This is a genomic window from Methylobacterium sp. AC433 (genome assembly GCF_979253015.1).
Genome location: NZ_CEEDBN010000014.1, coordinates 55,097 through 112,767 on the forward strand (window position 1 = coordinate 55,097; position 57,671 = coordinate 112,767).

General features: G+C 59.5%; 33 protein-coding genes, 2 tRNA genes and 11 pseudogenes (2 of these 46 running past the window's edge). 29 read left to right on the top strand and 17 right to left on the bottom strand.

Features of this window, described 5'->3' with window-relative positions; all coding sequences use genetic code 11:
* The 4 genes from AC0IWM_RS18090 to AC0IWM_RS18105 form a co-directional block, all read right to left on the bottom strand.
* Positions 1-706, bottom strand: partial view of an O-antigen ligase family protein gene (locus AC0IWM_RS18090; protein ID WP_471757220.1) — the 5' portion only. Its footprint begins 695 nt before the window's first position; the window shows 706 of its 1,401 coding nt (coding positions 1-706); it begins with the start codon at positions 704-706; the stop codon falls past the left edge of the window.
* Positions 707-1,314: 608 nt separating this feature from the next.
* Positions 1,315-1,390, bottom strand: a tRNA-Phe gene (locus AC0IWM_RS18095).
* A 119-nt stretch (positions 1,391-1,509) separates the two neighbouring features.
* Positions 1,510-1,734 carry a DNA gyrase inhibitor YacG gene (gene yacG, locus AC0IWM_RS18100; RefSeq protein WP_471757222.1) on the bottom strand — a complete coding sequence of 75 codons (225 nt, stop codon included), beginning with the start codon at positions 1,732-1,734 and terminating at the stop codon, positions 1,510-1,512.
* A complete protein-coding gene (locus AC0IWM_RS18105) occupies positions 1,731-2,381 on the bottom strand; it encodes a Maf-like protein (protein ID WP_471757224.1) in 651 nt (216 codons plus the stop codon). The genes yacG and AC0IWM_RS18105 overlap by 4 nt, the downstream gene beginning before the upstream one ends.
* 442 nt (positions 2,382-2,823) lie before the next feature.
* Here AC0IWM_RS18105 and AC0IWM_RS18110 point away from each other — a divergent pair, with 442 nt between their 5' ends.
* From AC0IWM_RS18110 to AC0IWM_RS18120, 3 genes are all read left to right on the top strand, one after another.
* Positions 2,824-4,095 (top strand): tyrosine-type recombinase/integrase, encoded by a 1,272-nt coding sequence (locus AC0IWM_RS18110; protein WP_471757226.1) that lies wholly within the window; start codon positions 2,824-2,826, stop codon positions 4,093-4,095.
* A 67-nt stretch (positions 4,096-4,162) separates the two neighbouring features.
* A complete protein-coding gene (locus tag AC0IWM_RS18115) occupies positions 4,163-7,141 on the top strand; it encodes an AAA family ATPase (protein ID WP_471757228.1) in 2,979 nt (992 codons plus the stop codon).
* Complete coding sequence (locus AC0IWM_RS18120) at positions 7,138-8,412, top strand: McrC family protein (RefSeq protein WP_471757230.1); 1,275 nt, start codon at positions 7,138-7,140, stop codon at positions 8,410-8,412. Before AC0IWM_RS18115 ends, AC0IWM_RS18120 begins: the two co-directional genes overlap by 4 nt.
* A gap of 110 nt (positions 8,413-8,522) precedes the next feature.
* Here the strand turns inward: AC0IWM_RS18120 and AC0IWM_RS18125 are convergent, their stop codons facing one another.
* Positions 8,523-9,575 (bottom strand): PD-(D/E)XK nuclease family protein, encoded by a 1,053-nt coding sequence (locus AC0IWM_RS18125; RefSeq protein WP_471757232.1) that lies wholly within the window; start codon positions 9,573-9,575, stop codon positions 8,523-8,525.
* 282 nt (positions 9,576-9,857) lie between these two features.
* On the opposite strand from AC0IWM_RS18125, the gene AC0IWM_RS18130 reads away from it, so the two are divergent.
* Both AC0IWM_RS18130 and AC0IWM_RS18135 read left to right on the top strand, forming a co-directional pair.
* On the top strand, positions 9,858-10,655 hold the full coding sequence (locus AC0IWM_RS18130; RefSeq protein WP_471757234.1) for a hypothetical protein: 798 nt from the start codon (positions 9,858-9,860) through the stop codon (positions 10,653-10,655).
* 182 nt (positions 10,656-10,837) lie between these two features.
* Positions 10,838-12,142 (top strand): annotated as a pseudogene (locus AC0IWM_RS18135) (IS701 family transposase).
* A 59-nt stretch (positions 12,143-12,201) separates the two neighbouring features.
* Here AC0IWM_RS18135 and AC0IWM_RS18140 read toward each other — a convergent pair.
* Positions 12,202-12,735, bottom strand: a pseudogene (locus AC0IWM_RS18140) (IS630 family transposase); the annotation flags it as partial.
* Positions 12,736-12,779: 44 nt separating this feature from the next.
* Here AC0IWM_RS18140 and AC0IWM_RS18145 point away from each other — a divergent pair.
* Positions 12,780-13,829: an IS110 family RNA-guided transposase gene (locus AC0IWM_RS18145; RefSeq protein WP_471757322.1), complete on the top strand. Its 1,050-nt coding sequence runs from the start codon at positions 12,780-12,782 to the stop codon at positions 13,827-13,829.
* Between the two features lie 243 nt (positions 13,830-14,072).
* Here the strand turns inward: AC0IWM_RS18145 and AC0IWM_RS18150 are convergent.
* Positions 14,073-14,616: pseudogene (locus AC0IWM_RS18150) on the bottom strand (IS630 family transposase); the annotation flags it as partial.
* 355 nt (positions 14,617-14,971) lie between these two features.
* On the opposite strand from AC0IWM_RS18150, the gene AC0IWM_RS18155 reads away from it, so the two are divergent.
* From AC0IWM_RS18155 to AC0IWM_RS18175, 5 genes are all read left to right on the top strand, one after another.
* Complete coding sequence (locus AC0IWM_RS18155) at positions 14,972-16,099, top strand: glycogen-binding domain-containing protein (protein ID WP_471757236.1); 1,128 nt, start codon at positions 14,972-14,974, stop codon at positions 16,097-16,099.
* A 35-nt stretch (positions 16,100-16,134) separates the two neighbouring features.
* A complete protein-coding gene (locus AC0IWM_RS18160) occupies positions 16,135-17,970 on the top strand; it encodes a GMC oxidoreductase (protein ID WP_471757238.1) in 1,836 nt (611 codons plus the stop codon).
* Positions 17,971-18,082: 112 nt separating this feature from the next.
* Complete coding sequence (locus AC0IWM_RS18165) at positions 18,083-19,261, top strand: cupin domain-containing protein (RefSeq protein ID WP_471757240.1); 1,179 nt, start codon at positions 18,083-18,085, stop codon at positions 19,259-19,261.
* Positions 19,262-19,272: 11 nt separating this feature from the next.
* Positions 19,273-20,601: a hypothetical protein gene (locus AC0IWM_RS18170; protein WP_471757241.1), complete on the top strand. Its 1,329-nt coding sequence runs from the start codon at positions 19,273-19,275 to the stop codon at positions 20,599-20,601.
* Between the two features lie 8 nt (positions 20,602-20,609).
* On the top strand, positions 20,610-22,556 hold the full coding sequence (locus tag AC0IWM_RS18175; RefSeq protein WP_471757243.1) for an alpha amylase C-terminal domain-containing protein: 1,947 nt from the start codon (positions 20,610-20,612) through the stop codon (positions 22,554-22,556).
* A gap of 712 nt (positions 22,557-23,268) precedes the next feature.
* Here AC0IWM_RS18175 and AC0IWM_RS18180 read toward each other — a convergent pair.
* The 3 genes and pseudogenes from AC0IWM_RS18180 to AC0IWM_RS18190 form a co-directional block, all read right to left on the bottom strand.
* Positions 23,269-23,655 (bottom strand): annotated as a pseudogene (locus AC0IWM_RS18180) (FAD-dependent oxidoreductase); the annotation flags it as partial.
* Positions 23,631-24,305, bottom strand: coding sequence for an NAD(P)-binding protein (locus AC0IWM_RS18185; protein ID WP_471757324.1), 675 nt, complete (start codon positions 24,303-24,305; stop codon positions 23,631-23,633). The pseudogene AC0IWM_RS18180 and the gene AC0IWM_RS18185, both read right to left, overlap by 25 nt.
* Positions 24,306-24,654: 349 nt before the next feature.
* A pseudogene (locus tag AC0IWM_RS18190) lies at positions 24,655-25,646 on the bottom strand (IS481 family transposase).
* Between the two features lie 489 nt (positions 25,647-26,135).
* Here AC0IWM_RS18190 and AC0IWM_RS18195 point away from each other — a divergent pair.
* Both AC0IWM_RS18195 and AC0IWM_RS18200 read left to right on the top strand, forming a co-directional pair.
* The gene (locus AC0IWM_RS18195) at positions 26,136-27,941 is read left to right on the top strand and encodes a tetratricopeptide repeat protein (protein ID WP_471757245.1); all 1,806 of its coding nucleotides are present in this window, start codon (positions 26,136-26,138) and stop codon (positions 27,939-27,941) included.
* Positions 27,942-28,704: 763 nt separating this feature from the next.
* Entirely contained in the window at positions 28,705-29,715 is a 1,011-nt protein-coding gene (locus AC0IWM_RS18200; RefSeq protein WP_471757247.1) for a hypothetical protein, read from the top strand.
* Between the two features lie 167 nt (positions 29,716-29,882).
* Here AC0IWM_RS18200 and AC0IWM_RS18205 read toward each other — a convergent pair whose 3' ends face one another.
* Positions 29,883-30,572 carry a hypothetical protein gene (locus AC0IWM_RS18205; RefSeq protein WP_471757249.1) on the bottom strand — a complete coding sequence of 230 codons (690 nt, stop codon included), beginning with the start codon at positions 30,570-30,572 and terminating at the stop codon, positions 29,883-29,885.
* A gap of 63 nt (positions 30,573-30,635) precedes the next feature.
* On the opposite strand from AC0IWM_RS18205, the gene AC0IWM_RS18210 reads away from it, so the two are divergent.
* The 3 genes and pseudogenes from AC0IWM_RS18210 to AC0IWM_RS18220 form a co-directional block, all read left to right on the top strand.
* The gene (locus tag AC0IWM_RS18210; protein ID WP_471757251.1) at positions 30,636-30,935 is read left to right on the top strand and encodes a helix-turn-helix domain-containing protein; all 300 of its coding nucleotides are present in this window, start codon (positions 30,636-30,638) and stop codon (positions 30,933-30,935) included.
* 61 nt (positions 30,936-30,996) lie between these two features.
* A complete protein-coding gene (locus tag AC0IWM_RS18215; RefSeq protein ID WP_471757253.1) occupies positions 30,997-33,264 on the top strand; it encodes a DUF5906 domain-containing protein in 2,268 nt (755 codons plus the stop codon).
* A gap of 572 nt (positions 33,265-33,836) precedes the next feature.
* A pseudogene (locus tag AC0IWM_RS18220) lies at positions 33,837-34,025 on the top strand (IS5/IS1182 family transposase); the annotation flags it as partial.
* Positions 34,026-34,040: 15 nt separating this feature from the next.
* On the opposite strand, the pseudogene AC0IWM_RS18225 reads toward AC0IWM_RS18220, so the two are convergent.
* Positions 34,041-34,996: pseudogene (locus AC0IWM_RS18225) on the bottom strand (IS630 family transposase).
* A 91-nt stretch (positions 34,997-35,087) separates the two neighbouring features.
* Here AC0IWM_RS18225 and AC0IWM_RS18230 point away from each other — a divergent pair.
* Positions 35,088-35,294: pseudogene (locus AC0IWM_RS18230) on the top strand (hypothetical protein); the annotation flags it as partial.
* On the opposite strand, the gene AC0IWM_RS18235 reads toward AC0IWM_RS18230, so the two are convergent.
* Positions 35,284-36,053, bottom strand: a protein-coding gene (locus AC0IWM_RS18235) for an IS5 family transposase (RefSeq protein WP_471757255.1) whose coding sequence is annotated in 2 segments (ribosomal slippage) — positions 35,284-35,738 and positions 35,738-36,053 — 771 coding nt in all. Because the reading frame shifts where the segments join, the coding sequence is not laid out codon by codon here. The pseudogene AC0IWM_RS18230 and the gene AC0IWM_RS18235 overlap by 11 nt on opposite strands.
* A gap of 391 nt (positions 36,054-36,444) precedes the next feature.
* On the opposite strand from AC0IWM_RS18235, the gene AC0IWM_RS18240 reads away from it, so the two are divergent.
* The 6 genes from AC0IWM_RS18240 to AC0IWM_RS18265 all read left to right on the top strand — a co-directional run bounded on the left by AC0IWM_RS18240 (position 36,445) and on the right by AC0IWM_RS18265 (position 46,465).
* Complete coding sequence (locus tag AC0IWM_RS18240) at positions 36,445-38,622, top strand: sigma-70 family RNA polymerase sigma factor (protein WP_471757257.1); 2,178 nt, start codon at positions 36,445-36,447, stop codon at positions 38,620-38,622.
* Entirely contained in the window at positions 38,615-40,114 is a 1,500-nt protein-coding gene (locus AC0IWM_RS18245; protein ID WP_471757259.1) for an ATP-binding protein, read from the top strand. The genes AC0IWM_RS18240 and AC0IWM_RS18245 overlap by 8 nt, the downstream gene beginning before the upstream one ends.
* Entirely contained in the window at positions 40,115-42,961 is a 2,847-nt protein-coding gene (locus AC0IWM_RS18250; protein WP_471757261.1) for a Z1 domain-containing protein, read from the top strand.
* Positions 42,945-43,955, top strand: coding sequence for a PD-(D/E)XK motif protein (locus tag AC0IWM_RS18255; RefSeq protein ID WP_471757263.1), 1,011 nt, complete (start codon positions 42,945-42,947; stop codon positions 43,953-43,955). Before AC0IWM_RS18250 ends, AC0IWM_RS18255 begins: the two co-directional genes overlap by 17 nt.
* Complete coding sequence (locus tag AC0IWM_RS18260; RefSeq protein WP_471757265.1) at positions 43,952-45,724, top strand: AIPR family protein; 1,773 nt, start codon at positions 43,952-43,954, stop codon at positions 45,722-45,724. Before AC0IWM_RS18255 ends, AC0IWM_RS18260 begins: the two co-directional genes overlap by 4 nt.
* 492 nt (positions 45,725-46,216) lie before the next feature.
* Positions 46,217-46,465 (top strand): helix-turn-helix domain-containing protein, encoded by a 249-nt coding sequence (locus AC0IWM_RS18265; protein ID WP_471757267.1) that lies wholly within the window; start codon positions 46,217-46,219, stop codon positions 46,463-46,465.
* Between the two features lie 62 nt (positions 46,466-46,527).
* Here AC0IWM_RS18265 and AC0IWM_RS18270 read toward each other — a convergent pair.
* A pseudogene (locus AC0IWM_RS18270) lies at positions 46,528-46,608 on the bottom strand (recombinase family protein); the annotation flags it as partial.
* A 100-nt stretch (positions 46,609-46,708) separates the two neighbouring features.
* On the opposite strand from AC0IWM_RS18270, the gene AC0IWM_RS18275 reads away from it, so the two are divergent.
* Together AC0IWM_RS18275 and AC0IWM_RS18280 are read left to right on the top strand one after the other, a co-directional pair.
* The gene (locus AC0IWM_RS18275; RefSeq protein ID WP_471757269.1) at positions 46,709-47,137 is read left to right on the top strand and encodes a very short patch repair endonuclease; all 429 of its coding nucleotides are present in this window, start codon (positions 46,709-46,711) and stop codon (positions 47,135-47,137) included.
* 48 nt (positions 47,138-47,185) lie between these two features.
* Positions 47,186-49,633 carry a DNA cytosine methyltransferase gene (locus AC0IWM_RS18280; RefSeq protein WP_471757271.1) on the top strand — a complete coding sequence of 816 codons (2,448 nt, stop codon included), beginning with the start codon at positions 47,186-47,188 and terminating at the stop codon, positions 49,631-49,633.
* A gap of 5 nt (positions 49,634-49,638) precedes the next feature.
* Here AC0IWM_RS18280 and AC0IWM_RS18285 read toward each other — a convergent pair whose 3' ends face one another.
* The gene (locus AC0IWM_RS18285) at positions 49,639-50,928 is read right to left on the bottom strand and encodes an McrC family protein (protein ID WP_471757273.1); all 1,290 of its coding nucleotides are present in this window, start codon (positions 50,926-50,928) and stop codon (positions 49,639-49,641) included.
* Positions 50,929-50,951: 23 nt separating this feature from the next.
* Positions 50,952-52,337: an McrB family protein gene (locus AC0IWM_RS18290; RefSeq protein ID WP_471757275.1), complete on the bottom strand. Its 1,386-nt coding sequence runs from the start codon at positions 52,335-52,337 to the stop codon at positions 50,952-50,954.
* A 276-nt stretch (positions 52,338-52,613) separates the two neighbouring features.
* On the opposite strand from AC0IWM_RS18290, the pseudogene AC0IWM_RS18295 reads away from it, so the two are divergent.
* From AC0IWM_RS18295 to AC0IWM_RS18310, 4 genes and pseudogenes are all read left to right on the top strand, one after another.
* Positions 52,614-52,822: pseudogene (locus tag AC0IWM_RS18295) on the top strand (transposase family protein); the annotation flags it as partial.
* A 1,071-nt stretch (positions 52,823-53,893) separates the two neighbouring features.
* Positions 53,894-55,204, top strand: a complete 1,311-nt coding sequence (locus AC0IWM_RS18300) for a hypothetical protein (protein WP_471757277.1) — start codon at positions 53,894-53,896, stop codon at positions 55,202-55,204.
* Positions 55,205-56,132: 928 nt separating this feature from the next.
* A tRNA-Gly gene (locus tag AC0IWM_RS18305) sits at positions 56,133-56,207 on the top strand.
* A gap of 211 nt (positions 56,208-56,418) precedes the next feature.
* Positions 56,419-56,807: pseudogene (locus tag AC0IWM_RS18310) on the top strand (transposase family protein); the annotation flags it as partial.
* Positions 56,808-57,425: 618 nt separating this feature from the next.
* Here the strand turns inward: AC0IWM_RS18310 and oxlT are convergent.
* A protein-coding gene (gene oxlT, locus AC0IWM_RS18315; RefSeq protein WP_471757279.1) for an oxalate/formate MFS antiporter crosses the window boundary here: on the bottom strand, positions 57,426-57,671 show its 3' end. 1,071 nt of this gene lie beyond the right edge of the window; only the last 246 of its 1,317 coding nucleotides appear in the window; its start codon lies off the right edge, out of view; its stop codon occupies positions 57,426-57,428.

Here is a 57,671-nt window from a genome sequence, read left to right on the forward strand (position 1 = left end):
TCACCGCCGCGAAGCAGGTGAGGCATCCGGCCAGGGTGGCCGCGCGCCAGAGGCGCCGGCGGTGCCGCATCGAGCCGAACCAGGCGCGGAGCGCCAGGATGAGCCAGACGACCGCGACACTGCCGAAATAGGTCGCGGCCGTATTCCTGTTGACGAAGGGACCCGTCAGGTTCCCCACATACGCGACCTTCTTCACCCACAGCACGCGATCCGGCTCGATCTCGAGCAGGAGAATGCCGAAGCCTGCGTAGAAAAGGCCGGACCAAGCGACGACGTGGAGCAGCCGTTTGGCGGCCTCGCGATCGGTTCCGATCGGCAGCGCCCGCAGCGCGGTGAGGGCGAACAGGAACGAGGGGCCAAGGGTTTCCCACGGCGGGGAAGCGATGCTCGAGGCTCGCGGACGCAGAATTCGGTCGATCTGCGGCGCGACGGTACGCCAGATCGGATCCGGCACCGTCCACCACGGGTCGGGCAGGAACTGCAGCAGAGTGACCACGCCGACGACCAGGATCGCCAGGACGATCCGGCCCGCCGATCGGTGGAGGTGATCCGGCATCCGGCCCCATGGCGCAGTCAGGCAGCTGACCGCGATCAGAACGAGGAACAGATGGGTCCAGAACGGCTCGATCGAGCCGAACGGGAGAGGCGCAGTTCCGACGACGACGAACAGAAGGCCCTGAGATCCTCGGTCGAGCGCCTTCAACACCTGTCAGATCCTGGTTGCGGCACCCGGTGCAGCGAGGCGAAGTCCCATCACGTGACCTCGGCGTCCGGCACCGGATCCGTGCGGGTGCCCTGCACTGGCGCGATCGGATCGAATTCTGTCAACCCGACGGGAAGTCGGTCCCGATCGCCGGGACCGAGATGGATGGCCAGGTTCCGGCGATCCTTCGCGGACCCAGGGGTGAGCGCTCGCTGGCGTACCCGAACTGGGCGCCCGTGCCCTCGGCCAAGCCCGCGAAATCGAAGAAGCCCGCCGCGGCCGAAGCCGGGCGGGCGTGGTTGCGAGACCTAACGGTTGATCGGGCGTCGACCTCAACCCGTGAACCCCACACCATCTGTGATCGATTCGCAGCAACAATCCGGCAACAGACGAAAAAATCCCGCCCAGGTTGCTCCGGGCGGGTGAAGGTGACGGCTCCCAGTCTTCGGGAGGCTCTCTGTAGACGATCGGCCAACGGAAAATCATCCGCCTGCGGCACTCGCCGCAGTGGAACCCGTCAAGTTCGAGCCGATGTTCGAACCCGCGTGAGACAACGGTGAGGGCAGACCCTAACCGACGCGCTCGATTGGAAAATCAGTCCGGAAAATCGATGGTGCCCAGGGACGGAATCGAACCGCCGACACTGCGATTTTCAGTCGCATGCTCTACCAACTGAGCTACCTGGGCCTCGGCCGGTTCGCGTAAGCGGCACCGGCTGGAGCGGGGGTATAGGGGGTGGATTGCAGGCTGTCCAGCCTCGATCCGAAGAGATTTTTTCGATCGATTCCGCCGACGGATCGACGCCCTCAGCTGTCTCGGTCCGATCGGGAACCGACGCCGTCAGCATCCTCGTCCTCGTCCTCCGCGGTCGGGATGACGTAGCGGTCGGTGAGCCAGCGCCCGAGGTCGATGTCGGCGCAGCGGGCGGAGCAGAACGGCACGAAGGCGGCCTCCGGCGGCTTCCCGCAGATCGGGCACGGGTCGGGCTTGGACGGCCCCGCGCGACGGCGGCCTGCATCGACATCCCTCATGCGGGTTCCCCCCAGGTGGCGCGAACCGGAAAGCCCTCTCCCTCCAGCAGGCTGACGGTCTCGTAGAGCGGCAACCCGATCACGGCACTGTGCGAGCCCACGAGTTTCACCACGAAGGCACCTGCCAGTCCCTGGATGGCATAGCCACCGGCCTTGCCGCGCCATTCGTCGGAAGCGAGGTAGGCATCGATCTCCCGGGAGGACAGGCGCTTGAACCGGACGCGGGTCTCGACCACCCGCTCGCGGCGCACGTCCTGTGGCGAGAGCAGGCAGACGGCCGTGTAGACCCGGTGCTGGCGCCCTGAGAGGAGACGCAGGCAATCGGCCGCCTCGTCGGGCAACTCGGCCTTGGGGAGCACCCGGCGGCCCACGGCCACGACCGTGTCCGCCGCGATGAGATAGGCGTCGTGCAAGTCGTCCCGCCGCCGCGCCGCGGCCCCGGCGGCCGCAAGCTTCTCGCGTGCGAGGCGTCGGGCGAGTTCGCGCGGTGTTTCAGACTTGCGCGGGGTCTCGTCGATATCCGCCGCAAGGAGCGCGTCGGGCTCGATGCCCACCTGCTGCAGGAGCGCGAGGCGCCGGGGTGAGGCGGAGGCCAGGATGAGACGGGCGCTCCGGCCCGAAACCAAGGTGTCGTCGATCGTCGTCACGTGCGGGCCGTCATGCGCGAGGTTGGCATCCTGTGAGGGGGCGGGTGGAGACAGCCGGCTGAGGCCGCGCATCGGAAAAGCGCGCCATCCACGCCGACGAGGCGGCCGGAACCTAGCGGAAACCCCGGACCTTGTGAACGCGCCTCCGCGGCAAGGTCCGGTTTCGGCCCGGCCCCGTGGACAACGGGTGCGGGTCTGATATGGTCGCGCTCGTGGCCAACAGTGTCACCGCAGCGGCTTACCGGTCCGCGCGGCGCGGGCGTAGTTCAGTGGTAGAACGTCAGCTTCCCAAGCAGGAACTGTGAGTTTCCTTTAGCTTCCCCGAGCTAGACGAAGTATCCCAAGCTCTTCAGCCGTATTCGCTTCTTCCGCTACACGCAGTACCTAGCTTCATGGAGCTGGACGCCGCCTGCTCCATAGCTGCTACAGCGGAGCGACGCGCGTGCGACGGTTCAAGTTTACTTCCACCAGCCTGTCTCGCTACTTGGTCGAGCCCGAAAAAGGCGCAACTCAGATGGTCGTTTGGGACACTGAGTCGCGGGGGCTCGGCGCGTATCGTGGAAAGAACGGGCCAGGCACCTTCTTCGTCCACTATCGCGTGGGCAGCCGCCAACGGAAGGTAACGCTCGGCCGGGTCAATGAACTGGCGGTTGGCGACGCTCGCGCCAAGGCTGTCGAGATCATGGCCGCGGCTCGCCAGGGGCGTGACATCATCAAAGAGCAGGCTCTAACCGAGCAAGCGCGGCTAACCCTTGCGGACGCTTTCGCCGAGTACACCAAGGCGCTGGTGCGCAAGGAGGCCTCACCCAAGACGCTGTCGCTCAACGAGCACAACTGGAAAAAGATGCTCGCCCCTCACGCCGCCCGCGAGCTGCACACCCTTACACGGCGCGAGGTACGAGCTTGGCATGAGGGATGGGGTTCGATTGGGCCCACTGCCGCCAACCACGGCGCCCGTCTGCTGCGAACCGTCTACAACTATGCCGACAAGCGATTGGCCGATGACCTTCCGGCGAGCCCGTGCGTCGCCGTGGAGTTCTACAAGGAGCGAGGCACGCGCCGCATGCTGACCTGGGAGGAACTGCCTGGTTGGTGGGGCCAGGTCCATTCAGTGTGCAACCCGGTTCGACGCGCCTATTGGAAGCTCCTGCTGTTCTCCGGCCTACGCATGACGGATGCAGCAACGATCCAATGGAAGGACGTGGGCGAAGGCGCGCTCCACCGCCCGAACCCAAAGGGTGGCCGCACTCGAGCCTACGATCTCCCGGTCACTCGACAAATGCGAGACATAGTCGAGGAAGCGCGCGTGGCGGCAGAGCAACTCCACTCCGCCAGTCCGTGGGTCTTCCCAGCGGATAGCGCATGCGGCCACGTCCTGAACATGCGAGAGCTGAGGGCATTCCCGGGCGTCTGGCCGCACGATCTGCGGCGCACCTACGCCACCGCGTGCGCTGAGGCCGGAGTCGACCCCTATACGATCAAGCTTTTGTTGAACCACGCGAAGGATAGGAACGACGTGACTTCCCGCTATGTCAGGCCGTCGGCCGGTCACGTTGCCAGCGCTGCCCAGCGCGTAGCTGACTTCATAGAGGAAAAATTGCAGGGCGCCGCAGCGATCACGACAATACGAACTAAACGTCCTGGCTTATCGGTTACGAACGACACGAACTGGCAGTCGGCGGACGTGACCAGTTCCGCGAGCGATCGAGGCTAGACGAGCCGTATGGCCGGCCTCTACTTGGGCACCAATGTCGCTTTGACGGCGCGAAGGATGAGGAACGGTGAGCGGCGAACTGATTTTCAAGGATCGGGATGGAGTGTCGTACCAGCCGGTGCGAAACTACAACCGAACGAACAGCCGCTCAGCATTCCGCGTGAAGCCGATCGGTACGTCGAATCGGGCAGAGGATGCTCTAGAACTCGCCACGGTCGAGGAAATCGCCAAGGCGATGTTGGTCGACCGATTGCCAGCTCGCGTGCAGCAAGTAAGCGGAGGCCCGGTCAATTATCTCCGATTTGGTGCTGACAAGCTGGTCAGCTACGAACTGGATGAGCGGATCGCAGAGCGGCTCGGCATCGCTGCAAAGGCAAGCGCGCACGCGGGCGAGAACGAGATGGCGTTGGTTCACCTGCGCACTCGTTTCCTGCGGGCTTATCCAGATTTCGAGAAGCTGGGCCGTTTCCAAGCCACTACGGGGACCTACCGCGAGAGGTATAGGATCCGAGTAGACGAACTACTCGCAGCAGTCGCGCAACATCGAACCGATGCCGCAGCCATCCTCGACGATCTACTCGCAGCTTCCCGCCTGCAATCGCGCGGCATGCGGTCTCCATTTATGGATGGTGACGTCGTCTGGCGCACGCCGCGAGCTAGGGACGTCGATCCTGCGCGTTTTGACGAAGCCGTGGTAAACCTCCTAGGGGGCAGCGAAGACCCTCCATCCGCTATCGAGCGCTTCAACTCGGAATTTTGGCCGCAGCTGCAAACAAGCGCTGACGGCAAGCCGCATCGGGATACCCGCGTCGTCCCATCCACTTTGCTGGCGCTGGTCGCTCCCGACCGGGCAATTAGCGTCCGTTACCAATACTATTCGAATGCAAGCAAGGTGCTCAACAATCGCTTCTTACTAGCCGACAAACCGATGACAGCCGCGGAGTACCGAGACGTGCTCGACCTAGCGGAGCAGATTCGGTCCGCGATGATTAGTTGGGGCTGGAGACCATGTGACCTATGGGACGTTCATGGCTTCGTGCTCGCGACATGCGGTGACCGCAACCTGGACCCGCACTCCGACGACAATATCCTTTCCCACTTTGACGTAAACGAGGGATTTAAGCAGGCGCGACAACGATGGTCCGGGGATCAGAAGAAGGCCTTTATAGCGTTCGTGCAGGCCATTCATCAAACGGGTCTAGATTGGTACTTTGTAAACATTCCTCCTTACCAGCTGAGGTATGGGAACAGACCACTTGGCCGTAACGCGCAAGAGGTCGTCGGGGTGGTCGACGGGTCACCTCCCCGGATGTTCCTGCGCCGCAACGCTCCCGCCCCCCTCAAGCCAGATGGGAACGACCTTCTGCCCATCAACGACGCATTGATACTTTGGGCAACGGAACACCACGAACTGTTGTCTAGCTGCTCCAACACCGAGCGCGACATAGGCTTTTGGCCCGACGAATACGATGTCGAACATCAGCGAGAGCAGAGCGAAGCCTTTCCCCGGGACAGAACCAACATGACCACCAACCTCATCCTCTACGGCCCTCCCGGCACGGGCAAGACCTACCGCAGCGCCCAAGAGGCGGTTCGACTGTGCGGCGAGGAGCCCCCGACGGATCGCGTGGAGCTGATGAAGCTCTACCAAGGGCTCGCGGAGGCGGGTAGGATCGAGTTCGTCACCTTTCATCAGTCGATGGCATACGAGGAGTTCGTGGAAGGCCTGCGGCCGAGCTCGACCGACGACGATGGTTTACCGCTCTCTGGCGGTTTCCGCCTGGTTCCGACACCAGGCATCTTTCGCCGTATCGCGCGGCGGGCAGAGACCAGTACCCGATCAGGCAGCCGTGCTTTCGCCCTCGGCGACCGAAAAGTGTTTAAGATGTCGCTCGGCGACGCGACGAACCCCGATGACGCCCACCTCTTCGAGGAGGCGATTGAAGAGGGCCATATCGTGCTTGGCTTCGACGATATCGATTGGTCAGATCCCAGGTTCGAAAAACGGGACGAGATCATGGCGGCATGCCAGGCCATCGCGCCGCTGGGCACTAAGCTCAATGCGCAGAGCGGGGTCGTTCAGATGCCGCATATCTTCCGGAACTGGATGCGCGAGGGCGACGTGGTGATCGTGTCGAAGGGCACAAAAATTTTTAGAGCCATCGGCGTCGTTAATGGCAAATACCGCTTCGCTCCGCGTGAGGGCGGCAACTACGGGCACAGGCGAGATGTTCGCTGGCTGTGGGTAGATCGCGATGGCGCGTCGGTGGAGGAAATCTATGCCCGCAGCTTCAGTCAGCGGACCACCTATGAGATGTCTTCAAGCGACGTCAATATTCCGGCGCTGGAGCGATACGCAAATAGTCAAGGAGATGGGTCGGGTGCCCCGGAACCGTTCGTTCTGGTGATCGACGAAATTAACCGCGCGAATATTTCTAAGGTATTTGGCGAACTTATCACCTTGCTGGAGGTTGACAAACGACTTGGTCGCACAAACGCGCTGAATGTGCGGCTACCCTATTCAGGTGATCTCTTTGGGGTGCCTGCTAACCTCCACATCGTTGGCACGATGAACACGGCGGACCGCTCAATCGCGTTGCTCGATACAGCGCTTCGGCGGCGCTTCACTTTCGAAGAACTAGTGCCGCGAGCAGACCTGCTTGAATCGGTTGAAACGATCGACCTTAAAGAGCTTCTCACTACCCTGAATGACCGTATCGAATACTTTTTTGATCGCGAGCATCGGATTGGACATGCATATTTTATGCATTGTGTTCAGCGCGACGACGTCGATAACGTGATGCGACAAAAGGTGATTCCACTTTTATCCGAGTATTTCTACGAGGATTGGCCGAAGGTCGCCGCCGTGTTGGGCGACAATTTTCCGGACGACGGCAAGACTTATGAAGGCGGCTTCCTGGACCGCCGTGCGCTTCCATCGCCCTATCCCGAGGGAGGCGGGCAAGAGGCATCGTTCCGATATCGCTGGACCGTGCGAGGCTTAGGTGAATTCACCTACGACAAGGTCGTGAAGGCTACTCGTTGATCGCGCGCACCCTCTACGAGTGGGAACTCCTGCCTCATGGGCTTGATCCGTCGGATTCAAAGCTGATTCCGGAACCACTCGCGATACGGCTAGCGAAAGTGGCAGCGGCGTCACCCTTATCAGGGCGTGGTGGTGAAGGTGTGCTGGAGCACCGCCGCAAGGGGCTGCGGGCACGAGGTGTAGTCGGCGTGGTGGTGGCCGAGGGCGCGACGCTGGAGATCCTGCCCAAGATCGATGGGGCGGGCGGCACCGGCGGCGTGCGCCGTCGTCTCGTCCACATGCTCGCGGTGGCACTAGATTTACGCGTCGAAGCGGGCGAGATCGCCGCACACGATGAACAGCAGGAGACCTTGCTCGAAATCCTGATCAGACTGTTCTCGACGCGTCTCGCCGACACGGTTAGGCGGGGAATGCCACGGCGCTACATCGCGCATATGGAAGACTTACCTGCGCTTCGCGGCCGGCTCGACGTACCACGCCAGTTCACCACGCTCGCGGCCAGCCCACAGCGACTGGCCTGCCGCTTTGACGCACTCTCAGCCGACGTCGTGCTTAATCGCATTATGAAGGCAGCAGTGACGCGGCTGCGGCGGCTAGCGCGTGCGGGCGACAACCAGCGGAGGCTAGCCGAGCTCGCCTTCGCCTACGCTGATATCGCCGATGTGCCTGCGATTGAACTGCGCTGGAATGAAGTGGTGATCGACCGTAGCAACGAACGCTGGCGCGCGTTGGTCGACCTTGCCCGGCTGCTACTTAGCGATCGTTTTCAGACAACGTCGAGTGGAGGTGCGCAGGGATTCTCTCTGCTGTTCGAAATGAATACGTTGTTTGAGGAGTATGTCGCTCGGATGCTTGTACTGGCTTTGGCGGGAAGCGAACGGCATGTGGCGGTGCAGGGTGGGCGGCTATTCTGTCTGCGGGATGCAGAGAAGCGCATGCTCTTTCAGACGAAACCTGACATCCTGGTGAAGCGCGGCACTGCAATCGAGCAAGTAATTGACACCAAGTGGAAGCGGTTGGCGAGTCGCATCGATGACCCGAAGCAGGGGGTGAGTCAAGCCGACGTCTACCAGATGATGGCCTACGGCCGGCTATACGACTGTTCGCGTGTGACGCTGCTGTACCCGCATCATCAGGGCCTCGGTGCAGGGCCGATCGCAGATGCATACTATATCAACGTTCCTGGCTGCGGCGAGCAGCTCAACATCGCGACAATTGACGTCGGGTCGGGTGTGGGACTGATGGAACGGCTACGCGCGTTATTCAATTAAAGAAGTGGACACAATTGAATGATCATTCGCAGACATAACCCTTGAGTAATTTAATCCTTATGAAGCTGAGACCTATAAGCGGTGTCGGAGCGCCAAAAAAGGTGAGCAATCTATATACCCTGAGCTATAACTTCAATCTTACCTAGTAATCCCGCCACCTGAGCAGCGATCTGAGCAGTGTCTTCGTCGCGCGAAAAATGTACATTCCATAGCTGACGACTGTCCTCATCAGCTGAGGAAGCGATTCCGGCAGTTTGCAGCAATGGAATAATCTGTATGATCTTACTGCGTTCGCGCGTAAAAATCTGTGTTTTTACCCCCGTGGGCTCAAATACGACATCGACAGCGAGCTTAATACCACTTTTTGTCAGAATATCAAAGAATGTGGTCGAAAAAAATGGATCGCTTTTTACTCTATACTGCTTCGATGTAAATTGACTGCTCGACACAAATTGCGAAATGTCTTGCTCAAATCGAGCCGATTTTGCATAGAGATCGTTTCGCAGTAGCTGCAGATCAGAAAAAAGCCTATCTAAGTCCTTACGATTGCGCACGACGAAATCTACAAATTCCGAATTCATCCCTCTCTCCTGCAATATTCCGCTAATAGTAGCCATAAATTCATGAAAATATATAGACTGTTGGGTGACGGATGCCAACATAGACAACCCGTAACGAGACCGAACTTCGTAACTCAGGCTTTTCCAAGAAATACTCTGAAATCCTTTCGGTGGAGCATCGGAGAGCGGTAAAAGAGTTAAAAGCACCAGAACACTGGACCGCCCCGTGTTTTTCGCAAAGCTCTCAGTGTGCCGTTTATACTCGTCAAAATCGTTATAGAGACCTGCGTAAATTTTATTCTCAATCGCTATAGCATATTTTGATGTGATCAAGAAAATATCGATTGATTTTCCATTATAAGTTGCTTCTTCGACTTTGACATCTTCTACCCGTTCGCCTTCTAGAGAGATGTTCAAGGCACTGGATAATGAACTCAACCATAACGATGACATCTCCTGACCACGTTGCGGATCTAAAAAGTAAGCTAAGAGCCTTGACCAAACAAGCTCTTTATGAGATTGCTTGATTAAATCGAGAAATGTCTCAGATCTATATTCTCGACTAATTTTGCTGTACTGACTAAATATTTCTTGATATCCCATTGAATCCTCCAAAGGCGACAGTATCACAGGAAGTCTAGGTATCGAGCAAAATGTATTTCCTAAGTCTTTTTGTATCTATTTCCTTATGCTGCTCCAAATTTTAATTTTTCGCTGGAGACTTGGTTGACAAACCAATTTAAGCGTAGACTGCCCGACGGAGCTCTAGGACATCTCTTGGAAAGATGTGCGTGGTGGCAAGATGTTCTAGCTTTCAGGTACATGGACAGGGCGACCGGCACATCACGTCCACTCTTGTTCGCACTGAGGGACGGCTATTTCAACATGTACGCTGAAGGGCAATCAGTCCTGAAGGTCGCCTTCGACACGCGGAGGAACCAAGACTTACGTGTGCGGTGCAAGCTCCACCGCAAGTACGTCTCCAGCATTGACGCAGTCGATGACTATCTCGACTTTGACGGTGCGGTAGTTTCGGAAGGTCGTGAGCACCGCGTAGTTCAGCACTACACTGGTCCTGGCACCTTGGCAGGTTGGGTGGAGGCAGCAAGGAAATATGCTGGAGGCGAGAAGAAGGGTGTCGCCGTTATCGCGGACCAGCATGCTTTGGTCATAGACGTTGAGATGGCGCTTCCCGCGAACGACGTTGTCACGCCAGGCGACAAGAAGGTCGCCAATCGCATGGACATTGTCGCTTTAGAGCAACACGTGGCGGAGGTCCGACTTGCCTTCTACGAGGCCAAGCTGTTCGCAAATGGCGAACTCCGCTCTAAGAAGTTTGAACCCCGCGTGCTGGGGCGGCAACTACAAAACTACCGGACCTATGTGTCAGAGTCCACTCGCCGCAAACAGGTTCTTACCGCCTACGAAAACGCCTGCCGAATCCGCGTCCAAGTCGATGCTATGTTCGGACGTGAGCCGCATCCACTTATCCGTGAGATCGCTAAAGGCGCGCGATTGAATCTTGATCCGCAGCCTCGACTGATCGTCTTCGGTTTCAACGAGGATCAGGTCGGGCCCGGAACCCCATGGGACCCGCATGAGCAAGTTCTGCGGAGGGCTGTGTCTCTCTTGATGGCGAAGACAGCACAGAAGATTCAGCTTCCCCCCATTCACACAGAGTGAAACCCGCCTGATTTTCAGTGCTTCAGGTCAGTGCGAAGCTCGCCAGTGTGATCGGGATGTGGCAGGACACCTAACAACCGCGTCCGGTCGCATCTGTCCCTAGCACTACTTTGGCAGACTGAGGGAACACGGTAGGTTTTTGCGGATTCGCAAGCCACGGCGATGGGCTTGGGGGGATCGCGATGCCGGCGGCTGCGGAGTGGCGTGACGACCTGGATCGGTGGCTTCAGCCGTTCCTGGCGGCCCTGTCGCATCCGGCGCGCCGGGCGATGTGCCCGCTCTACGTGGCCGGGTTGATCGGCCTGGGCGACCGCAAGAGCGTCCAGCCGATGGCGGCGCGGGCCGATGAGGTTCCCTATGATCGGCTCCACCACTTCATCGCGGCCGGGATCTGGGATGAGGCGCCGCTGCAGCAGGCGCTTCTCGGCGAGGCCGATCGCCTGGTCGGCGGTTCGGATGCGATCCTCGTCGTCGACGACACCGCCTTGCCGAAGAAGGGCAACCGCTCGGTCGGCGTGGCACCGCAATACGCCACGACGCTGGGCAAGACCGCCAACTGCCAGACGCTGGTGTCGCTCACGCTGGCACGGGGCGAGGTGCCTGTGGCGGTCGGCCTGGCGCTGTTCCTGCCCGAGACTTGGACGAGCGACCCGGACCGGATGGCATCGGCCGGCGTTCCCGAGGATCGGCGCACGGCCCGCACCAAGCTGGAGATCGCCGTCGCGGAGATCGACCGGGTCCAGGAGGGGGGCGTGCGCTTCGGCTGCGTGCTGGCCGATGCGGGTTACGGCTGCTCTGCTCCATTCCGGCAGGCCCTGAGCGCGCGCGGTCTGAGATGGGCCGTCGGGATTTCGGGGCGCAACAAGGTCTACCCGGCCGACGTGGCGATGATCTTCCCCGTCGCGGGGCGTGGGCGACCGCGCCAGCGTCACGTGCCGGACTAGGTCTCGGTCGCGGCCGAGACGATCCTGGCGGACATGACCGGCCGGTCGGTGACCTGGCGGCACGGCACCAAGGGTCGGCTGCGGGCGCGCTTCTGTGCGTTGCGCGTCCGGATGGCCGATGGTCCGACGCAGCGGATCGGCACACGAGGCAACCAGCACCTGCCTGGGGAAGCCGTCTGGCTGGTCCGCGAGGAGCGCGGCTCAGGCGAGCGCAAGTTCTACCTCTCGAACCTGCCCGCCGATGCGACCCTCAAGCAGCTCGCCGCCATGATCAAGGCACGCTGGATCTGCGAGCAGGCTCATCAGCAGATGAAGGAGGAGCTCGGCCTCGATCACTTCGAGGGCCGCTCCTGGACCGGTCTGCATCGCCATGCGCTGATGACGATGATGGCCTACGCCTTCCTCCAGTCCCGGCGCCTCGCAGCAGCCGGGCGGAAAAAAAACAATCGCCTGCCCACCGCCCCATCCCTCGATGCCGGCGATCCGGCAAGCCATCCTGGATCACCTCAGCCGGCCACCACCGCGGCGATGCCCGCACTGTGACGCTGTGCTCGATCAACCGCCTTGAGATCAATCTGCCAAAGTAGTGCTAGTGCACTGACTCAGACGGATGGTTCAGTGGCACGATTGAGGGCGTTGAGGATTGCTGCTGCGGGTTTGGTCCAGACGAAGGGGCGGGCGCTGCGGTTGTGCTCGGCGATGTAGCGTTTGATGGCAGCCTGAAGATCGACGACACCGGTGAAGGTGCCCCGTTGCAGGCGGCGGCGCGTGAGCGTGGAGAAGAAGCCTTCGACCGCATTGAGCCATGAGGCCGAGGTCGGGGTGAAGCGGAAGGTCCAGCGCAGATGGCGGGCGAGCCAGGCGCGCACCTTCGGGTGCTTGTGGCTTCCGTAGTTGTCGAGCACCACGTGGATCACCTTGCCCACAGGGACCGCGGCCTCGACTGCGTTGAGGAAACGGATGAACTCACCATGGCGATGGCGCTGCATGCAGCGGCCGAGCACCCTGCCGTGCAGGACGTCGAGGGCGGCAAACAGCGTCGTGGTGCCGTGGCGGATATAATCGTGCGTCTGCGCGGCCGGATGCCCGGGTCCGAGGGGCCGGTCGGGGCGCGTGCGCTCCAGGGCCTGGATCTGATGGGGTGGATGGCCCCTTCTACCGGTATCAGTGTGCCAAGCTGGTGTCGTCGAAGGTCACAGGACAGGAGCCATCCGTCACGCAGATCACAACGCTCGGTCTCGATTTAGACAAGCATGTTTTCCAGGTTCACGCCGTCGATGCAAACGAAGCGGTCGTCGAGAAGCTACGCCTCCGTCGTGCACAGGTCCTGACCTACTTCGCAAAACTACCGCCGTGTCGGGTTGGGATGGAGGCCTGTGCCACGGCTCACTTCTGGGCGCCGGAACTGCGCCGATTGGGACACGAGGTGCGCCTCATTCCGCCTCAATACGTCAAAGCTTACCTGAAGCGAGACAAGAACGATGCGGTAGATGCTGTCGCCATTTGCGAGGCTGTGACGCGGCCTTCCATGCGGTTCGTGCCCATCAAGAGCGAGGAACAGCAGGCCGTGCTCGTGCTGCATCGCGCTCGGGAGTTGCTCGTGCGTCAGCGAACCCAGTTGATCAATGCGCTGCGCGGGCACCTGGCCGAGTTCGGACTGATCGAGGCCCAAGGTCCCTCGCATGTCCGGCGTCTGTTAGAGACCATGCGCGCGGACATGGCCGTGCCGGAGCTGGCGCGTGCGACCCTCGATTGCCTGGCTTCAGCCCTCGATGCCGTAGACGCTCAAATTGATGCGGTCGATGCGAAGATTGCAGCGTGGCACAAGGCGAACCCAACGAGCCAGCGCCTGGCGACGATCCCCGGCATCGGGCCCCTCATCGCTTCGGCGATCACCGCCACGGTCGCCGACGCCGCCGCCTTTCGCAGCGGGCGGGAATTTGCAGCGTGGCTAGGATTGACACCCCGTCAGAAGTCGACCGGCGGAAAGCAGCGACTGGGGCGGATCACCCGAAGGGGTGATCAATACCTGCGGCGATTGCTCATCGTCGGGGCGCAGACGGTTCTGCTGCGCTCGAAGGCAGCCAAAGCCAATCCATGGATACAGGGCCTTCTGGCACGCTGCGCACGGTTGAAGGTTGCAGTAGCGCTCGCCAACAAGACCGCTCGGATCGCTTGGGCAATCCTGCTTCGCGGAGAAAGCTATCGGCCGATCGCGACAGCCTCATGAGGGCCTGCGGTCTGCCTCGAAACGCTTGCTGAGAGAGAGGATGATGGGAGTGTCGGTCGCACCGACGGGCTGGGTCAACCTGAAGAAGAGCAGGGTTTCGAACCCGAGGATCTGATGAGGTCCCAGCCTGCGGACGTCCATCGTGGCCAGCGGCCGTGTGCGCCGCGCGAACAGGCGGACACATGACTGCAAGCACACCGATCACATCCATCAACTTTTCGCTTGCGAGCCGGGGGCCATCCACACATGGCTCTTCTCGTCGATGGACAGCACGACGGCATGGGCGGGCGGTTCTTTTGTTGTGACCCACCACATCCTCGACCTTCGCAGCGAAGGCCGGGTCGTGCGAACGCTTGAACGTGCGCACCCGGTGCGGCTGCAGGCGGTGCGCTTCCAAGATCCGTTGCACGGCGCGCAAGGAGATCCCGACGCGCTTGGCCAGGGCGCGCCCGGTCCAGTGGGTGACCTCGTCCGGCGGCCCCGAACAGGTCAGTGCAAGCACCTCCGCCACCGTCCGCGTGGAATGCGGCGGCGTGCCGGGTGGGCGGGTCTTGTCGCGTAGCAGGCGCTCGACGGCCGCCTCGGCAAAGCGCTGCTGCCGGCGCCAGACCGCGGGCCGACTGACGCCGGCTTGCCGAGCCACTTCTTGCACGGTCAGGCGCTTGCCTGAAAGCAGGACGATCCGGGCGCGCAGGATGTGGTTGAGGGGACGGGAGCGGTCACCCGCGATCCCGGCCAACTGGAACATCGTGGCGTCATCGAGGAGTACACAGACAGTCTGAGCCATGGCACAGACTCGCACGCTTCACGACCCGCGTGAATCATCAGTCCGCGTCACTGCACTAGGCTATCGGCTGCCCGCGCCTATCAGCTACCCGGATCTGGCCTTCCGGCTACACATGGCAGCGGCCGTGCAGTAGCCTCTTACCCAGCTCGGTTCAAAATCCCGTCAGGTCAATTCCACAGAGGCGTGAAGTCTGCACCATCAGACCCTGGGATCAAATATCTGATCGTCCATGTCAATTTTCGAAAGCGGAGGCTGAAAAAATAGATTGACGACGAGCTCTGAGGAGGCTTTAAATTGCTTACGTTGCAGACGGCTGACCATATTGCTTTGTCAGAATTTGATCTAGAAAGAGGTCATGGCAATGCCGGCAACTCTAATTAATAAGAGCGATGAATACATATTAAATCATTGCGCACGCTTCCTCGCACGTGACAATCAAGATCCGAGACATTCCTACTTTGGCTTGGAAGACGAACATGAGCGCGCGCGCATCAGCGATGCTTGGCGCTTTCCGATCATCGATGCGCATGAACCGAGTTCACGTAAGGAACTCGAAAGCGGCGCTTACACAGACTTCAACGACGTCACTTTCGTGCTCAAAGAGCCTATCGGCGGGCCCCGGTTCGTTGTCGTCGCGCTGGTCACGACTGCGGGCGCGCTCAATCAACCGATCGAGATGAAGCGGGTCGGCGACACGCTTTACCACGCCGTGACCCTGAAGGTCCGGCGCGGCCACCGGCATCGCTACCGCTTCCTCGTCGACGGATCGTCCGTCCTCGATCCGGTCAACCCGCAGCTTTTCCAGCATTCGGACGGCGGCGTCTGGTCGTCGTTCTTCACGTGGGAGTACCAAGAGTCCGTCGTCCTAGAGCGCTGGGAGTTCACGCTGGTCGATCGCTTGGTTCGCCAGATCTTGCCGTTCGAGGACGAGCAGGCCCGCATCTTTCTCGAACGCGGCGCCGCCACCGCGCAGATTCCGAATCTGCATCGTTTGGACGTTTCGATCGGCGCAGCAAACTACATCGATAAGATCCTGGCTCGCGAGGAGCGGCACCATCTTGCGGGCTACCGGGCCTGCCTCGACATGATCGCGCAGGTGTTGCGCCGCCGGTTCCCCGGCATCGCGATTGAGCGGATTCCGAGCGACGCGAGCCGTGAGCCCGGCGATCAACGGCCCGCCGTAGGTTACAACAAGCTCTACGAGGATATGTCGGCCGGCACTCCCTGGAGCGCTATCGTCGTCGATGGATGGGATCTGAACCGCTACGACAACCCGACCTACTTCGTGAACCTGCTCAGGCGACACGCGTGGACCGGGGCGTTCTGTCATCCGAAGTATGGCGGTAATTTCGGCGCGATGACCTGGGCCTATCTCGCCGACAGCTACCGTGTGACCGACCCGGCCTTGCCGCCGACGACGGCCTTCGACTGGCAGCGCACGACCGAGCGCCCCTACGGACAGAGCATCGAATATCTGGGTTGATTTGTGTTGGCCTGCGTTGGTCGGGGGAAATCGACATGGAAGCCGAGTTCGACGTCGTCGTGATCGGAAGCGGAGCAGGGGGCGCGCCGATCGCCTACGAACTCGCCCGCAGCGGGATGAGAGTCCTCGTGCTCGAGAAGGGACCGCTGCTCAGGACCCAGGGCGACGACGACCGCGGGCCGTTCGCGCTTAGCGACTTCAAGCGGGACGAGATGTTCAATGCCGGGCCGGAGCGCATCATCACCATTCCGGACATGGCGAACACCAACGCCTCCTTCTACGGCAGCCACGTCGAGCCGGACCTAAACGACGAGCCGCACATCTATTCCAATCCCGATAAGCCCCAGGAAAAGTCGACGGTGACCGTCGAGGGCTACACTGCGCAGGTCGTCGGAGGCGGAACCCAGCTCTACGGCGCCGTGTCGCTGCGGTTCACCGAGCGCGACTTCCGGCTTCGGACGGCGAACGAAGGCCGCACGCTCAAGGACGATCCCGGCGATACCCTCGACCATGTCAGGGATTGGCCGATCAATTACGACGAGCTTCTGCCCTACTACGAGAAGGCCGAGCGTCTCGTAGGGATAAACGGCACCGTTCAGGGCCAGGGCAAGCCGTTCGGAACGGACAATTACCAGAAGCCGCTCGCGGCCAACCCGATCAGTGAGGTGGCCCGGACGGGCATGGCGGCGCTGGGGCTGGCGACTTACCGCACGCCGCTCGCCGTGATCACAGAAGATCACGCATCCAGCGGCCGCAAGGCCGGCGAGCCGCGCGTCGGTTACGTGAATCGCTACGGCGATCCGCTCGGCTACAAGTCCAACACCTGGGTCTCGCTGCTGCGCCCGACGCTGAAGGATCCTCGGGCGGGTCCGTTCCTGCAACTCCAGCCGAACGCCGCCGTCACGCACTTGGAATCCAGCGGCGGGAAGATCGATCGCGTCCACTTCCGCGACGAGAGCGGCAGGACGAAGACCGTCTCCGGCAAGGTCGTCGTCGTCGCCTGCTCGGCGGTGGAATCGATCCGGCTGATAATGCTGTCCTGCGAACATGACCCGACCGGCTTCGGACGCCGCGCCCGCTACGGCGAGGACGGCAGCCTGCTTGGACGCTTTTTCCTGACGCATGCCTTCGGTGGCGCCGAGACCGCGCTCACCGGACGGCGCTACGACAAGTCGATCTCGCTCGATAGCGACTACGCAACCGATGGATGCGCCGGCGCGGAATTCCTCGACGCGAACAGGATGTGGGCCGGCGGCGTCATCTACAACAACACCTCGGACCAGTGTCTGCCGGTCACCCTAGCCCGCAACGACCAGAGCGCCGACCTCGATACCAATTGGAGCGGTTTCATGCGCGAGACGGGCCGGCGCGAGAGAGCCATGCGCACTTGGCTCGACCGTGACTTTGGCACGCGCCTGTCAGTCAGCTTCATGGCCAATCAGATTCCACGGATGACCAACCGGATCGAACTTCACCCTGTCCGCGACAAATGGAACCGCAAGTCGGCGCACATCATCAAGCAATGGCACCCCCATGACGCGCGCGTCATGAATGTCATGGCTGATATCTGCAAGGATATCCTCGTCAGGGGCGCGGATGCCAGCGGCATCAAGGATATCAAGCCGAACGACTACGAGTACGGGTCCGTCTACGGCAACGGCGTGCGGATCGCCAACCACATCCTCGGCGGCATGCGCTTCGGAACCGGCGAGAACGACTCCGTCCTCGATCCGAACTGCCGCATGTGGGGGTTCGACAACCTCTACGTTACGGATGGCTCGTTCATGCCGACCTCTGGCGGCGCCAACCCGACGCTGACCATCCAGGCGAACGCCTTCCGGGTTGCCGACCAGCTAAAACAAGTCTTCTAGAGTCGTATCCGACTGGATTGCATCGGGTCGGCAGCTCTCATTTCTTGTCATGCCGCTCGTGCTTGCGACGGGCCGGCATCCGATTCGTCGCAAGACGTTCAAGGAGGACCTGATGGACGCCCGCTTCGACAGGCTCGCCACCGATCCGTTCGCCCAGATCTTCGAGGTCGTGTTCTTCCCCGACCGTGTCTATCACGCGCAGTACCTCAACGCGACGCGCAGTCCGCGCTACCGCTACAACGTCGACGAAGTCCGGGCGAAGAGCGACATCACCGTCCTGAAGGGACAGGTCTACATCGACGGATTTAAGCTCTCGAACTTCGTGCGGATCGAATACAGGGGCGGGCGCCTGTCGGAGATGGTGCGCGAGCGGCAGCGCACCATGGCGCCCGACATCCGGGCTTACGTCGCCTTTATGAGATCGACCGGGCCGACCTCGGCCGACCTGCTGGCCAATGTTGTCGATGTTCGGCTGCACTGGTGTCCCTGGATCCGCGCGTATCAGGTCGAGTTTTGGGAAACGCTGGAACTGCCGCGCGGCAAGCGGCACGATTACCAAATCCTCGATCTGATTGGGCACCGGGGCTCCATCACCTGCCTGCCCCAGTTCGCGGCGCTCCTGCAGGACGGCGCCAGCGCTTTCGATCTGGTGAAGGTGGCGTTCGGCGAACTCGACGTCGAGTGGCCGAACGGCCGCAAGATCAGGCAGGAGCTCGCGGCGCGGTGGGACAATTTCTTCGATCGCAACGTCCAGGTCCCGAACACCCAGAAGCCTAATGCCGATGAGAATACGGTCAGGGACACCAATTACGGGCTCTACTTCCAGCGCGGCTGGTTCGTCGACGACGTGGGCCAGATCCAGCCGGTCCGCTACGACAACGGCATGATGGAGCCGGGCAACCCGGAGTTCAATCACACTCCCGGCTTGAACGTCATTGAGATGCGCTGGGTGCTGCAGCAGCAATTTAGCGGTTCGCTAGTCTTCTTTCACGAAGTCACGATCCCGCCCGGAACGTTCGAAGGTGTTCATCGCCACCTCGGCAGCGAGGAACTCTACTACATCACGGAAGGAGAAGGCACCGCCTTCATGGGCGAGCACGACGACCCGTCGCTCTCGGGGGCGGACCTCGTCGAGCAGCACGTCTACGGCTTCGGGCCGCAGCCGGTGCGCGCCGTCAAGGTGAAGCCCAGAAGCGTGATCTTCACCAAGAGCGGCGGCATTCACGGCATTAGAAATGAGTCCAAGGACAAGCCGCTCCGGTTCGTCGCCTTCCTGTACCACAGCGCTTGAGAGATACGTCGATGGCACTCGTTCAGGCGGATATCGCGCGCTCAGCGTTCCTCATCGGTCAGGACGGGGGGCGGAGGCCGAATTACGACCGCGACAATCCGGTAATGCGGCTGATCGGCGAGATCGAAGGTTTTCCCCTCGCCGCCGATCGGCAACATTACCTGGCCGACAGCATCCAGTACCTCTTCCCGGTCGCCTCCCTTGCTTTCTACGGACCGTCCGGAGGCGGCCCCGAGACCGCCGATCCGCGCGGGCAAGACAACCGCGAGGATTTTCAGAAGCAGAACCTGCGCGCGTTCACGCTGACCGGGGTTCAGGTCGCGCGCGGCTTCGCGGCCATCGGCGAGGCCTGGATCGGCTCGTTCGTCAGCATCGCCTTCAGCCCACCGCAGGCCTCGCCGCTTTTCGGAGGCGACGGCGTCTGCAGCCATTCGCATCTGCACCTCCATCTCAAGATCGGCGATCACCAGACGACATCGACGATCGTCATGCCCTTCGACGAGGAGGCGCAGCTTTACAGGGTCGAACTCTGGGCGCTGGAAGCCGGGGAGGCGCCGACGGGGCTGGGCAGCAAGGCGCAGGAGGCGTGGGGCTCCTTCCTTCTAGCGCGGCCCGATCTAGTGAAAGGAACACATGCCGACCTGTTTGGCGAACCGATGCACAAGGCGCGGGCTGATGCGGACGCCTCCGACGGCGCGGTCGAGCTGCTGAACTACGCGCCGGACCACGCTCTGCATCCGACCCGAACGCTGCGCCTCGAACTGGCTTTCGCCGATCCCTCGCAGGAAACCTGGGACTCTCGGGAGGGGCGAAACCACCGGCTCGAATTTTCAATGAACCAGCGCGGGTGGAATGGCTTCCTGACGGTGGGACGCAGCCGCAACGCCCATGGCGGTCTTGGCTATCTCGAATATCGCAATCTCTACTCGAACTATTTCGGCCACGAGCAGAGGCGGCGCGATGCTGCCGGCCGCGATCTGCTGCCCGAACTTGGGCGCGACCTGACCGATTGGAGCTTCGACGCCTGCGGACGCAGGCCCGCCCCAGATCGGCGGGAGCGGTTCATGGCGGTCGACTACATGGACCTACACATTCTCGAACCGGATGCCATCATCGGCATCCACCGCCATCGCGACAACCAAGAGGCGTTCCTGCTGATGGAGGGGAAGGCGCTGATGGTCATGGCGGACTGGGAACAGCGCGACGACCGGGATCGGGCTTTCGAGATCAGGACGATCCGTCCGGGCGATCTCAGCATCGTCAAGGGAGGGCAGATGCACGCGCTCATCAACAGCCTCGACGAGCGCGCCCTGCTGTTCATGTTCGGCGGCTACGACTGAGGTCCGCGATGCCCCTCTCCCTGCAGCACATCGCGGCCGACACTCCGATGGGGGGCCATCCGGTCAACGGCGGCACGACATTTCGTGTCTGGGCGCCGCAGGCCGCCGCGGTCCATGTTGTCGGGCGGTTTTCCGGGCGCGAGAACTGGATCGCGGCCGAGGCGAACGCGCTAACGCGGGGCGACCTCGGCCATTGGCTTGGCTTCGTTCCAGGGGCGGGGGAAGGAGACGAGTATCGCTTTTACGTGAAGGGGGCGGGCGGCGAGGGCTACAAGCGCGACCCCTATGCCCGGGAATTGACGGCCGCGCCGGCCTACCCAGCTTCGAACTGCGTGATCCGCCGCCCCGACACCTATCCCTGGCAGGCGGACGGCTGGCGCCCTCCGGCCTTCAACGATCTCATCCTCTACCAGCTGCACATCGGCACGTGGCGCGGCCCCGATCTGCGAAGTCGGGTCGCGACCGTGATAGACGTGCTGAGAGGCCTCGACTATCTCGCCGGTCTCGGAATCAATGCCGTCCAGTTCCTGCCGATCGCCGAATATGCCGCTCCTCGCAGCATGGGTTACGGCGGCGTTGACCTGTTCTCCCCAGAGATGGACTACACGGTCGAGGCCCTGTCGGATGACGATGCCGCCTTCGTTGCCGAACTCTTCCGCCGGCGCGGCCGTTCGGCGCCGTCGAAGAACGTGCTCGCGGTTCCGGTCAACCAGATCAAGGCGATGGTCGATCTGTTTCATCTCACCGGGATCGCAGTGCTCTTCGATATCGTCCTGAATCACGCGGGGGCCGAGGCACGCGGACACGCCGACGGCCTGTGGTTCTTCGATCAGCAGCCGCAAGGCGATCCCAACCGGAGCCTCTACTTCACGGAGCAGGATCATGCCGGACCAGTCTTCGCCTTCGCGAAGGACGAGATTAGGCAATTTCTGATCGACAACACGAACTTCTTCGTGAACGAGTACCGCATCGACGGCTGCCGATACGATCAGGCGACTGTCATCGACCAATCTAGCAACCGGGGCTGGGCATTACTGCAGGACATCACCTCGACGGTCAGGACCGGACGTCCGGAGGCCATCCACATCGCCGAGTACTGGAATGTGAACCCATGGGTAGTTCGCCGCCGGGAGGAGGGCGGCGCTGGCTTCGACGCGACGTGGAGCGACGGTCTGCGGGAGGCGGTGCGCCGGGCGCTCGCCGCGGCGTCCCACGGCAGGGACGCCCATGTCGGGCTTCAGGCCGTCGCCGACACGATCGCGCGAACGGACTTTCCGGCACGCTGGAAGCGCGTCGAGTATGTCGAGAGCCACGACGAGGTCTACCGGGACAGGGGATCGGCCCGGATCCCGAAGCTCGCCGATCCCTCCAATCCGCGATCTTGGTATGCCCGCAGCCGGTCGCGCGTCGCGACCGGGCTCCTCCTGACTAGTCCCGGCATACCGATGCTGTTCATGGGGCAGGAGGTGCTTGAGGATAAGCAATGGAGCGACAATCCCGCCTACTTCTCGGATGTCCTCGTTTACTGGGACGGGCTCTCCGCCACGGACCACTCAATGGCGGATCATCTCCGCTTCACGCGCGAACTGGTCCACATGAGACGAAGGCATCCCGCCTTGCGTGGTGAAGGGGTTCGGATCGTCGTGGTGGACGAGTACAATCGGGTCCTTGCTTTTCAGCGCTGGATTGAGGGCTATGGCGGAGATATTATTATTGTAATATCATTGAACGAATCAAAATTGAATAATTACTGCGTAGGCATGCCGTTTTCCGGACGATGGATTGAATCCTTCAATAGTGACTTTTACGATCACTTGTTAGATCCCAACGTGTCCGGAAACGGCGGCGAAATATGGGCGCAAGACATTCCCTTCCATGGTCTTTCAGCGAGCGCATCAATAACCATTCCGCCTAATTCCATTTTAATATTTACCATGTCGAACAGAGATTTATAAAGATTTATCATTTGGTGGCTTTGCCACCATAGCATCTGATACCGGAGGAGCGCTAATGAGACCGTCCTGTCCCTGCGACTGCTTTAGGAGGCCCCGCGAAAGCCTCAGCGGCTTCCGACCGCACATTCGAAGTTCGCCTATGAAATTTAAACAAGGAGCTGCAGGAGAGGTTTGCCGCAGATGCAAGGCGCGCTGTAGGCTTCGTGATATCCACGGTAGGCGATTTCCACGCTGACGTATTACTACCGCGAGCATGCTGTACAACTCCGCGAGGTCCTACTCACTGTAGTGCGGTGTGCGCATCTCGAACTTCGTCGACCACGCGTGCTAGTCGGGCCTCCAGGCCCGTGCCGGCACGACGGCACCGCGCCTCCAGTGTGTGGTGCATTCTGAGCTGACGTCCGCTTCGGAAGTGCCGGTAAAGCCCGCTGAATCGCCGAGATGGGCGCGAAGCCGTCGATCCTTGCCGTTTCAACGAACGTCTGGTTTCGTCGCTTTGCTTCTCGAAAGCTGACCAGCAAAAATCCACCCACGGCAGTCATTTGTTGGTTGCCGAAACGAGCGGGTGCAACCAGTTTCCCTGAACTTGCCCCTATCCGGACAGGTCGATCGTCGCCCGCTGGACCTGGACTGCCGACCACGTACGGCCGCGGACCGTGGGGAGGCCACGCGGCCATCAGTCGGCGGTTGGGCACTGCGATCCTTCGCCCAATCAGCCGCTCACTATGACGCGCTCGGCCAGCGCGATTCCACTGAGGTAAGCGGCTTCGACACGACCGCCGAGGCAGCTATCGCCGGCCACGCCCAGACGCAGATCCGGCGACCACAGACATGGCTTACCGACAGGATCTTCGACCATCGCGTAGCGCCAGCGATGTGCTGCGGTATGCTGGATCTCGATTTCGCTGGGATATGTCCGTGATAGCTCGGCGACCATCCGCGGGACGATCTCGTCCGGCTGGCGTTCGAGATGAAGGCGCGACCAGCCTGCGGATGCGTGAACGACGAGGGTCTCGCCCCCGGTATCCCGACCCGGCTTGGTGGCGCCTCGGGCAATCCAGGCGATCGGCGCGCTCATGTCGCGTTCTCGGCGTCCCGTCGAAGAGCGGCTGGCCTGCGTGGGCGATCATGAGTGCCCAGCACGGCGCGTAGCGAACCGGCTCCAGCGCTTCGGACAGCTCCGGCCAGGAAATCCCGGCGGTGGCCGTCAGCATCAGGGCTTGCGGCGCCGGCGCCGTCACGAGCACCGCGTCGAAGACATCGCCGATCATGGCACCGACGGCGTCGGCGAGTCGCCAGCCCGTTCGGCCCCGGATCAGTTTCGTCACCGCGCATCGCGTCGTCACGTCTAGCCCAACGGCGAGCCGATGGACGACAGCATTCATGCTCGGCACCCCCAACTGACCAGCCCGCCTCGCCCCAAGCTCCAACTGCGCCGTTGTCCGTCCGCATCTGGACGACCTCGCAGAAGCCCGGATCGCGTGCCGTAAGGTACTGCGCGCCATGATCGAAACTTCGTCCGTCGGGTAGGCTGCGGGTCGCCACGCGTCCGCCAACCCCATTGGCCTTATCGAACAGACGAACGCGAAACCCGTCCATGGTGAGCCGTCGGGCGGCGGCTGTACCTGCAATCCCGGCACCGACGATCGCTATACGGGCCATGCCGCCGTCCCTATTCCCGATGGATCGCTCGAGGCAAGCATGCCTCAGCGGTTTCCGCACCGGCATCCTACAGCGAGATGAGAGCATCTCGATCTGCGTCAAACGCTCTGCTCCGAGGGCGATGAACCGATCCAAGGCGCCTCGGCTTCACGGTCGGCAGAGTCCAGCCACACGAAAAACGTCTGCTTCGGAAAAGCCGATCCATAAAATGCGGACCAGAACGCTGCAACCGGTGTCGAGCCAATCCAGCCGTCAACACCACCGCCAGCGCTTCACCAAAACGGCCATTCGTCGCCCCCTCGGCGACTTCGACTCGGGGTGGGGACCGGACCCGAACCCTTCATCTTGAAGCGGACGCTCCGCCCCCGACTCAACCTCATCGTTCAGCCCATCTTTTTGTCTACCCGTAAGCGGCCGCGTTGCTGGATTCCGCGTTCTAGATGTTTGGTCCCGGTATTTGGTGGAGCGGATTTGACCTGAAGCGGGAAGGCTCTGCGGACCATGCTTTGCAGATGGCCTCGTAGGGCGTAAGGCCGCGCAGGGTCTTCAGGCGGCGGCCAAAGTTGTAGGCGCTGACAAAGTCGGCCAAGTGAGCGCGGAGCTGCTCGTAGCTGTCGTAGTGATAGCGTTTGACCGTCGCGTCCTTGATCGTGCGGTTCATCCGCTCGACCTGACCGTTGGTCCAGGGGTGACGCGGCTTGGTCAGGCGATGGTCGATATCGTTGCGGGCGCAGGCGGACTCGAAGCTATGAGCTCGGAATGTCTCGCCGGCCGCGATCGCCTCCTTGATGATGGAGGCGGCCGAGGCAACATTGCCGGGCGTGGTGAAGTGGGTGCCGTTGTCGGTGAGCACCGTGTGCACCTTGTAGGGCACGACCTCGATGAGATGGCGGAGAAAGTCGCCCGCAACCCTTCGCGTTGCCTTTTCGTGGAGCTCGACGAAGGCGAATTTGGTCGTGCGATCGATGGCGACGAACAGGTAGAGCCGGCCCTCCGCCGTGTGGACCTCGGCCAGATCGATATGGAAGTAGCCGAGCGGGTAGGCCTTGAAGCGCGACCGCTTGGGTTTGTCACCGTCGACCTCCGGCAATCGGCTGATGCCGTGGCGCTGCAGGCAGCGATGCAGGGACGAGCGGGTCAGGTGCGGGATCGTTGCCTGGAGCGCGTAGAGGCAGTCGTCGAGCGGTAGAAGCGTGTGACGCCGAAAGGCGACCACGACTGCCTCATCCTCGGGTGACAACACCGTCGAACGCGGATCCTTCGGACCTGTACGCTGGTCGACGACGGAGGTCGCTGCCTCCACTTGGCGACCGTCTTCTGGTTGATCCCGTAGCGCTTCGAGAGAGCCTTCAGGCTCGCTTGACTATGCTGGATCGCTCGACGGATCGTCTCAGTCGTTGTGGCGCTGCCGTGAAGAACCTGGCCCATAGCGCGTCCCTCCACTCCGACGTGAAGAATGCACCATCAAACCCCGGGATCAAACAACTAACCCTGACTGACGGAAAGTTGCAAGTCTACTTTTTTAGGCCTTGCTATGTAAGCTCATCCATTCCTGCCGCTTGCATTATTATATTAACGCGAAACGCTTAAACATCTCACGTCTACCTCCGGAAAACCCGCCTACATAATATTTGCAATGGCAAAAATTATGTACTTTTATTGATACATTGACGCTACATAATGATTTAAATTGGTTATTCAGAGTAACTACTTTCTATAGATTTATACCTAAATAGACTAAGATGTCCTTCGAATCGACAAGAACCGCAACTTGCCACAGCAAACACAAATAATTGGCAAAATCAAACGAGTTCAGTATTACAGGCTTGCTGCCGTGGTCATGTTGAATTAATTTAATTTCTCACATGCGCAGATCGAGAGCAATTGAATCTGCTAAGAACTTCATTGAGAAAACAAATGACCGTTCAGTCCAGGTTGAAGAGAATGTCAGGTTTATTCGTCCTGGCAATGTTGGTCATTCTATTCGTTCAAATTCATTGGTTATGTTGGTATTATTTTGACGTCGACATTGATGCTCAGAAATTACTTGCGGAAGCGGCAACAAGCGGCGCAGTTGGATTAATCTACGGCTTCCTACCAGAGGCTAATAAACGGTTCTTACGACTTAAAGGGCGTTCGGTCCTAAATAGTCCTACCACGCTCATTGCTTTTATAATTTTCGTCGGAACAGTTACGGTTGGTGCTCTAACTATAAACAGAACGAAGCTGAAGTGGCCGCCCGGCCAAATCAACATCGCAATTGATGGCTTGTCCCTAACCGCCGGCACTTGGCGTGAAACTTCGCAGAATTCGACATCGCTATACGGATTTCCATTGCAGCAACGTACGGTCAAGCTCGGCGACTTCTCGGAGAGCATCAGCTTCCGGCCGCTGGTTCCACTTGTCTACGAAATCCCCGAAACGGCCGTCTACCCATCCCGGAGCGAGTATCGACATATCACGAGGCTGCTAGCCCTTTCGTTTTATCAGCTCGTCGAAAATCGGTTTTTAGGAGAGGCAAAGACACGGTTTACAACGGACGAAGGTAAAAAATATGTCGATCTGAACGCCGTGTATCCGATCATCGAGCTCTGCTTTAATGGAAGCGATATTGCTCGAAGTGGTGACAAACTGTTAGGACTGCTGAAGCAGGAAAGTCCCAATACAGGATGGTTGCCGCTGCTGTCAGCGTGTCTTCACTACGCCAGAGGCGAGTTTGACAATGCCGTGGTAGCATTGGAAAATTTACCGCAAAATATTTCGCCGGTTCTTTTGAATGCAGCGATCTTTTTTAAGTCTGTAAACAAGCTTCGTGGCCATATCTTGAAGTCTAACCGCGGCGAAAAGGTCAATGAAAACCTTTTGACACAAGCGATCTCTGGTTTTCAGGAGGCCGCGAACACTTCAGAAAGGATCGATGATATTTACTTCAGGGAAATTGCGAGCGGGAGCGCGAATATTTTTCGAGGAATAGCTTATGTCTATCGCCACGATAACGATCAGGCGTTCCTGGCTTTCAAAGCATCTGCCAAAAGTACCTATCCCGAAATCAAAGCTCGATCGTTTAGCGACATGGGGTATGTATCTCTACTACGCGGCAGTCTGCCCGATGCGAAGAGTTACTTTACGAAGTCCCTAGAGATCGACCCAAAGTTTCCATATGCACGAACGAACATTGGTTATGCAATGCTGGCCGATGGGCAGTACAGCGATGCGCGCGACCTATTCGTCAAACTAGCGAACGACGCCGATCTGCGACGCGAGAGCAGGCGAGACGTGATCCTGTCCCAACTCGCAATCGCACATATCGATGCAGAAAAGGCTCCCGGCGGAAGTCCGAATCCAGCAGCCTACGATACGCCCTTAAACGAACTTACTATCTTCAACTACGAGGGTATTTCGCCAGCGCTGCTTCGCTTGATCAATATACGAATCGCCATTGCCGACAAGATATATATGAGCCATGATTACTATGGATTAGAAATGTTTGCGTTGGCAATGTATGCTAGAGCTTACATTGAATCAAAGAGCTTATCTAGAAATCAAGAAGCATTTGCCGCCATGAAGAAAGCGGGGGATGCGTTCAAGACGGTCGCAGCGGGCATGGATCCCCGGTGCTTCATCTTTCATACCACTTCGGGATTCTTCAAGCCCGTTACGGATGTAGCGCAAGAGCTTAATCTGACGGCTTCGAGTTTAACGGGTAGCCCCTCCGCACAGTGAATGTTTTGGACACATTGCTCGTCAGCTTTAGAGAGGATGATCCATTTTGCTTTGCGTCCGAGGTGGTCATGAAGCCAGTGACGGTCACGCTCCGAACAAACTTCTGGTTTCGCCGCCTGAATTCCCAAAAGCAGACTAGCAAAAGTTCGCCCAACCAAGACGTAGGCCCCCCTTCATCAAGCTGCCGCTAAGCAAACCCTCCGATGGTCTGTGAAGGGCCGAAAGTGGCCTCTGCAGCTATGTCTGCTTCAACGCATCTGCAGTCTGGAAGTCGGCAGGTGAGAATCCAACCATGTCGGCAGTACTGTGAATAATCGTCGAATGTTCACCTCTCCAGAATACAGATCAATACGTTGAAATTAGTGCTGAATTTTGCTCCAAAGTGGGGCCACCATTGGCACTGATCTTGACCCCACCTGTGTGTCGATTTTTGTAGAACTATGAATGAGTTAGCTTAGATTTTGCTTGGGTCATGCTTCGAAGCCGATCAACACACGTACGCAGAAGCGCCTTCTGCTACAGGGCCGCTACGTAAGTTGAAAGTCTATCAGAAAACGCACTCATACAACGCGTCCAAGCCGTTCAAGAGACATCCTATTCCGGGCTTGGTTCAGAGACAGAACGTCAGCTTCCCAGGCAGAGATATAAGTCTTTCGATTTTGTCTGCGCGAAATAAGCTGCCCTGGTTGTGAGCTCTCCGGTACCAAGACGTGTTACCATGCAGGGACAAAGAGCTCGTTCATCAGTGGTAGCCTGAGGTGTCATGGACTGGTTCGAGCGCCTAACGGGGTTCCGGGAAACCAATTATGCAGAGACCCAAAGCCGGCTATCCGTTGCCAATGGTCAGCTTCAAAGCCTTGACACCGACCTGAGTTGGACGGTCGGAACACTCACGCTGCCGTCCCTCGCCGAACTTCGGGCTGCCACGAGAACCTCGCATAACCCCGGCAAACTCCGGCTCTCAATCGCAGAGGGCGATGTTCGGGTCATGCACCGCTTGCCGGAAAACAGCGGCGCCCTGTTCCAGGTCGCCTCGCAGTTCAACATGCTTGAGATGGTCGGACCTGAAGTGACGCCTGAGCGGGGCGTCACCGGCTATCAGCACGATCGGACACAGGGGCCCGCCTGCGCTATGGCTGCCGGCGCCGCCACGATCTACCGCAACTATCTGGTACCAGTAGGCCGTGAAGTCGGGCAGACGGCCGAACGGCAGCTCAACGGCTTGGAAGACCTCGGCGCCGCTCTTGCACAACGTCTTGGCACCGACGTCGCATCGCTGTGGACGATGCGCAATGGTTACGCCCTACCTACGTCGGACGGACTTGAAGCTGTAACTGACCATCTACGAGCAGCGGGCCGCGAGACGTTGGACGAGCTCCGAGGCCTGCTTCGGGTCGGCCTACACACGGACGTAGAAGTGACGGACGGGCTTGGGCCGCGCCCGCTTGTGAGCCAAATCTTTTGCTCCGCGTTGCCCGTCGCCTATGGGATAAGGCCAGCTGCAGCCTGGGCGTCCTTGGCGCGGCTGGTGTTGGAAGCTGCTTACGAAGCGACTTTACTGGCCGCATCGCTTAACGCGGCCCGAGGCGTCTCAAAGCGTGTGTTGCTTACTCGCTTGGGAGGCGGTGCCTTCGGCAACGCAGATGAATGGATCGACGATGCTATGATGCGAGCACTGCAGCTAGCGGCTGACCACGATCTCAATGTAGCCGTTGTCACCTATGGAAAGCCATCGCAGAAACTCATAGACTTTGTGGAATTCACCAGAAACTAAAATTGTTTATAGCCATCTCAAGCCGCCAATTAGATTTGATTTTTAATCAAAGTTGACCCACGTCATTTGAATATACACAGGCGCCGATCATACGTACACACACCGAGTGTGATTTTGATAAACCTCGATAGCATATATTTTGGGCCGCTCTACCGAAGATGATGAGCTTAGATTGAAAGCAATTCTACGTCGCCCTTGAAGGCATAGACCTCCTGGGGGCGCGGAATTTTCGAACCCAGGTCTGCCTTAGCACGCTTGATGGTGCTTATCGAAACGCCTCTCAGCACTCCTTTCGAGCGGTCAAGCATCTCAACGATAAAGCGTGCGGAGGAATGTATTGGCTCACCGTGGTCATCGAAACTTAGAACGACGTCTCGCGTTCCTTTATAATCAGGCCGCCTCTCTACATACGTCCAAAACGCGATGAGATATGTAGCAGCGATTTTCTCGAGACTATGGGGCCTTCGAGGCAAGCGATCGCTGACATTTTGCAGGCGATCTGCGTTGACGCTTAAATCATTACAGATCTTGTTGATCTCTCCGACATCCAAATATCGAGACGAACTCGATATTTCTGCAATCGATTTTCTCAAACGACGGACCGAATTACCTAATTTCTTATGCAATTCCTCATACTTAGCAAAGGCATCATCGTGAAAAGTCGATGCGAATGCGATGAGATCATGGCGTGCGGCTGTAATTTCCGCCAGCTCAAAGCCATAGCGTTCTGCAGCCCGAGCATCGAGCGCCACTTCGCTTTCTTCGTCGCCGACCCAATCGGCCTCTTTCAGGTTTTTCCGAGCCAAAATGTACCTCGAAATTGGCGGCCCATTTGGACCCTGACCAAACTTATCCATTCGGCTCTAGTCTAGCTGTCGGAGCCGCCCTCCGGCAAGGCGCAACAGACGGAGAGGAACGCGATGAGACCGCCTGCGGACGATGAGCAATGCAGTAAGCTGCTCGACTTCATCCGATTGATCATACGTGAGGAACTGAGAGTCACCAAGGACCAGGGCCGAGCCGAGTGGCTGACGACGGAGCAGGCGGCGATCCTGCTGCAGATCTGCCCAACTTCGCTTGAGAAGGCGCGAAGCATGGGGCGTGGTCCGCTCGCTTCGATCCCGCACCATAAAATCGGACGATCGGTGCGCTACGCACGAACCGATGTCGTTACGGCAGTTGCAATGCTGCGGGTGCCCGGCCGAACGATCACTGCCTGATCTAATCCAATCCCTGACAGTCTGAAAAACAAACACCCCTTTTCATGGGGAAGGCGGAGCTATGTCCAACATCGATCAAAACCGGGTTGCAGATGCAGCCCTTAGAGATGCACGGAAGATACTTCAGAGATGGTACCCTAATGGCATCATCGTCGGCGACGAGTTCTGCATCGGAGACATCTACGGAAGCAAGGGACGCAGCCTTAAGTTCAACTTGCTGACCGGAATCTGGAAGGATTTTAGCAATGGCTCGCATACAGGTAGAGGCATCATTTCGCTCCTAGCACAGAAGGAGGGCATCTCTTTTTCAAAGGCCGCCCAACGCCTTGCTGGCGAGATCGGATTGGGTACTGGCGCCGGTATCTCGAACGACCGTTCTGAGAACAGTCGGACAGAAGAAGCGGTCGCTCCTGTGCCCTCTGACGCACAAGAACCGAGGCTCGCTGTCGGTTCTCCCCATCCGAATCCTAAGTTCGCTGATTATCTTATGACAAGCTGGTGGCGATACCTAGATGGTGAGGGCTGCCTACTCTTTTTCACGGTTCGGTTCGACAAGGCGGGTCAAGTCAGTGCGGAACGCAAGCCCGCAAAGATGGTCTGGCCCTACTCGTATCACGGCGGGAAGGGATGGCGATGGAAAGGCTGGGGCCGACGCTGCAATCCTTTATATGGGCTCGACAAGCTCTTCGCCCATCCAGATGCTCCCGTTTTGCTCGTCGAGGGTGAGAAAACCGCAGACGCTACTGCCATTCTGTTTCCTCAACACGTGGTTGTCACTTGGTTAGGTGGCACCGGACAACTCGGTAAAGCTGACTTCTCACCTCTTCAAGGTCGGGACGTCGTGTACTGGCCTGACGCCGACGAGCATGGCCTAGACACAGTCGAACCAATCGCGAAGAAGAGCAAGCAAGCGGGCGTCCGAGAGTTGCGGGTCGTCAGCCTGCCCCAGGACCTACCCCTTGGGTGGGACCTGGCTGATGAAGCGCCATCTGGGTTAGACCTGCTTGAGTTGGTGCGAACGGCCGGCGTACCGGCAATGGGCTTCGAGGCTCTCTTACGCGACCTTGGTTCGGACGACTTGATCGAGCGGTTGGCGTACAATGTTGAGACGGACCAATTCATCGACCTCGCCAGTGGGTACCGTGCTCAAAGCGCCCAGGTAAACGCGCTCTTTCTTCATCGCGAAAAGCGAATGGCCACGAAGTTGCTCGCGGACGATCGGCTGCGCAAGGTCCAGCGATTCACGTACAGACCGGGTGACGAGAATAGGATCGTACGAGAGGAAGGTGGCCTTCAGGCACTCAACCTGTGGATGCCCTCGCGCGTCACGAGACGGTCGGGAGACGCTTCTCCGTTCGTCGAGCATCTCCGTTACCTCTGCCCCAGCGATGAGGAGTTCGAGCATCTCGCGAACATGCTGGCCTTCATGGTTCAGAGGCTCGGCGAGAAACTCATGAGTGCCATCGTGCTCGTCGGGCCGCAAGGCACCGGGAAGAGCTTTGTCGGACACGTCATGCGGGAGCTACTAGGAGCGCACAACACGGCGGAGGTGACATCCACGCAAATCAAGTCGGACTTCAATCAGTTCATGGAAGCCAAGCTTCTAGTCATCGTCGAAGAAATAATGGCGCTAGGCCGAATTGAGGTCATGAACACGCTGAAGCCCTATATAACACAGCCGACCTTGACAATCAACGCAAAACACTTAAGGCCTTACACCATCGAGAACCTCTCTAACTTTCTGTTCTTGTCAAACTTCGATGACGCTCTAAAGCTTGAAGATCGAGAGCGACGCTACTTTATCGTGATGAGAGACGGTCAGCCGATGCCGCAGGAATACTACGACCGCCTTTGGGCATGGGAAAAGGAGAATCGAAGCGTAATCCTCGACTGGCTGCTCTCACGCAATCTCAGCAGGTTCAATCCCGCCTCCAGGCCGCCGGTCACAGAGGGAAAACGCCGCATGGTCGAGGCGAGCCGGGACGACACGGAGATCCTGGTAGCGGAATTGATAGAGGCGCGCGAGGCACCGTTTGGGCACGACCTAGTCGAACTAAAAGTGGTGCACCCCGCAATCCGGGAAATATCCCGCGGTACGAACCCATCGCGGCCAATGGTAATGCGAGCCTTGCGTGCCGCTGGGGCTGTCGAACTGGGGCAAAAAAAGGGTACTGTTGACGGCGTCGACATTCGACCGTCTTTATGGGCGGTCCGAGACGGAGATGCTTATCGCAAGATGTCTGCACAAGGCGTCATTGAGCATTTTGCCGCACAGAGCGCGAGCGGCGCCAGGAGGCCCAAATTGGACAACCCGGAGATAGAATTTTGATCCCTTTAGACTACCTGGCTAACTAGATATAACTAGTTTTAACTTATTGCCCAACATTGATGGGTCAGGGCGAGGGGGAGATTATACTCTCCGTTCTGGCCTATATTTAATAATATTATCAAACTAAGTTATAAGCTGTTAGTTCTAGTTAGTCTCTTAGTCTTTCACTTAGTCAGAACGAGCGCATCATAACAACGTTCGTCAGAGTTGGCTAGCGGCCTAGAATCGCCGGCACCCCATGGCCGGCGTTAAGCGAGCATGCCAGGCGCGATCAGCATGCTCTAGGATCAACGAGATTGATCCAGAGCGGCTTTCTGGGTGAAAGATGGCACCCCACATCCGAGAAAGACTGGATGCTGTCGGTGGTCTCCTGTTGGATGTCGACGTAGTTGCACGTCCGACTTCTGTGTAATGTCCTGGGTAAGACCCTCATCGGCCTTTGTTCCCTAGGCAGAAATCCCTCAGGGCTATGCCTCAGCGCTTGGCGGGCGCAACGGCGGCATCAGCGTCGAACTTGCCGAAGACCCACCCGATGCTTCTTACGATCTGAAATGTCCTATCTCGAGGTCGGCGCCCTGCACGTCACTCCCGCCGATACGGACGACCTCGCCCAGGTCGGGCGCCTGGCGCAAGCCGTGCAGGCTGCCACCGGCGACAGCGTCGATCTCGCCTATGTCGACCAGGGCTGCACGGGCGAGAAGTCGGCCAAGGCGGCCCGCACGCACGGTATCGAACTCGAGGTCGTCAAACTACAGGAAGCCTAGAGCGGCATCCGATCATGTTGGATCATATGCGTCGTAGCCTGCGGCGGCGAGATACCGGCGGCATTCGGCTGGCGTGAAGTGTCCGAAGGCTTGTCGGATCGTGTCCCAGAGGTCGCTGATCGTTCGAGCGGCCTCGGCTCGAAGAATGGCCTTGAGCTTGGCGAAGGCGAGTTCGATCGGGTTGAAGTCGGGGGAATAGGCCGGCAGGTAGAGCAGCCTCGCCCCAGCCGCCTCGATGCGTTCGCGGATGCCGCTGACCTTGTGGGCGGGCAGATTGTCGAGCACGACCGTGTCGCCGGGCCTGAGGGCTGGGACGAGGGTTTCTTCGATATAGCCGCGGAAGCGAGCGCCGGTCATCGGTCCATCGAAGAGTGCGGTGGCTGTCAGGCCGCTGGTGCGCAGACCGGCGGTGACCGTGATGGTTTTCCAGTGCCCGAACGGCACCGCAACCCGGCAGCGTTCGCCGCGCGGAGCCCGCCCATAGCGGCGGACCATCTTCGTGTTGGTGGCGGTCTCGTCGAGGAACACGAGCTTGTCCGGGTCGAGATCGAGCTGGCGCTCGAACCAGGACAGGCGCGCGGCCTTCACGTCCTCCCGCTCCTGCTCGGCGGCGTGACCAGTATTTTTTTGCGCGTGATGCCGTGGCGCTTGAAGAAGCGGGACAGGCTGCTGACCCCGACCCGCAGACCCTGTTCGGCCAAACGGTCGCGCAACTCGTGCAAGAACAGCTAGGGCTGCGCTTGGTAGGTCTGCCGGATCAGGTCGGCCTGCGCCTCGATGGTGTGCGAGCGTTGATCGCCGCCCATCGGCTTGGCGTGTGTCCGACCCTCCTGCACGAAGGTCCCGTGCCAGCGCACGGCGCTGGCCGGGCTGACCTCGAAGCGCCGTGCCGCTTCCCGGCGCGAAGCCCCCGCCTCAATCGCGGCCACGACACGCTCACGCAGATCAACGGACAGGGCAGACGCCATCGGCTCTCCTCCTCGGAAAGCCGCGCATCGAATCACAACCTCGGCCCAGCGAGAATACCAGACGATTCAAGCCGGTCGGTGCCTGCTCTAGCGCGGCTTCCTCCTGCTGCCGCGTCAGTGGGTGGTCGAGCGCTCCTTCGCCTGAGCGACCCGCTTCCGTCGTCTCGTCAAAGATTACGACCGCTATCCCAGCACGCTGGCAGACCTCCACATCGTCGCCTTTGTCTGCCTCATCCTCAAACAGACCGCTCAACTCGCGGCCGGATCATACCAGCCTCTAGGGTCTGTCATCGCTTGAGCCAATCGAGGGCCGCGGCAAGACAGAGGACGCCCATGAAGCTGACGGTCGTCTTCTCGTAGCGTGTTGCGATGGAGCGCCACTCCTTGAGCCTGGCCCAGAGGCGCTCGACCTGGTTGCGGTTGTTGTAGATCCAGTCCGGGCAGGCGACGGGTGCTTCGTGGCGCTGAGGCGGGATCGCGGGCCGCGCGCCCATGTCCCAGATGTGCTCACGAAAGGCGTGGCTGGTGTAGCCCCGGTCCCCGACGACCCACTTGGGCACACCCGGAAGCTGGTCGAGCAGCGGAACCGCATGGGGCAGTTCATGGGCCTGACCGGGCACCAGCCGGAAGGCGATGGCGCGACCGCGTCCATCCGCGATCACGCAAGCCTTGGTGCCATAGCCGCCACGTGAGCGGCCAAGAGCTTCACGAGCATCTCGCTCGGGCCCAGATCCCCCCTTTTGGCAGCTCCCGCCGCCTTTTGGTGCGCTCGCATGTTCGTGCCGTCCAGGAACACCATCCCGAGTTGGACGCCCCGCTCCTGCACGAGGCCAAGCAGTCGCTCCCAGACGCCGGCACGGGACCAGCGGATGAAGATCTGCGCAGCGCGCCACCAGGGTCCCAGATCCTCCGGAATAGCCCGCCACTTGGCCCCGTTCTGATGCCGCCAGAGGATGGCTGAGAGCGTGCGCCGAAGATCCTGTGGGGGCGTCTTGGCCTTGGGCCGGCAGGCCTCCACCAGCGGCTCCAGTTCAGACCACTGCGCGTCGCTCAGCATCGTCCCTCCTGCATCAGAGAGACGAAAACGAAAGTTAAACCAATCCGTTCAGGCGACGACAGACCCTAGCCGCCTCTTACCGCGACGGACCGGCTTTAGAGACATCCGCAACGCTGTCGAGTAGATCTACGGGCACGGCGGAGGACATCAACGCTCTCCTCCGCCGACGGCCACCTCACCCCTGTTTCAAACGGCTCGGATGACGCCCGTGTTAAGCGTCACAATTCGGCAACAGCTACGTCGAACTTCACAGGACCCGTTCTTTTCCCGAAGCAAGCGTAGTTACGTTGGTGAAAGCAGTAGCATACTGATCTGTCCTCCGTTGGGAGAAGCGCAGAGCAGTTCGTCAGCAAAATCCCCGTGAAAGCAGATTACAGCAGCAGTTTGGTCATTGCCTGTAGATGGAAAACACAAATATGTGCACGGCTCATATTATACTGAGATGCAGGGCGTGATGGCGTCCGAGATGTCGCTACTCTTCAAGCTGGCAATTCTTTCTGGACGAGTTGAGACGGTCGAGTCGCACTTAGACAGAGGAGCAGACGCAAACGCCCGTGATAATTCAGGAACACCTGCGCTGCTGCTTGCAGCTTCACGTGGTCGTCAGGATATTTGTGAGATATTACTTAGAAAAGGGGCCGACCTTGCTGCTACAGACAGTAACGGACGAACGGCCAGCGACCATGCGCTTCAGTGGAGGTTCGAGCTTCCGTCGCCCGTTTCCGCGGAGCATCCAGAGCCTGAAGGTCTCCATGAGGAAAAGGTAGACGTACAGTCAAAACGGTTTGACCGCACTGGATCCGAGGTCGAGGCCAGCCTGGAGCATTGTCAAACGTCATTTAGGCCGGAGACTCAGGCTGAGCCAAGCTCTGCTGCACTGGAGGCGACGCTCTGCAGTTCGCCGGAAAACGTTCAGGCGTCGAATTTTAGCGAAAGCTCGAACCCTGACGATAACCTGAACGGTTGGGAGATCGAACAGGAGCCGACGGCACCCCAGGTGGATTTGGCCCGGGTCGATGCAGCAAAAGCGGCCAATGACGAGCTTTCGCGACCCACCGCCGTTATTGGAGCTTCAGACTGGTCGTCAGTAGCGGTTGCCCTACCAAGCTTTCCGCCACAAGAAGTCGCACAGCTTCCGGATTCCGTGCGGACGCTTCTGATAGAAGGGATTTCCAACAGTCGGTTGCTCGCGCAGCAGATTCGAGAAACGTTACGATCAGTAAGAGCTACAAAAGATTATGGAAGATCCCTCCGGATCATCATGTCCGATCTTGGCATCGATGTGCGTTCGTCCGCGCTCGAAGAACTCTTGGAAGCCGAAGCGCCCAGGGCGCCAATGAGGCCCGACGGCTCCGAAAAGTTGGCGGAAGCGACGGAGATTCTCACCGTTTTGCTCAGCCGCGACGCCGAATCCCAGTACTTGGCTGACGTTCGAGCGATGCGCGTGGAAGCGCTTAGCCTTCAACCAATCTTGTGGGCGCGGGCGGAAGAGCTTCGCCGGCGCGCTGCTTCGGTTCTCGCCCGTATGCGCGGTGGCCTCCATTTTTTGGAATTAGCTGGTGCTTCGTTTGAGGCTGAGGAAAAGAACCGAAATCACTCCGACGATGGATTGAACGATGATGAAACTGGTACGGAAAACGAGGAAGCGGCAAACATTGCAGTGAATGAACAAGAGGCTGTGCGGGAACACCTCTCGAGCATCTTCTCCGGCATGTCAGAGGCTGAAACGACCGTACGTCTGGACGCCATGCGGCTACCGGCGGCTGTTATGCAGAAGGCGGCTCGACTTGCGCTGAATGCGCGCGTGGCGGAGGCAGAGGAGCTCGCAAGCATCGTGGCGGAGCTATCCAGCCGTCTTGATCGCATCGTCGAAACGAACCTAAGTCTCGTAACTTGGATGGCAAATAGATATAGAAATCGGGGGCTCGACTACCTTGACCTTGTTCAAGAAGGGAATATCGGCCTGATGAAAGCTGTTCAGAAATTCGACCCTTCTCGTGGCGCGCAGCTGGCGACCTACGCGATCTGGTGGATAAGGCAGTCCATTAGCCGAGCCATATACGATAATGGCCGGACAATCAGAATTCCGGTGCACGTGCAGGAAAAGGCAAGAAAGCTGCGGCGCCTCCGCGAAACGCTAGAGGCCGACTTAGGTAGTCCGCCCGACGTCCATACTACAGCAGTTCGGATGGGGATTCCGGTAGAACACGTAACGCGTACTGACAAGAACGTTGCCCATCTAATGCCTGTTAGCGGTGACAACGTCGAACGTTTTACAGGAAGAATTCTGACAGCAGTGGCAGACTGCGCCTCCCTTCCCGAGCATGTGATGTGGGAAGGTAAGGCTCGCCAGCAAATATCTGGCCTTCTTCTCGAACTCACCGCGCGGGAAGAGAGGGTAATCAGAATGCGCTTCGGAATAGGAATGACAGACGAACTCACTCTTGAAAAAGTCGGTGAGACTTTTGCGGTCACTCGCGAGCGGATCAGACAGATCGAAGCCAAGGCGCTTAGTAAGCTGTCGCACCCGGGCCGGTCGAAGCGGCTGCGAGGATACTTTAATGCTTGATAGTCGAACCCGCTCAGCACCTCCCCGCGCTTCGGCTCTTGTCGAAGCGCTCCGTGGACTCGGCTACACCTCAGGTGCAGCCCTAGCCGACGTCATAGATAATAGCATCTCCGCTGGAGCTCAAAACATCTGGATAGATGTCGAGTGGGACGCCGGTGCCGGCAGGGTAACGGTCCTCGACGACGGGTCGGGCATGGACGACGAAGCTCTGGAACGGGCAATGCGGCTTGGCGAAAGAAGCCCGCTTGATCGGCGGGGCGCTGACGATCTCGGACGGTTCGGGCTCGGCTTGAAAACCGCTTCCTTCTCGCAGGGGCGACGGCTGACAGTCGCATCGAAAAAGGACGGCACTGTTAACGTGCTTCGTTGGGACTTAGATTACCTGCTCAGCAGTCTAGACGGAGGTTGGCATCTGCTGGAGGGCGCAGATCCGCAGTCTTCACAATTGTTGCAGAAGCTTGAACACGTCCGAACGGGAAGCCTAGTCATCTGGGAATTGCTGGACCGGATGATGGTCGCCGGCAGCGGCCCGCAACACGTGCTCGACTTAATTGACCATATCGAAAATCACCTCGGGATGGTGTTTCACCGCTTTATTTCCAGCAAACGGTTGACGATTTTCCTGAATAGACGAGCTGTCGTAGCGTGGGATCCATATCTCGCAGAGCACCCTGCAACTTGGTCTTCTCCACGGACGCCGTTGCACAGGCAGGAAAACGGCGCCTGGGTTAAGGCGTTCGTCCTTCCGCATCGAGACCATCTGAAGGTTTCGGAGTATGAATCGGCTGCCGGGCCAGAGGGTTGGAACTCGCATCAAGGATTCTTCGTCTATAGGAACGATCGGCTTCTGCTTGCTGGCGGCTGGCTCACTCTGGGAAAGGGGCGGAATTGGACACGGGAAGAACCCTACCGATTGGCGCGCATTCAGCTCCACATCTCCAACTCTGCCGATGCTGATTGGAAGATCGACATTCGTAAGTCCAAGGCGCAGCCTCCTCCTTCAGTCCGTGCCACCCTGGTACACATAGCCGAGGATGCCAGAGAAAGGGCCCGCCGGGTTTTCGCTTTCCGTGGAAAACCCTCGGTTGGCGCCCATCGCGAACCAGTTAGCCCGCTTTGGACAGCAACGAAAGTACGCGCTGGTATCCGCTACTGCATCTCGCATTCACATCCTGCAGTAGGTGCCGTGCTGACTGCGGCAGAAGCTGTGGGTGGTACGTTTCAGCAGGAAGTATTAGCAATGTTGCGCGTCATCGAAGCAACAGTACCAATTCAGCGTATTTGGCTAGACACGGCAGAGAACAAGGAGACCCCGCGCACCGGCTTTGGTGGAGAAGCGCCCGCAGAAGTTCGGTCTGTGGCACAGACATTGTTTAACTCGATGGTGAAACGTAAGGGTATGTCGCCGGAGCTCGCACGTGCCAGGCTTCTGCGGACTGAACCCTTCGATCAGCATCCCGAACTAATCACCGCTCTAACAGAGGGAAAGTAGATGGCAGACGCCGCGGTCGAGCAAAAAATAATCAAGTTTGCACAGGAACTGATCGCGGACGAAGACAAGTCTATTGTTACACCAGCGTTCATCGGAGAGACGATTGAGCGCGTTCTCATGCTCAACAAGGCATGGGCCCAAGTGATCGATCGGGAGACAGTCCAGACTGAACTCATCAGGCGATTCAGTATGTGGATGGGCGAGAACACCAAACTCAAAAGCGAGGTCGGTCATGAGACTTGGCTAAACGCACAACGGAAATCACAGTGGCGGTACTGGCAGAGATACCGCGAGTATGTCGAGCGTAAAATGGCCACGAGCGTCGTCGAGGGCCTCGACGAAGTCACAGACGACATCCTGTCACTACTTGAGGACCCAATAAGACCAGGTAGCTGGGACAGGCGTGGAATGGTTGTGGGTCACGTGCAGTCGGGTAAGACCGGTAATTACACCGGACTGATCTGCAAAGCGGCTGACGCCGGATACAAAATAATCATAGTTCTTGCTGGTATTCACAATAATCTCCGGTCCCAAACCCAGATGCGTCTAGATGAGGGATTCCTTGGATATGAGACTCATCCAGACCCAGAGGCCATTCGCACCATCGGCGTCGGGGAGCTGGACGCTGATCCATCAATTCGGCCAAACTACGTCACCAACCGCTCGAACAACGGTGACTTTAACGCTGCGGTTGCCAATAAATTAGGTATCAGCCCAGAGAAGCGCCCATGGCTTTTCGTGGTGAAGAAGAACAAGAGCGTACTGGAAAAACTGAATAAGTGGGTAAGGAACCACGTCGCAGACACTGAAGACGTAGCTACGGGCCGGCGTCTGGTGACCAACCTTCCTCTGCTGCTCATCGATGACGAGGCGGACCACGCCTCTGTCGACACAGGAGCAGACATCGTAGACGAAGACGGCCGGCCAAACGAGGAACATCAGCCTAACGCAATAAACGCGCTTGTTAGAAAACTGCTTGTGAGCTTTTCAAAAGCGGCTTACGTCGGCTACACAGCTACGCCTTTCGCAAATATCTTCATCCACGAACGAGGCCAGACCACCGAAGAAGGACCAGACTTATTCCCTGCGTCGTTCATCATCAACCTTGGCGCCCCGAGCAACTACGTGGGTCCCTCACGCCTATTCGGCCGGCCGTGTGAGACCGGTCGTACAGGCAGCCTCCCAGTTGTGCGGCATGTCAAGGATTGGTCCACAGACAATGACACTGCCGGCTGGATGCCATCGAAGCACAAGAGCGGACATGTGCCCAATATAGCAGGCCGAGCTGAACTGCCGAACTCGCTGAAAGAGGCAATCGACGCCTTTATGCTCGTCTGCGCAGTACGACATCTGCGCGGTCAAGCCAGCCAACACAGCTCCATGCTGGTGCACGTCACGCGGTTCACAGCGGTACAGAACCATGTCTTCAATCAGGTCGAGGCATACCTGAACGCGCAGCGCCAGCGACTGGTTCGGGGCCTGGACGACGGCGAGATCTTGAGACGCCTAGAGGCCCTATACAAGACGGACTTTATGCGAACCACGGCGGCTATTGGCGACGCTGAGCTTGATCTGGAGGTTCCCTTCGCCCGATCGTGGGAAGAAGTCCAAGATGTTCTATCCGACGCCGTTGCGGACATAGGGGTCCGAAAAATCAACGGAACGGCGAAGGACGTTTTAGACTATGCTGACACGAAGGGCCCGGGGCTCAAAGTTATCGCGGTCGGCGGCGACAAGCTCTCGCGCGGGTTAACGCTCGAGGGTCTCTCGGTGAGCTACTTTCTCCGTTCCTCAAAGATGTACGACACTCTCATGCAGATGGGTCGCTGGTTCGGTTATCGTCCCGGATACATAGATTTATGTCGACTATACTGTACTGAAGAGCTGTCTGAATGGTTCGGCCACATTGCCGACGCGTCGGAGGAACTTCGCGAGGAGTTCGAGATGATGGCGGCGAGCGGTGGAACGCCCCGCGACTTCGGTTTGAAGGTGCAGTCACATCCCGTTCTGATGGTCACCTCGCGCATGAAAATGCGTGCAGCGAAGACACTTATGCTTTCGTTCAGCGGGCAACTCATAGAAACAGTCACCTTCAGTACAAAAGACCAAAAAATACTGCAAAATTATCGCGCAGCGGAAGAGTTGTTTTCTAAACTGGGACCACCGGAAGATAGCTCCGGAATTGAAAAAAACCGTGGCGGTAAAATCCACACCTGGCAGGGGCGCATCTGGGAAGGAGTGGAGTTTGAACCCGTGCTCAATTTCCTTCAATCTTACACGACTAGCGAGAGCGCACTAAAAGCAAGAAGCAACTTGGTTGCTGATTTTGTTGCGTTACTCACAAGTGGTGGCGAGCTGCAGAACTGGACTGTTGCAGTGATGGGTGGAAACGGCCGCACGTTTGAGCCGCTGCCCGGCCTGAAGCAGGTGAAGCGATCTGAGGACAACGGCGTCGAAGCGAACGGCAGCTACCGGATCGGCAGGCTGCTGTCTCCCCGCGACGAGGCCATCGACCTCACTGAAGCAGAGTGGCTGCATGCTTTGGCCCTCACAAAGGCGGCGTGGCACAAGGATCCGGGCCGTCGTGAATCGGAACCGGAGGAGCCCAATGGTCCGGCCGTTCGCTTCGTGAGGGGGAGTGGTCAGATCAACCGTCAAGGAGAAGGACGTGGCCTGCTGTTGCTCTACCCCATTGACCCTCAGGAAAGCAAGATCGCAGTATTAGCGGGAACGTCTACCCCTGTGATCGGTATGGCTGTTAGCTTTCCAAATAGCAGGCTTGGCGCGAAGGTGCCATATAGCGTCAACAACGTAGCCTGGGAGCAGCAGTATGGCTCTGCAGAATGAGCATGAAGAACTGCTCTCTGCTTGGCGGTCGCTTAGCCATGCAGAGACTTCCGAAGGTTGGCGGGCAATCGCGATTGGATCAGGTCGCTGCCGTGCCGGCGTTCGCTTCCCCGAGGGCGGAGAAGCTTTGCTTGTCGGATTCAACATCCGTTGCCCCCCAGCATCTGATCTGCCCGAGGGACGCGGTTTCTCGGTAGCCGTCGCCGGTGAAAAGACGAGCGGCGGCTTTGATCTTTGGCTGGGGGTGGTGCGGAAGCCGAACGCTAATCTAGAATTGTTCACTCTGATGGCTGCCGACGTGCTTGCGGTAGTAAACTTGGTGTCGCAAGATAGAGAGCTCGGTACGTACCATCAGTTCTTGTCGCGCATCAGAAGTTGGCAGCAGTTCATGGAGCAGCGCCGGGACCGCCGGCTGTCCGATGAAGAGGAGCTAGGACTATTTGGTGAACTCACAGTAGTCCGGCACTTGCTCAAGACAGGAATTCCTGCAGCATCAGTGATGGATTACTGGAAAGGTCCGACGAACGGACTCCGTGATTTTATGGGCGAGGCGGTCGATCTGGAAGTGAAAGCCACTGTGTCCGTCAATGGCTTCCCTGTCCATATCAGCTCTCTGGAACAGCTGGATGACGTAAGTGGCCGTACGGTATACCTGGCAGGATTCCGGTTCTCGGTACAGGACAGTGGAATAAGTCTTCCGGCGCTTGTCGAACTCATCCGCAATGAAATGGGGGAAGACCCGATCGCGGCGTTCGAACGCAGCCTGCTTTTCGCCGGTTACGAAGCTGCCTATGCCTCTGAATACGTGCGATGCTTCGTTTCGGCGGACAAACGTTTATTTAAGATTTCGGAAGAATTTCCGCACCTTTCAAGGAGCGAAACTCCGCTCGCGGTTCGGTCTGCAAACTACGTAATCGACCTTGATTTAGTGAATGCAGCCCAGACGACACTGGACGACGTTTTTCTGGCTCTTGGAGCGCCGGTACCGTTATGACTCAAGAAGAATTCCTCATTCAGCTGCAGAGCGATGTACGCCGTGAAGCTGCCGAGCGCACCGGGCAGCCAGGCCCGTTTCCGCATCCGGTCTCGCTTTTCTCCGAGATCGTCATGCAACACATGGCTGAGTTCGGAATGACGAACGAACCGCAGGTTCTACACATTGAGCGAAAGCTTGGTAACGCAACCTTGAAACTAAGCGGCTACGCCCTTTCGGACGAATTAGACCAGCTTGATTTATTCGTCAGTCTATACCTTGATGTTCAGCTACACACACATCTTCCAGAGTCTGAAGCGACCAACGCAGCTGCCCAATGCATCCGGTTTCTTGAAAATACTGTCTCAGGTAAACTGTCGTCCAAGATCGACGCTTCGGATGAGGCTTACGACCTTATCCTAACGATTCGTGACTGCTACGAAGCTCTTGATCAGGTCCGCATTTTTGTTCTCACAGATGGTGTTTCGAAGGCAAAAAATTTCAAGCCTCGTGAAATCGGGGGCAAACTAGTTCTCTTAGAAGTCATGGACATTGAACGTCTGTTTCGGCATCTGTCCGAAGGGCGCCCGCGAGATGAGTTGCTCGTAAATTTCGAGGAGTCGTTCGGCAGTCCTATCCCATGCGTCTACGTACCTGGAGACTCGGGCGAGTACGATTATGCGCTTGCCGCGATCCCGGGTGCTATGCTGAGGGCGCTCTACGAGAAATGGGGCGCACGACTGCTGGAGGCAAACGTTCGCTCGTTTTTGAGCCAGACCGGGAAAGTCAATAAGGGGATTCGGGACACTCTGCGAACAGCTCCCGACCGGTTTCTGGCGTATAATAATGGAATTGTCATTGTGGCCGACGAACTAAACATTGGTACGTCTAAAGACGGTGGCACTGGTATCTCGTGGCTTAAGGGAATGCAGATCGTCAATGGCGGTCAGACAACTGCCTCGATCTACTTCACGAAGCGAAAGTTTCCGGGAGTCGACCTTTCGAAGGTGCGGGTTCCGGCTAAAATTATCGTTCAACGTTCCACTGACGAGAAATCTGAAGAATCGTTGATCTCCGACATCTCGCGCTACGCGAACAGCCAAAATCAAGTGAGGGTCTCGGATCTATCAGCCAACAAGCCCTTTCATGTTGAGTTGGAGAGGCTCTCCAGTTCGACCTACTGTCCCGACGGTATAGGTCAGTGGTTCTATGAGCGCGCGACCGGCAGCTACAATGTAATGCTGGTGCGTGTAGGAAAAACTCCAGCCAAGTTACGTGATCTGAAGACTGCTATGCCACTTGCGAGGAAAATTACTAAAACAGATTTGGCAAAGTTTCTGCATGCTTGGGGTCAAAAGCCGCATCTTGTGAGCCTCGGAAGTCAGAAGAATTTTCAGATTTTCAACGAAGGAATTGTAACCGAAGGCTCATTGCCTGATTCAGCGGAATTCAAACACCTGATGGCTCAAGCTCTGATATACCGACGAGCTGAAAAGCTAATACGGCCAGCTTTTCAAGGATTCCAAGCCAACATCGCGGCATATACCGTCTCATTGATAGCTAACCGGCTCGGCGAGAAGATTTCTACCGGTGTGATCTGGCAGCAACAGGGCATATCCGACGCTTTTGGAGCCCTGATCATGCAGTGGTCTGAGGAGGTCAACAAAGTTCTACGGTTCAGTGCAGGCCAGCGCATCGTTTCGGAATGGGCGAAAAAGGAGGAGTGCTGGGACATTGTACGAGAAGAAAAATACTCCCGGTTCGCTGCGCTTCTGCCTGAGTATTTGTAGCAGCAATGGTGAAAGTGATTTCTATGGAATATATGCCGACGAAGATGTTTGCAGGTCACTGCACAACCTAAATGGACTGACGACTTTCGGGCTATAGCTACTTCACGTGGATGCTGGATTGACAGTGTAATTAAAATTCTACGGCCTAACTCAAATCGACACTGTAATTTAAGTAGCAACAAATACTGCGAGTGGCTGTTGATCGATACGGTGTGTTGTCGTCGAGGCCTATGAGGACGCCGTACCTTTCCTCCGCCTGACCACGGCGTGCCGCGTCCCGAACAGTCCGTACAAACGGCCGACAGCCGGTCTGCCGTACCGTTTCAGGATGGCTGAAAACGGCGAGGGAGGCGACAGCTTGCGTCACCGTTTCATATGGCGAAGCAGCGATCACCGCCTCGAGCGCAGCCAACCCGTTCAGTTGAAAGTTGGCGAACCTGTTGAGCACGAGCCCGCATAAGCAAGGGAGAAGACCAACTTGACTCATAGTCTGTGACCGCACGTTCATCGAGCCCGTCTCGTTCTGCCATGGACGTGCGGGTGCGGGTCGGGAAGAACGTGCAGGAGCTTCGGCGCCAGAGAGATCTGTCGCAGGAGGAACTCGCTCACCTCGCGAGCGTGCATCCGACGTACCTCAGCGGCGTGGAGCGGGGGCGGCGGAACCCGACGATCACCGTCCTGCAACGTATCGCCGAGGCGCTCGGGAGCGAAATCGAGCAGGTCGTCAGCCGTAGGGATTGATCTGCGGTCGTGCTATTGGATAGGGCGGCAGCGCGTGCTGTTCCACGGTCTGGCTTACGGCTGCGCCCACGTACTACCGCCGCCTGCAGACCGGCCATCGTGCGCTCGCGGTTGAGGTCCAAGAAATGCTCTGTCATCCTCCCCGAGGACGATCCAGCGGCGCTCCCTGTTTCTTGCATCGGCGTTCTTGTTGACACAATGCCGCAGCCGACTAGCAGCCGCCAGCGCCCGGACTTCTCCGACGTGTCACCCGCACGGCGCCGCAACCTGGCTGCTGTCCGGGGGAAGAACACGAAGCCGGAGTTGGTCGTCCGCCAACTCCTGTACTCCCTAGGCTACCGCTACCGGCTCCACCGGCGCGACCTGCCCGGGCGGCCGGACGTCGTCTTCCCGGGGCGCCGCGCCGTCGTCGAGATCCGCGGCTGTTTTTGGCACCGGCATCCCGATCCCACCTGCCGGAACGCGGCCCTGCCGCGCACCCGGGCCCACTGGTGGGCGGCCAAGCTCGCGGCAAACGTCCAGCGGGACCGGCGAAACGAGGCGACTCTCGTAGAGGCCGGGTGGCGGGTGCTGGTCCTGTGGGAGTGCGAAGTGCGCGGCGACAGGGATGCGCTGACCGAAAAATTGATTGATTTCCTCGGCCCGGCTGGCTTCTACAAACCGCCGGAATGATGCGGGAAAGGAACTCCGTCGACTCGGAGGACCAGCTAGGTTGCGAACATGACCACTAGCAAATTCGACATGACGAAGAGTGGGCCTGCAGGACTGGTGCAGGAGCTTCAGGCCAAGATTCGGGCTCGCAAGCTCACGCTCAAGGCTGCTGCGGTTGAGATCGGCGTGACCCCGAACACCCTAGAGCGCCACCTGAGCGGCGAGCACGTGCGCTCCGACAGCGCGCGCAAGTACGAGGACTGGCTGTCCGGGCGCATCGGGCGCCGCAGCGTGTTCCGACGCGCCGCGGCTCCGCGGCAAGAGCAGATGGTCCTCGACGGGCCTGCCGAGCGCGAGCTGCCGCTGCCGTCCGCTCCGGAGCGCCCCCATCTGGTCGTGGACATCTTCTCGGGCTGTGGCGGCCTGTCGCTTGGCTTCGACCTCCTTGATGGCGGCCGCCAGTTCCGGACGGTGCTCGCGATGGACGTGGTTCCAGCGACCGTCTCGGTGATGAACTGCAATCACCGCGCGATGCACGGCCGGGGTGAGACTCCCGTCGCTCGCATCGCGGACCTGACAGAGTTCCTCGACGAGACCGAAGTGCTGGCGTTCTACCTCGACCACGTCATCCGGCTGCACGGCGACGCGGATGCGAAGCAGCGGATGAATGCGCTGGCAGGCGGAGCATTCCCGCGTTTCCTGGCCGGGCTGCGCGCCATTGACGAGGCGTTCCTCAACGAGCTGTCAACAGCTCGGGAGGCGCGTCCCTACCGGGCGGCCTACGACGAGCTCGACAAGGGGGTACTCGGGCAGACCTCGGTCCTTGGGTTTCAGGACGCCCTCAAGCTGCCACGCACCGCCCGCGTGCGCCCCTCGCTGCCGTCGGTGATCTGGGCCGATGTCGCGACCACGGTGTCCACTCCGGCGCGCCCCGTGACCATTCCGGCCGCTTCAGCGAGATTCCGCCAGGAGGCGGGGCAGCTCTGGGAGCGGGAGCTGGCCGCTCTCCAAGCGAAGGAAAAGGCAAGCGGCCGCGGCCAACTCACCTCCTCCGCCCGACGGATCCAGGCTTTTGCCGCCTTCGCCCGCTCGGCCGCCTTCTCGGGCGTACGCGAGGCCTGGTGCCGGTGGCAGGCGAGCCGCCTCGCCCTGCGCGCGGCGACGTTTCAGAGCCAGGAGTTCGTCAGGGCCGTCCGTGCCTTGTACGAGGCCACCTACCCCGTAGCGGTCCTGCTCGGCGGACCGCCGTGCCAAGGATTCAGCCGCATCGGCCGGGGCAAGATCCGAAGCCTGCGCGAGGCGCACGTCCACGTCCACGGCGACGATGATGCGGGCGACATCCGCAACTTTCTCTACCAGCGTTACCTGCTCGTCGTCAGCGCGCTGAGGCCCCTCGCCTTCCAGTTCGAGAACGTTCAGCACTTCCAATCCGCCGTGAAGACGGAGGGCCGGGAGTTCCTGGCAACCGAGATACTGGCGGAAGCCATCGCCGAGATGTCGGAAGGCGAGGCGTCCTACGCCGTCGCGTCCCGCACGGTGGACGCCTCGCGGCACGGCGTACCTCAGACCCGCCAGCGGTTCTTCATGTCCGGCCTGCGGCGCGACGCGTTCCGCGGCCTGGACGGAGAGATACTGGCGGCTCGCTGCCTGGCGATGCCGAACGAGGCTGAGGTGCCGCTGTCTGCCGCCCTGGAAGGCCTTCCTGAGCCTGCGGTCGTCGGCGGCGATGCGCCTGCCGCCGGTGCGATGGCGTCCACCGTGGCACTGCACGACCACCCAGACCCGGAGCCCGTGACTGCGGAAGCGCGCTACCGTTCTTGGATCAGGCAACCTGCGCCGGGAGCCGATACCACAACCATCGCCACGGATGCCCATGCTGCCCGCCCGGCGCGCGAAGACGATGCCGAGCTGTTCGCGATGTTCGGCCCCGGAAAGCGATGGATGGATTACCGTGTGGACGAGGCGCCGACCTTGTCCGCGCTCCGCAATGCACTCGGGGCACTCGCCGCTCTCCCGGCGGGCGCTTTGGAAAGGGTCGGACAGAGCCTGGCGCCTGGCGGCCCTGCCCTCCCGTCGCCGGATCAGGCGCGCGAGCTTCTGTCGCGACTGGACGGCTCCCTGGCGCTGCGCCTCCTGATGGAGGAGATCGGCGACCGTCTGGAGGCGCCGCACCACCTTGTCAGCGCAACCTACCTGTCGAAGCGGGACGGCAACCATGGCGACTGGCTGGCGCGCCTCGACGGGGCGCGCCCCTGCAAGACGATAGTCGCGCACATGGGCAAGGATACCTACGGTTACGTCCACCCCTCCGCGCCGCGGACGCTGTCGGTTCGGGAAGCGGCAAGAGTGCAGACCTTTCCCGACTGGTTCTCCTTCGGTGATATCGCCCTGACGGACGCTCTGAAGATGATCGGGAATGCCGTGCCCCCGCTCCTGAGCCACCGCATCGCAGCGCGCATCGCGGCGATGCTGGCGCTGCGGGAGAAGCCCACCGCCTCCCTGAATCGAGCAGCCTGACTAGCTCAGGCCGCGGCGACGGAGGCTGCCGCCGTGCGAATGGCGGCAGCTATCCCGGCACAGAGGTCGCACCGGACCTTATCGCCTCCAGTCCCGGGCCTGAGGAGGGTCGGGACGTGGACGCCGACCACGTCCACCGTCGCGCCTGTTCCAGTCATGCGGTGCCGATGGAAGCGGAGCGGCTCGCTGCCGTCACTGCCAACCAGCGGAGCGAACAGGAAGCCCGACGCGGCGCTCCCGGCCGCCATATAGGCGGTCAGCTGGTAGGCGTCCTCACGTCCGGGCTCGGGCGTCCTCGCACCTGTCCAGATGTCCTTCCACTTGGCATCCCCGACCGCCAGTCGGTCGCCTGCCGGGTCGGCAAGCCGTAGTACGTAGTCGGGCGTCAGCCTAGCGAGGTCGCGTCCTGCATCCGAACGCAGGAGGTGGCGAGGAATGCTAGAGGGGATGAGGCCTGCTGCGGGCCCGTGGTCGTGCAGCACCCGGCGCAGGGCGCGCTCGAAGAGGTCATGCAGGGTGAACAGCACCGCCATTGACGGCTGTCCTCCCGCAGCCGCAGGATCAAGGCTGCGCTGCCGCACGAGCGAGCGTCCGAAGGCCAGAAGAGGCGACCAGTGCTCCTCCAGCGGCCTTAGCATGACTCTGTCGAACAGGGCTGTATCCGCCTCCACGTCGGCAACCCCACGCAGCTCGCCGAGGATGGAGTGGGCTAGGCGGCGTGTCTCAGATCGCCGGGTGCGGGAAGCAACCTCGCGCGCGGTCCAGCGCACCGCGCGAACGACGTCGTTGTCCGTGCTGAGGGGCGCGTGACGGATCACTAGCTCAAAATCGCGTCCAGGACGTGCGAGCGCGACGCATTTCATGTCGATGCGGCCGCGCACGGCGGTGGACGCTTCGGTGACGGGTACGTAGCGCCGCGGCAGCCCGGCATCGGCGTGGCGCGCGGAGGTGGCGACCGCCCAGGCGTAGAGCACCTCGGCCAGGCCCGCCCCGCCCTCGTGTATGGCGGCCGCGGCGGTCGCGAACGGGCCGCGGTCGCGACCGACGAAGCGCAGGAGATCGACGAGGAAGGCGCGTCCCTCGTCCGGCGTCGCGCCCTCCCGCGTCTTTGGCAGGATCTCCACAGCGACGTCGCCGACGTCAATGACACCTACGGCTCCCCTAGCGAACAGTCCGCGCCTCCGATGCTCGAGAGCGTCCGGCATCCCGGCGCCTTCTGCTGCGGATAGCAGGCGCTCCCTAATGCGGGCGGTGTCGACCTCTGCGGGCAACGGCACGCGCTGGCGCTCGAGCACCCGGACCTCGCGCCTCCGGAGCTTCATGGGGCAGGCGTGGCGGACGCTACCGCAGGTGGGCTGGCCTTGTAGGCTACGAGCGCTTCGAGGAACTTGCCGCCTTCCCAGGCTCCCTGAGGATCCCACCATGGAGCGGCTGTCCAGAGCCCGGCAGCCTCATTCTCCACAGCATCCCGTAACTCGTCCGGGATATCAGACGGAGGCTCGACGCTTTCGAACAGGCCCTGTCCGGCCACGGCGCGGACGCGAGCCCAATCGGAGCGGAAAAGGTCGATCAGAAAAGGCAGGGTTTTGGTCCGAAGGGTCCGTGCGAAGGCCTTCAGGCGCCCGTCGTCGCTATCGTCGAACCCCTCCCGGACGCGCATGTCGTCGAGCTTCGATGCCATGTAGTCCGCGTGCCCGATGAGGTTCTCCGAGCCCCCAATGTAAGCGAGCCGTCCATTCATGGCTTTGAAGAACTCCCGCGTGTTCAGGGGGCCGTATGCCTCATCCACAAGCGCCGGTTCGGGCGGCACGATGCTGAACTCGAAGCGGCGCCGCATCGCCAGATCCATAGCGGCCAGCGAGCGGTCGGCCGTGTTCATCGTCCCGATAATGGACAGGCGGGAGGGTACGGACAGACGGCGGCGCGAATAGGTCAGGGTGACGCGGCGCTCCTCGGACGCCCCCTCGCGCTTGTCGAACTCAATGAGAGTGATGAGCTCGCCCATAACCCTGGCAAGGTCTGCCCGATTCATCTCGTCGATTATCAACACGATGTCCTGTTCGATGATCTCGATCTTCCCGGAAAAAATTTTTCGATAAACTGCGCGGAACGGGCTGGCGTTAGCCTGGAGTGTGGTCGGCATACCGATCGCCTTGGCCACCTGTTGCCGTCTTGCCAGCTTCTTAGGGTCGCCGCCTCCAAGCGAGAAGTCTTCTTCGGTGAGCCCCGCGTCCCTAAATTTTTTCAGCGTGTAAAAATCAACGTAGAAATACTTTTTAGTGCTTACCGAACCTTTCCGGTCGTCGTCGCTCTCCAATGCGATACCGCCCGCGTCTACATGTGCAACCTTGTATTTGTCAGAACCGCTACTTTTCTCCAGCTCGTCACCGATTCTGAAATCGGCAGCGCTGACAGTAGCCTTGCAGAGCCTGCAAGCCTCCAAGAATGGCCCAGCGACGATATCGTATGTTACCGCCCCAGCGTCGCTGCGCCCCGGCCGGAAGCCCTCGATAAAATCCTCGTAAGAATAGCTGGGGTGGAACGTAACCCAGATGATCCGGCCTTCGTCCACAAGACGCCGGTGCTCAGCATCGACGTCGGCGTCGGCGACGCTCGGAACTAGAACACGGACTGCTTCGCGGGCGGCGGCGTAGGTCTTACCCGTGCCCGGAGGCCCGGCGAATATTTTCATGACGGCTGGCATAAGGTCCTGGCACGTGTCGATTCGGTTGTGTCCACATCATGCAGATGGCGTGATCACCCGTCATCCGCGAACGCTCGCCAGTGTCCAGAAGGTCCGAAAAAGCCGGGGAGAACCGGGTTCCCCCAGCAATCCCGGCCCTACGCAATTCGGAGAATGAACATCGGCGTGGAAGAAGGACACGGCAGAGGGGCTGATCGGCGTACCAACGGGGCTCTGACTAACTCTCGCTGATACCGACGGCGTTGAGGTTGCGGACATCTATGATGGAGCCGCAGCATGCGCCCTCGCTTTCGGTCGCAGAGCCTCGTACCCGCTGGGTTCATCGTCGATCATCACGATGTGGACGCCGACCGGATCGGTCTGGTTGTGAGATCGAGAGCCGCAGAGACGCCCTGCCCAGACTGCCGTGTCCCTTCGCGTCGCATCAAAAGCCGCTACCAGCGCCGGTCGCCGACCTGCCGCTCGGTGGCCGGCGCGTCGAGCTCTAGGTCCTCTACGGCTTGCCCGTCGCCTTCTGGATGCAGCGGACGGCGGCCAAGCCGCGCGATCTCGACGGGGCGGGATCGAGAGGAGGCCGGTTAGGTCGGGTCGCTTGCAAACGGCAAGCTTTGGTCCGCGCCGTGCGTCGGGTGAATCACGCGCTGCACCTCAACGAAATCGTGTTGTGCGGACGTGAGCCGCCCGCCCCGGTCGTAGGCATAGGTGTAACTTACCATGCAAGCGAGCGCCGATCCGGGTAAGCCCGACATGATGGCGTCGAGGTCGATCAGGGTATCTCGTGGTCCGATGCGTTCTCGGATGTAGGTGGACTTGCCCGACCCAGGCGGACCGCACACGATGGTCAAAGGAATGCGAGAGGACTTCAGGTCAGTTGGCATACGGCGCTCGGCGCACTCGACCGTCAGGCCTGTCCCGCCGCTGCCCTGGCGCTGCTTGTGGCTGCTATGGCAGGGTTCGCACACGGATTGGAATGGACCAGCTCAGAAGCGCTCCACGTCACCGCGGTGGGGCTCGACGTGATCGCAGACCGTTGCTGGCGTCACCCTCCCATTCGCCTCGCACATTCGACACAGGGGCTCGCGTTGAAGCTGATCCTTCCGCAAGGCCTTCCATCGGCCAAGTCCGTACGGCAGGCGGGCGGCACTTTCGAAGCGACGTTGCGCCTCCTAGCTTTTAAATGGTCTGACAGTTGGCTGGCCGGCAGACAGTTTTGCGCGACCAACACGTGTGTCGTGAGTGCCGACGCGTGGCCGGAGGTTCTTCAATCGGGGCATAGGCTATCGATCTCCAAGCCAGTCAAGTGGTTGGCTTCAAGGGCTGGGCGTGATCAGTCTAGGCAAACGAGAGTGGGGAACCCATGCGCTTCGATACCGAGGAACCGTTCAGGCAGTTTAGGCTTCGATTTCGACGCGGGCATATTGAGAGGTTCGCAACACCCAAAAATGGATAGGATCCGGATGTCTAGAGATTTCTATTCAGCCATCAAGTAACCATCAGACGGGGCGGGCACCTCCGGTCGGCCTCAGAGCAACTAAGTGCATGCAGGACAATGTCATATGATCTTTGCTAGGCGAGCGTTGCAACGAAGATTACAAATCTTACGCGAGACTCTCAACGAAACAGCTGTCAACAAACTTGCTGCCCGCCTCAATCAGCCGGGAAGGGATCGGCTTGCGGCAATGTATGAGGTTGCAGTCCTACACGGCCTTTCGAAACAGGGCAGCCTGCAAAATGAGGAACCTCTCCCAACTGGACGACGGCCAGACATTTTTTTCAAAGGCGACAGCTGTATATTTACTGCTGATATCACGGTGGTATCAGACGAAGGACTTGACGACGCAAACCCATACAAAGAGCTTAGCGAATTAGTAGAAAAGACCAAGAATAATTTGGGGCTTCCTATCGGGGGCGTTGATTTGCGCGTGAAATCGAGGCGCGACCAGAATGCACGAGGAACGCGGACGGTTCTCCTACTGCCGCCCCGACGCGATCTACAAAAGTTTGTCAATCATCGGGTTGCGCCAGAGCTACGCGAGCAGATCAAAGCTGGAAAGACAATACTCTCTGTCGTGATCGATGATGGCGACGTTGGCATAGAAATCACGATTGATCCTTCGCAATCTCCATTCAGTCAGGGTGGCTATGCGTCTTATGACGTTCCAACAATAAAGGATCGTAATGCTCTTTTTAATGCTTTGCGGCCAAAGGCGGCACAGCTTCGTGGAGCGGAGGGTATTACCGGGGTGATCGTTGGTGACGGCAATTGCGCTGCGCTGGCGCATAACAAAACTGAAATGAGCAATATTTCAGCGTATAATATCGCGTCAGATTATTTGCGTCAGTATTCTTCAATGGACTTCGTTCTGCTTATAACCGTCGGCCAATCTAATACAAATTGGCTGAACGTTGATCCTAAAACTTACGACATGTGCTTCAATCTCGTAGTTCGTTCGGATTGCGAATACGAAGATGATCTCCGAAAAATCTTCACGGGAATGATTGAGGAATTTCCGAAGCCAGTAAAGATGCCTGTCAATGCGGCGTTACGTGCCCGTGAAGCTGGCTATGGACTCGGTCATCATGGAGGATACGCGGTGTCGAAAGATAAAATACGCCTAAGCTCGCGAGAGCTCATGGAAGTACTAGCTGGTATTCGACGGCTTGATGATAGCGGCGCGAAAAATATTGAAGCGAGCAGGAAACTCGGACCGCAAGAAAGTCGACCTCAGTCCGAGTTTCAAAATAAACTGCGAGAGGGGAAGCTTCCATCCGCTGTACGAGTCATCAAAACCGATGAAAATGATAGCGATGACTGGGTTGAGTTCGAATTTTCAGAACCGGACCCAGCAATATCCTCGATTCAATGACATGTTTATATACTAAGCTTGTCGCTATTGGCAGATTTGATCCCGAGATTGGTAACCACTTTATCGTTTCTATGAATATCGCCTCTTTTTTTGCTCATGATCAGCCTACGAAGAGACGACGTTGTGAGGGGCCACCTGATTAATGATGGTGATTTAAATCAAACGTAGTTTACGTCATGTCTTGAAATTCAGTGGGGTATCTTATGGGAGTTCAAACTCGGTGAGTATCCTATTCGGGACCTTGGTTCGCGGATCGTCAGGTGGTGGCGTGCGAGATTTAAGATCCCAATCGCCCATTGTCGCCTTTCAGTGCCGGACATGGTTACGCCAGCGTTCGTCCGTTAGCTTAGCAAGGTAAGGGTCGTCGCCTCCGCCTGCAGGCGTATCTACAGCTACATCCTCCCAGGGACGGTCGGACAGCCAGAACCTCGTTTGCTTGACGTACTTCGTCCTATCCGCCCATGACGCTCAAGCTCTGAACGGTACTCTCTCGCCGCGGCCAGAATGCCTTCGGACGTCGCGCCTTGCTTGAGCGCCCAGGCGTGCTTCGCCAGCGCCGGTGCTCTCGGGTTTGATCCGTCCCGGCGAGGATACTCGTTCCACCACGAGGCGAAGCCGTCAGGATCGCCGACCAGTGGGGCGTTCCGCGATACCGTTTTGGGGCCTTGGGGGAGTCGTCTCTCTTTTTCTCTCCTCTGCTTCGCGGGCCCGGAGCACATGCTTCCTCGGTATCGTTTGTTTGCAATGGTTTAGAGTCGGTCACTTCGTCTTCAGTTTGGGTCGCACTCGGTTAGTCACTCGACACTCACTCGGTCCGCGCTCTCTCCCAGGCTGTGCCGCTCCTGCTACAAAGGTGCTACGCAGCGTCCGACGCCGTTACGAAAGGCATTGACATATGCCTCCTAAGCCGTTCAAGAAGCAACCTAATGCGGGCGTAGTTCAGTGGTAGAACGTCAGCTTCCCAAGCTGAATGTCGTCGGTTCGATCCCGATCGCCCGCTCCAAAAACATCAGGTAGTGCAGCTAGTTATCAAAAAATGAGAGAGGTCGGATCAGGCCTTTGGATTGTCCGTACAACCTACGTACAACCGGCCGAATGGCTCTCCGGGCTCTAAGGCGTCTGATTCGCGAGCGCAGCCCCATCCTTCGCTAGGTGTGAAGTCCTATATTGCGGTGGCACCAGTTAGCTGAGGTCGCTGCAGACTGGGAGGTGTTCTGGGACAGCTTCTTCACGGCTGCGCCTCGACCACGCACGCAGCCAGAGCGACAGCGATCGAAAGCGTCGCTCAAAGACCTCGCCGCGCAGCATGGGCTGAACCCCAGGACGGTCGCGGAATGGCGCAAGCATGCCTTCGTGCACGACGCGGCGATGGGACCGAAGGCGCCGCGCTCCACCGCGCTCACGACCGTAGAGGAAGCGATCATCGTTGCTTGTCCGCCGGCACACGCTGTTGCCGCCGGACGATTGCCTCTCCGCGCTCCAGGTCCCCATCCCGCACCTGACCCGCTCGTCACGGCATCGCTGTCTACAGCGGCACGGGATCAGCCCGTTGCCTGAGGTCGGCGGCGACAGGCCCGGCAACCAAGCCTTCAAGTCCCAACCCGAGGCGACCTGCCGAGCCTGGGCAGGCGATCCGAGCCGCTTCGGATACGAGCCGACCCGTCTCACGTCGGGACTGAACACCGAGCACAGTCGAAGTTCGCTACGAGCACCGTGGTCGGGGCAGACAGTCCGGTAATCACCGTGCCAGCCCGCGACGACAACCGGATTCCGGAAACGCGAAGACACCGGGTCTCGATGATGGTTCTTCAGGCGCCGAGGATGTCTTGCGGGGATCGCGTCGCTGAGCATGGACCCGAGCCCGCCGTCTGACCCGAAACGAACGTCGAAGGGCTCGCGTCGCTCGCGAACGCTTCGTAGGGCAGCCAGCCGCTGAAGGGCTCGAGGGTGTCCAACTGGGCCGAACGGTACCAGCGCCAGATCTGGCGGGCCGCGCTTGGGGCGTACCAGCGGCCGGGTCGGCCCTCCGCCAGGATCGGCCCAAGGGTCACGTGGTTGAGCCAGACTCGGGCGACGGATCGCGGGGCCGTGTGCATCGGGCGCCAGGTCGGTGGCATCGGCGATCTCCTGCGAAGCGATCGGGCGGGGCTGAAACGGGCGCGGGGGCCAGGACTTGGCGTCCGGCCCCCGCGGGTCTTCTTCGATTGCTTCGGTTAGGCCGTCAGGCCGCGACGATGCGGGGGGCCGGCTTGGTCTCTTCGGAGACGGCAAGCGCCTGGGCCACGACGCGCTTGCGCCAGGGCTTCAGCACCGCGATGGCGAGGAGCGAGGCGAGGATGTTTGCGCCGGCGGCCACCAGGAAGACGCCATCCCAGCTGTTGGTCGCCTGCTGCAGATAGTTCGCGACCGGGACCAGAAGCGCGGCGGTGCCCTTCGCAGTGTAGAGCAGGCCCGCATTGGTGGCGGC

What these genes read in the sequence shown, in the direction of transcription:
- yacG (WP_471757222.1), bottom strand. Translation starts at nt 1,734, where the DNA reads ATGAGGGATGTCGATGCAGGCCGCCGTCGCGCGGGGCCGTCCAAGCCC.
- AC0IWM_RS18125 (WP_471757232.1), bottom strand. Translation starts at nt 9,575, where the DNA reads ATGGGATATCAAGAAATATTTAGTCAGTACAGCAAAATTAGTCGAGAA.
- AC0IWM_RS18130 (WP_471757234.1), top strand. Translation starts at nt 9,858, where the DNA reads ATGTACGCTGAAGGGCAATCAGTCCTGAAGGTCGCCTTCGACACGCGG.
- AC0IWM_RS18155 (WP_471757236.1), top strand. Translation starts at nt 14,972, where the DNA reads ATGGCAATGCCGGCAACTCTAATTAATAAGAGCGATGAATACATATTA.
- AC0IWM_RS18160 (WP_471757238.1), top strand. Translation starts at nt 16,135, where the DNA reads ATGGAAGCCGAGTTCGACGTCGTCGTGATCGGAAGCGGAGCAGGGGGC.
- AC0IWM_RS18165 (WP_471757240.1), top strand. Translation starts at nt 18,083, where the DNA reads ATGGACGCCCGCTTCGACAGGCTCGCCACCGATCCGTTCGCCCAGATC.
- AC0IWM_RS18170 (WP_471757241.1), top strand. Translation starts at nt 19,273, where the DNA reads ATGGCACTCGTTCAGGCGGATATCGCGCGCTCAGCGTTCCTCATCGGT.
- AC0IWM_RS18175 (WP_471757243.1), top strand. Translation starts at nt 20,610, where the DNA reads ATGCCCCTCTCCCTGCAGCACATCGCGGCCGACACTCCGATGGGGGGC.
- AC0IWM_RS18185 (WP_471757324.1), bottom strand. Translation starts at nt 24,305, where the DNA reads ATGCTCTCATCTCGCTGTAGGATGCCGGTGCGGAAACCGCTGAGGCAT.
- AC0IWM_RS18195 (WP_471757245.1), top strand. Translation starts at nt 26,136, where the DNA reads ATGACCGTTCAGTCCAGGTTGAAGAGAATGTCAGGTTTATTCGTCCTG.
- AC0IWM_RS18200 (WP_471757247.1), top strand. Translation starts at nt 28,705, where the DNA reads ATGGACTGGTTCGAGCGCCTAACGGGGTTCCGGGAAACCAATTATGCA.
- AC0IWM_RS18205 (WP_471757249.1), bottom strand. Translation starts at nt 30,572, where the DNA reads ATGGATAAGTTTGGTCAGGGTCCAAATGGGCCGCCAATTTCGAGGTAC.
- AC0IWM_RS18210 (WP_471757251.1), top strand. Translation starts at nt 30,636, where the DNA reads ATGAGACCGCCTGCGGACGATGAGCAATGCAGTAAGCTGCTCGACTTC.
- AC0IWM_RS18215 (WP_471757253.1), top strand. Translation starts at nt 30,997, where the DNA reads ATGTCCAACATCGATCAAAACCGGGTTGCAGATGCAGCCCTTAGAGAT.
- AC0IWM_RS18245 (WP_471757259.1), top strand. Translation starts at nt 38,615, where the DNA reads ATGCTTGATAGTCGAACCCGCTCAGCACCTCCCCGCGCTTCGGCTCTT.
- AC0IWM_RS18250 (WP_471757261.1), top strand. Translation starts at nt 40,115, where the DNA reads ATGGCAGACGCCGCGGTCGAGCAAAAAATAATCAAGTTTGCACAGGAA.
- AC0IWM_RS18255 (WP_471757263.1), top strand. Translation starts at nt 42,945, where the DNA reads ATGGCTCTGCAGAATGAGCATGAAGAACTGCTCTCTGCTTGGCGGTCG.
- AC0IWM_RS18260 (WP_471757265.1), top strand. Translation starts at nt 43,952, where the DNA reads ATGACTCAAGAAGAATTCCTCATTCAGCTGCAGAGCGATGTACGCCGT.
- AC0IWM_RS18280 (WP_471757271.1), top strand. Translation starts at nt 47,186, where the DNA reads ATGACCACTAGCAAATTCGACATGACGAAGAGTGGGCCTGCAGGACTG.
- AC0IWM_RS18290 (WP_471757275.1), bottom strand. Translation starts at nt 52,337, where the DNA reads ATGCCAGCCGTCATGAAAATATTCGCCGGGCCTCCGGGCACGGGTAAG.
- AC0IWM_RS18300 (WP_471757277.1), top strand. Translation starts at nt 53,894, where the DNA reads ATGATCTTTGCTAGGCGAGCGTTGCAACGAAGATTACAAATCTTACGC.